The sequence below is a fragment of the Sorangium sp. So ce693 genome (assembly GCF_051521375.1).
GTDB classification, from domain to species: domain Bacteria; phylum Myxococcota_A; class Polyangia; order Polyangiales; family Polyangiaceae; genus Sorangium; species Sorangium atrum.
The window spans coordinates 173014-230219 of the sequence record NZ_CP150347.1 but is presented as its reverse complement, the minus strand read 5'-3'; the positions used below and the strand labels follow the sequence as shown (position 1 = coordinate 230219).

At 70.9% G+C, this 57206-nt stretch carries 48 protein-coding genes (2 of these 48 only partly in view); 25 read left to right on the top strand and 23 right to left on the bottom strand.

The window, feature by feature from the left end; translation table 11 throughout:
* A protein-coding gene (locus tag WMF14_RS00890; RefSeq protein ID WP_437798327.1) for a hypothetical protein crosses the window boundary here: on the top strand, positions 1-415 show its 3' portion. Its footprint begins 134 nt before the window's first position; the window shows 415 of its 549 coding nt (coding positions 135-549); the start codon falls outside the window, past its left edge; the stop codon is at positions 413-415.
* A gap of 93 nt (positions 416-508) precedes the next feature.
* On the opposite strand, the gene WMF14_RS00885 is transcribed toward WMF14_RS00890, so the two are convergent.
* The 8 genes from WMF14_RS00885 to WMF14_RS00850 all read right to left on the bottom strand — a co-directional run bounded on the left by WMF14_RS00885 (position 509) and on the right by WMF14_RS00850 (position 9741).
* On the bottom strand, positions 509-1828 hold the full coding sequence (locus WMF14_RS00885; RefSeq protein WP_437798326.1) for a hypothetical protein: 1320 nt from the start codon (positions 1826-1828) through the stop codon (positions 509-511).
* Positions 1828-2466 carry a peroxiredoxin gene (locus WMF14_RS00880; protein ID WP_437798325.1) on the bottom strand — a complete coding sequence of 213 codons (639 nt, stop codon included), beginning with the start codon at positions 2464-2466 and terminating at the stop codon, positions 1828-1830. The genes WMF14_RS00885 and WMF14_RS00880 overlap by 1 nt, the downstream gene beginning before the upstream one ends.
* 156 nt (positions 2467-2622) lie before the next feature.
* Complete coding sequence (locus WMF14_RS00875) at positions 2623-3945, bottom strand: S41 family peptidase (protein ID WP_437798324.1); 1323 nt, start codon at positions 3943-3945, stop codon at positions 2623-2625.
* A gap of 395 nt (positions 3946-4340) precedes the next feature.
* Positions 4341-5693: an LLM class flavin-dependent oxidoreductase gene (locus WMF14_RS00870; RefSeq protein ID WP_437798323.1), complete on the bottom strand. Its 1353-nt coding sequence runs from the start codon at positions 5691-5693 to the stop codon at positions 4341-4343.
* The gene (locus WMF14_RS00865) at positions 5690-6478 is read right to left on the bottom strand and encodes an ABC transporter ATP-binding protein (protein WP_437798322.1); all 789 of its coding nucleotides are present in this window, start codon (positions 6476-6478) and stop codon (positions 5690-5692) included. The genes WMF14_RS00870 and WMF14_RS00865 overlap by 4 nt, the downstream gene beginning before the upstream one ends.
* Positions 6454-7362: an ABC transporter permease gene (locus tag WMF14_RS00860; protein ID WP_437798321.1), complete on the bottom strand. Its 909-nt coding sequence runs from the start codon at positions 7360-7362 to the stop codon at positions 6454-6456. Before WMF14_RS00860 ends, WMF14_RS00865 begins: the two co-directional genes overlap by 25 nt.
* Positions 7359-8270, bottom strand: coding sequence for an ABC transporter substrate-binding protein (locus WMF14_RS00855; RefSeq protein ID WP_437798320.1), 912 nt, complete (start codon positions 8268-8270; stop codon positions 7359-7361). Before WMF14_RS00855 ends, WMF14_RS00860 begins: the two co-directional genes overlap by 4 nt.
* Positions 8271-8820: 550 nt before the next feature.
* Positions 8821-9741, bottom strand: a complete 921-nt coding sequence (locus WMF14_RS00850) for a LysR family transcriptional regulator (RefSeq protein ID WP_437798319.1) — start codon at positions 9739-9741, stop codon at positions 8821-8823.
* Positions 9742-9975: 234 nt separating this feature from the next.
* Here WMF14_RS00850 and WMF14_RS00845 point away from each other — a divergent pair, with 234 nt between their 5' ends.
* Positions 9976-10776, top strand: coding sequence for a dioxygenase family protein (locus WMF14_RS00845; protein WP_272097221.1), 801 nt, complete (start codon positions 9976-9978; stop codon positions 10774-10776).
* A 21-nt stretch (positions 10777-10797) separates the two neighbouring features.
* Positions 10798-11454 carry a YceI family protein gene (locus WMF14_RS00840; RefSeq protein ID WP_437798318.1) on the top strand — a complete coding sequence of 219 codons (657 nt, stop codon included), beginning with the start codon at positions 10798-10800 and terminating at the stop codon, positions 11452-11454.
* Positions 11455-11672: 218 nt separating this feature from the next.
* On the opposite strand, the gene WMF14_RS00835 is transcribed toward WMF14_RS00840, so the two are convergent.
* The 3 genes from WMF14_RS00835 to WMF14_RS00825 all read right to left on the bottom strand — a co-directional run bounded on the left by WMF14_RS00835 (position 11673) and on the right by WMF14_RS00825 (position 13580).
* Complete coding sequence (locus WMF14_RS00835; protein ID WP_437804443.1) at positions 11673-12038, bottom strand: cupin domain-containing protein; 366 nt, start codon at positions 12036-12038, stop codon at positions 11673-11675.
* 253 nt (positions 12039-12291) lie between these two features.
* A complete protein-coding gene (locus WMF14_RS00830) occupies positions 12292-12690 on the bottom strand; it encodes a ClpX C4-type zinc finger protein (RefSeq protein ID WP_437798317.1) in 399 nt (132 codons plus the stop codon).
* A gap of 155 nt (positions 12691-12845) precedes the next feature.
* The gene (locus tag WMF14_RS00825; RefSeq protein ID WP_437798316.1) at positions 12846-13580 is read right to left on the bottom strand and encodes a hypothetical protein; all 735 of its coding nucleotides are present in this window, start codon (positions 13578-13580) and stop codon (positions 12846-12848) included.
* Between the two features lie 256 nt (positions 13581-13836).
* Here WMF14_RS00825 and WMF14_RS00820 point away from each other — a divergent pair, with 256 nt between their 5' ends.
* From WMF14_RS00820 to WMF14_RS00800, 5 genes are all read left to right on the top strand, one after another.
* Positions 13837-15099, top strand: a complete 1263-nt coding sequence (locus WMF14_RS00820) for an alpha/beta hydrolase family protein (RefSeq protein ID WP_437798315.1) — start codon at positions 13837-13839, stop codon at positions 15097-15099.
* A 314-nt stretch (positions 15100-15413) separates the two neighbouring features.
* Positions 15414-16838: a M20 family metallopeptidase gene (locus WMF14_RS00815; RefSeq protein WP_437798314.1), complete on the top strand. Its 1425-nt coding sequence runs from the start codon at positions 15414-15416 to the stop codon at positions 16836-16838.
* Positions 16839-17004: 166 nt separating this feature from the next.
* Positions 17005-17676, top strand: coding sequence for a lamin tail domain-containing protein (locus tag WMF14_RS00810; protein ID WP_437798313.1), 672 nt, complete (start codon positions 17005-17007; stop codon positions 17674-17676).
* Positions 17677-17934: 258 nt separating this feature from the next.
* Complete coding sequence (locus tag WMF14_RS00805; RefSeq protein WP_437798312.1) at positions 17935-18840, top strand: hypothetical protein; 906 nt, start codon at positions 17935-17937, stop codon at positions 18838-18840.
* 127 nt (positions 18841-18967) lie between these two features.
* Positions 18968-19735, top strand: a complete 768-nt coding sequence (locus tag WMF14_RS00800; RefSeq protein WP_437798311.1) for a thaumatin family protein — start codon at positions 18968-18970, stop codon at positions 19733-19735.
* Positions 19736-19781: 46 nt separating this feature from the next.
* Here WMF14_RS00800 and WMF14_RS00795 read toward each other — a convergent pair whose 3' ends face one another.
* The gene (locus WMF14_RS00795) at positions 19782-21635 is read right to left on the bottom strand and encodes a vanadium-dependent haloperoxidase (protein ID WP_437798310.1); all 1854 of its coding nucleotides are present in this window, start codon (positions 21633-21635) and stop codon (positions 19782-19784) included.
* 313 nt (positions 21636-21948) lie between these two features.
* Here WMF14_RS00795 and WMF14_RS00790 point away from each other — a divergent pair, with 313 nt between their 5' ends.
* Together WMF14_RS00790 and WMF14_RS00785 are read left to right on the top strand one after the other, a co-directional pair.
* Positions 21949-22452, top strand: coding sequence for a GNAT family N-acetyltransferase (locus WMF14_RS00790; RefSeq protein WP_437798309.1), 504 nt, complete (start codon positions 21949-21951; stop codon positions 22450-22452).
* 544 nt (positions 22453-22996) lie between these two features.
* Complete coding sequence (locus tag WMF14_RS00785) at positions 22997-23713, top strand: Uma2 family endonuclease (RefSeq protein WP_437798308.1); 717 nt, start codon at positions 22997-22999, stop codon at positions 23711-23713.
* Between the two features lie 135 nt (positions 23714-23848).
* Here the strand turns inward: WMF14_RS00785 and WMF14_RS00780 are convergent, their stop codons facing one another.
* From WMF14_RS00780 to WMF14_RS00765, 4 genes are read right to left on the bottom strand one after another with little or no spacing between them, the layout of a single operon-like run.
* Positions 23849-24379 (bottom strand): hypothetical protein, encoded by a 531-nt coding sequence (locus WMF14_RS00780; RefSeq protein WP_437798307.1) that lies wholly within the window; start codon positions 24377-24379, stop codon positions 23849-23851.
* Positions 24376-25278 (bottom strand): DUF692 domain-containing protein, encoded by a 903-nt coding sequence (locus tag WMF14_RS00775; RefSeq protein WP_437798306.1) that lies wholly within the window; start codon positions 25276-25278, stop codon positions 24376-24378. The genes WMF14_RS00780 and WMF14_RS00775 overlap by 4 nt, the downstream gene beginning before the upstream one ends.
* Positions 25275-26051 (bottom strand): hypothetical protein, encoded by a 777-nt coding sequence (locus WMF14_RS00770; protein WP_437798305.1) that lies wholly within the window; start codon positions 26049-26051, stop codon positions 25275-25277. The genes WMF14_RS00775 and WMF14_RS00770 overlap by 4 nt, the downstream gene beginning before the upstream one ends.
* Before the next feature lie 2 nt (positions 26052-26053).
* Positions 26054-26962 carry a hypothetical protein gene (locus WMF14_RS00765; protein WP_437798304.1) on the bottom strand — a complete coding sequence of 303 codons (909 nt, stop codon included), beginning with the start codon at positions 26960-26962 and terminating at the stop codon, positions 26054-26056.
* 161 nt (positions 26963-27123) lie between these two features.
* Here WMF14_RS00765 and WMF14_RS00760 point away from each other — a divergent pair, with 161 nt between their 5' ends.
* The 5 genes from WMF14_RS00760 (at position 27124) to WMF14_RS00740 (ending at position 31608) form a co-directional block, all read left to right on the top strand.
* On the top strand, positions 27124-27378 hold the full coding sequence (locus WMF14_RS00760) for a YdeI/OmpD-associated family protein (protein WP_437798303.1): 255 nt from the start codon (positions 27124-27126) through the stop codon (positions 27376-27378).
* Entirely contained in the window at positions 27375-27995 is a 621-nt protein-coding gene (locus WMF14_RS00755; protein ID WP_437798302.1) for a hypothetical protein, read from the top strand. Before WMF14_RS00760 ends, WMF14_RS00755 begins: the two co-directional genes overlap by 4 nt.
* Positions 27996-28007: 12 nt before the next feature.
* Positions 28008-28445, top strand: coding sequence for a hypothetical protein (locus WMF14_RS00750; RefSeq protein WP_437798301.1), 438 nt, complete (start codon positions 28008-28010; stop codon positions 28443-28445).
* Between the two features lie 88 nt (positions 28446-28533).
* Positions 28534-29643, top strand: coding sequence for a hypothetical protein (locus WMF14_RS00745; RefSeq protein ID WP_437798300.1), 1110 nt, complete (start codon positions 28534-28536; stop codon positions 29641-29643).
* 48 nt (positions 29644-29691) lie between these two features.
* Positions 29692-31608 carry a hypothetical protein gene (locus tag WMF14_RS00740; RefSeq protein ID WP_437798299.1) on the top strand — a complete coding sequence of 639 codons (1917 nt, stop codon included), beginning with the start codon at positions 29692-29694 and terminating at the stop codon, positions 31606-31608.
* 45 nt (positions 31609-31653) lie between these two features.
* On the opposite strand, the gene WMF14_RS00735 is transcribed toward WMF14_RS00740, so the two are convergent.
* Complete coding sequence (locus WMF14_RS00735) at positions 31654-32058, bottom strand: hypothetical protein (RefSeq protein WP_437798298.1); 405 nt, start codon at positions 32056-32058, stop codon at positions 31654-31656.
* A gap of 513 nt (positions 32059-32571) precedes the next feature.
* On the opposite strand from WMF14_RS00735, the gene WMF14_RS00730 reads away from it, so the two are divergent.
* Positions 32572-32892, top strand: a complete 321-nt coding sequence (locus tag WMF14_RS00730; RefSeq protein WP_437798297.1) for a hypothetical protein — start codon at positions 32572-32574, stop codon at positions 32890-32892.
* Positions 32893-33038: 146 nt separating this feature from the next.
* On the opposite strand, the gene WMF14_RS00725 is transcribed toward WMF14_RS00730, so the two are convergent.
* Positions 33039-33548: an RDD family protein gene (locus WMF14_RS00725; RefSeq protein WP_437798296.1), complete on the bottom strand. Its 510-nt coding sequence runs from the start codon at positions 33546-33548 to the stop codon at positions 33039-33041.
* A gap of 423 nt (positions 33549-33971) precedes the next feature.
* Here WMF14_RS00725 and WMF14_RS00720 point away from each other — a divergent pair, with 423 nt between their 5' ends.
* Positions 33972-35591, top strand: a complete 1620-nt coding sequence (locus WMF14_RS00720; RefSeq protein ID WP_437798295.1) for a DUF1552 domain-containing protein — start codon at positions 33972-33974, stop codon at positions 35589-35591.
* Positions 35592-35832: 241 nt separating this feature from the next.
* Here the strand turns inward: WMF14_RS00720 and WMF14_RS00715 are convergent, their stop codons facing one another.
* The gene (locus WMF14_RS00715) at positions 35833-36060 is read right to left on the bottom strand and encodes an FG-GAP repeat domain-containing protein (protein WP_437798294.1); all 228 of its coding nucleotides are present in this window, start codon (positions 36058-36060) and stop codon (positions 35833-35835) included.
* A gap of 67 nt (positions 36061-36127) precedes the next feature.
* Between WMF14_RS00715 and WMF14_RS00710 the strand changes: the two genes are divergently transcribed.
* The 5 genes from WMF14_RS00710 to WMF14_RS00690 all read left to right on the top strand — a co-directional run bounded on the left by WMF14_RS00710 (position 36128) and on the right by WMF14_RS00690 (position 44829).
* Complete coding sequence (locus tag WMF14_RS00710; RefSeq protein ID WP_437798293.1) at positions 36128-36508, top strand: ParB/RepB/Spo0J family partition protein; 381 nt, start codon at positions 36128-36130, stop codon at positions 36506-36508.
* Between the two features lie 522 nt (positions 36509-37030).
* Positions 37031-39769 carry a Kelch repeat-containing protein gene (locus WMF14_RS00705; RefSeq protein ID WP_437798292.1) on the top strand — a complete coding sequence of 913 codons (2739 nt, stop codon included), beginning with the start codon at positions 37031-37033 and terminating at the stop codon, positions 39767-39769.
* Between the two features lie 304 nt (positions 39770-40073).
* The gene (locus WMF14_RS00700) at positions 40074-40937 is read left to right on the top strand and encodes a DUF6209 family protein (protein ID WP_437798290.1); all 864 of its coding nucleotides are present in this window, start codon (positions 40074-40076) and stop codon (positions 40935-40937) included.
* Between the two features lie 55 nt (positions 40938-40992).
* The gene (metG, locus tag WMF14_RS00695; protein WP_437798288.1) at positions 40993-43068 is read left to right on the top strand and encodes a methionine--tRNA ligase; all 2076 of its coding nucleotides are present in this window, start codon (positions 40993-40995) and stop codon (positions 43066-43068) included.
* 369 nt (positions 43069-43437) lie between these two features.
* A complete protein-coding gene (locus WMF14_RS00690) occupies positions 43438-44829 on the top strand; it encodes a hypothetical protein (protein WP_437798286.1) in 1392 nt (463 codons plus the stop codon).
* 207 nt (positions 44830-45036) lie between these two features.
* On the opposite strand, the gene WMF14_RS00685 is transcribed toward WMF14_RS00690, so the two are convergent.
* The 4 genes from WMF14_RS00685 to WMF14_RS00670 all read right to left on the bottom strand — a co-directional run bounded on the left by WMF14_RS00685 (position 45037) and on the right by WMF14_RS00670 (position 50242).
* The gene (locus tag WMF14_RS00685; RefSeq protein WP_437798284.1) at positions 45037-46683 is read right to left on the bottom strand and encodes a glycoside hydrolase family 43 protein; all 1647 of its coding nucleotides are present in this window, start codon (positions 46681-46683) and stop codon (positions 45037-45039) included.
* A 152-nt stretch (positions 46684-46835) separates the two neighbouring features.
* On the bottom strand, positions 46836-47837 hold the full coding sequence (locus WMF14_RS00680; protein WP_437798282.1) for a universal stress protein: 1002 nt from the start codon (positions 47835-47837) through the stop codon (positions 46836-46838).
* A gap of 274 nt (positions 47838-48111) precedes the next feature.
* Positions 48112-48594, bottom strand: a complete 483-nt coding sequence (locus WMF14_RS00675) for a PspA/IM30 family protein (RefSeq protein ID WP_437798280.1) — start codon at positions 48592-48594, stop codon at positions 48112-48114.
* 430 nt (positions 48595-49024) lie between these two features.
* A complete protein-coding gene (locus WMF14_RS00670; protein ID WP_272097181.1) occupies positions 49025-50242 on the bottom strand; it encodes a cytochrome P450 in 1218 nt (405 codons plus the stop codon).
* Between the two features lie 347 nt (positions 50243-50589).
* Between WMF14_RS00670 and WMF14_RS00665 the strand changes: the two genes are divergently transcribed.
* The 3 genes from WMF14_RS00665 to WMF14_RS00655 form a co-directional block, all read left to right on the top strand.
* Positions 50590-51111: a DUF2690 domain-containing protein gene (locus WMF14_RS00665; RefSeq protein ID WP_437798278.1), complete on the top strand. Its 522-nt coding sequence runs from the start codon at positions 50590-50592 to the stop codon at positions 51109-51111.
* Positions 51112-51595: 484 nt separating this feature from the next.
* Positions 51596-53437 carry an OmpA family protein gene (locus WMF14_RS00660; protein WP_437798276.1) on the top strand — a complete coding sequence of 614 codons (1842 nt, stop codon included), beginning with the start codon at positions 51596-51598 and terminating at the stop codon, positions 53435-53437.
* Between the two features lie 41 nt (positions 53438-53478).
* Positions 53479-57206, top strand: the 5' portion of a protein-coding gene (locus tag WMF14_RS00655; protein ID WP_437798274.1) for a DUF3344 domain-containing protein. It continues 334 nt past the right edge of the window; only the first 3728 of its 4062 coding nucleotides appear in the window; its start codon is at positions 53479-53481; its stop codon lies beyond the right edge, outside the window.

The following is a 57206-nucleotide window of genomic DNA, read 5'->3' as shown; positions in this document are numbered from 1 at the left end:
GATCTGGCTCTCCACGAAATACTCCTTCGGGCTCTGCTCCGGCGAGTGCATCACGACGGTCTCCCGCGACGGCGCCGAGCTCTCGCTCAAGGCCTGCACGCACAACCAGGGCTGTCCCCGCTCGAACCTGGCGACGCTGACGGACGAAGGCGCGCGAAAGCTCGACGAGATCGAGGATGCGCTCTCGGGCGTCGCCCTCGACGACCGCTACGGCTGCCCTGACTGCGCCGACGGCGGCGCAACGTCGGTGCACCTGCGCCGCGACGGTCTCGAGACGTCGCACCTCTACGGGTATGCCGAGGCGCCGGCGCCCCTTCTGGCGCTCGATCACCTGGTGGCCGACCTCCGGCTCGGCCTGGACTCCTGCACACCGGGACCGCTCCTGACGCTCTCGCCGGGGTGCACGCCCAAGTGAACGCGCTCGACCGGAGGCTCGGGGCCGGATCGTCTGGGTGAGACCGCCGCCGCCGGAGCCCCGCCCGACCAGCGACGCCCGCCCGAACAGGCGCTAGCCGTCGTCCGGCAGGTAGAGCTTCACGTCGTCGAACTCGGCGGTGCCCTCGTAATAGTTGATGTGCGGATCACCGAAGAAGAAGTGATCCGGGTAGGCCGACCCCGCCGGCCAGGTCTCGAAGGTCTCGCCGAAATCGACCGTCTCGCCGTGGCGCTCCGCCTCGAGCTCGTCGGGGCGCTGGTTGTAGTGCCACGTCACCGGCGGCTCGCGGAAGTCCCTCCGCGCGGCGTACGTCGTGCTGCCGCCGTGGTGGAACCTGCCCGCCGCGGACATCGCATAGCCCCGGCCGTCGCGCTCGACGGTGAATACGTAAGCCTCCCTGTCGAGGTACTTGTCCACGAAGATGGGGCCGTCCTTCCACCCGGCCGCTGTGTACGACGTGAACCCATTTCCGGTCCACGGGCTCCCGAACGCATCGCCGCGGAGCCAGATCATGCTCACATAGCGTGATCCATCCTGCTCGGCCCGGCCGGTCGAGGGGTTCCAGACCGCCGACCAGGGGCCGTCCTCTCCGAAGTTGCTGTCGGTGTCCATCACGACCTTCCGGTGGTGATGGATGAAGACGTTGTTGTGAGGGGCCGGCCGCGGATAATCGGTGACGCAGAGAAAGTAAACACCATTATCGAATATCGCCGACCGCGGCGCGGTGCTGCGATCGCTGAACCGCCACGGGTCGGCCAGCTCGTCCCCGTCGTAGCCGTTGGTCTTGCCCCCGTGCGTCCAGCTGCCCTCGCGCAGGCCGCCGAAGTCGATGTTCGAGACCGTCACCTCCACGCGGTACCGCGGCGGCAGCGGCGCGGTCGAGCGGAGGATCGCGCCGTCGTAATGGCGGGTGGAGACGAGCCTCGCCTTGCCGCCCACCGCCTCGAAGCGGCCGCCTGTCTCGGGGACGCCATCGCGGTCGCTGTCGCGGCCGTACAGCTCGACCGTGAGCCAGCCGCCCTCGCCGTACGTGAAGGATTTCCGGAACGATCGGAACCTCCGCAGCCCTTCCCGGAACACCTCGCCGCCCCGCGCGGAGAAGAACTCACCATCTTCGTCGAAGACGTCGACGTGATAGGGGCTCTCGTCGCCATACCGATCCTCGGTCCACGCCGCGGGCTCCTGGAACGGCGCATCGAAGGTCTCGTGGTGGACGAGCTTCCAGCCGGCGCCGGCGGCCCGCGCCGCCGGCTTCGGCCCGTTGCCGCTCGCCCCGAGCGCCTCGGGCGCGGGCGCGCGCGAGCACGCCGCCGGCAGCACCAGGGCGAGCGCGGCGAGGCGCCGCGTCGACGCGTCGACGCGGCGCCGCGCTCGGGCGGCGCCACGCCGCATCAGCGGTTGGGCTGCGGGGTGAGGCGCAGGTACGGGCGGACGGCGTTGTACCCCTTGGGGAACTTCTGCGCGAGGACGGCGGGGTCCTGGAGCGAGGGGACGATCACCACCTCATCGCCGTCCTTCCAGTTCGCGGGCGTCGCCACGGAGTGGCTGTCCGTGAGCTGGAGCGAGTCGATGAGGCGCAGGATCTCGTCGAAGTTGCGCCCCGTGCTCGCCGGGTACGTGAACGTCGCGCGGATCTTCTTGTTCGGAGCGATGACGAACACCGAGCGCACCGTGAGCGTATCGCTCGCCTGCGGGTGGATCATCCCGTAAAGGCCCGACACCTTCCGGTCCACGTCGGCGAGGATCGGGTAGTTCAGCTTCGTGCGCTGTGTCTCCTCGATATCCACGGACCAGCGCTTGTGCGAGTCGACGTCGTCGACGCTGAGCGCGATGGGCTTCACGCCGCGCTTGTCGAACTCCGCCTTGAGGTTGGCGACCGCGCCGAGCTCGGTCGTGCAGACCGGGGTGAAATCCTTCGGGTGCGAGAACAGGATCACCCACGAGCTCCCGGCCCACTCGTGGAATCGGATGGTCCCGTGCGTGGACTCTTGCTCGAAATCAGGCGCGATGCTTCCGAGTTGCAGGCTCATGACATTCCCTCCTGGCCGCGGCCCAGTCTCCGCTATGGCGGAGGAATCTCCGTCAAGCCGCTCAGCGTGTCAAGCCGGGAGCGGCGGTGTTTCGCGCCGGGGCGCCGCGGGCGCGTTCGACGGCACCGCGCCGCGCTTGGCCGGCGCGGCCGCGCGTCAGAGCGCGCCGACCTCGCGCCGGAGGCCGCGCCACGGGATCTCCCGCGGCGGCGAGGCGCGGCGCTCGCCCGCCCCGTCCGGCTGCGCCGCGGTCGAGCACTCGCCGTGCTCCAGCAGGTGCAGGGCCTCGGCGAGGCACGTCTCGCCCGCGTCGCCGAGCTCTGCGCTGAGCGTGTCGTCGGCGGCGCAGTCGGGGGGGAAGCCATCGTAGAAGTCGCCCTCTTCCTTCGCGTTGAGCACCCGGAACGCGATCGGGTGCACGACCATGTCGCAGTTGTCCCATCCGTACATGCCGACGGGTTTGCCGTGCGTGGTCGAGCCGACGATCTTCACGTCCATGTAGGCGCGCAGGCTGTTGATCAGCGTCTCGCTCGCGGAGGCCGTCCCGCCGGACGTGATGACGACCAGCCGGGACAGGGGGAGCGGCGGCTGGTCGAGATCCTCGAACGTCTCCCGCTTGTCCCAGTCGACGTGCCTGTCGTTGTGCGCGGTGATGTCGAGCAGCGCGCCGGCCTCCGCCGGCCGGTGGATCAGGCTCGCGAGGTGCCTCTCGACGGAGAGGCGCCCACCTCCGTTGTAGCGCAGATCGAGCACGAGCTCGTCGACCTGGCTCTCCCTGAACAGCGCGAAGGCGCTGTCGAGCTCGCTCACCGAAGGCTCGATGAAGGTGGTGAGCATGAGATATCCGACGGTCGCGGAGCCTGCCTGCACGACACGCGGGCTCACGACCGTGGTGATGCCATACCACGCCTTCCGGAGCGCGACCGTGAAGGGGTCGGCGTCCGCGCGCTCGATCGTGAGCGACATCTCGTATCCTTCCTCGTCGGGGCCTGCGAGCTCCTCCCAGAGGTCGTCGCTCACGACCTGCTCGACGTCGATCCCGTTGATCGCCACCACCGCGTCGCCCCGCCGGAGGCCGGCCTCTCCGGCAGGCGAGCCCGGCTGGATCATCGCGAACCGGAGGCTGTTCTCCTGGTCGAAGCTCCACCGCATGCCGAACCCGAGGGTCTGTCCTTCCCGGAAAAACGCGTCGTCGACGCTCTTGCTCGAGATGTAGCTCCAGCGGTCTCGCGGCTCGGTGACGAGATCCACGAGCAGCGCCTCGGGCGAGGGATACGCCCGGTAGTCCACGTCGGGTACGGTGTCGTACCAGAGATAGGCGTCCTTCATCAGCTCGAACAGGAACTGGTTCTGTCCCTGCGGTGAGCAGTCTGCCTTTGGCTCTGGATCACCGTCCGAGGCGGTACAGCCTCCCATCGCGGCGGCGGCCAGCGCGAGGGTGCATGTGGAGAGGACCGCGACGAGCTTCGAGGCGACCATGCGCCCCAGCACACCACGAAACGGAAAGGGCGAGCAACGGGGTTGGGTTGGCGGTTCGACCCGACCGGGGTTGGGTTCGCGATCCCCGATCCCCGACCGGGGTTGGGTTCAGCGTAATCCACCTCACTCCACCACCGACCAGATCCCGACCGGGGTTGAGGTTCAGATCCGGACTGGGGTTGAGGTTCAGCCGCTTCCGACCGGGGTTGCGGCTCAGCCACCAACGTAATTCATCTCACCTGGCCGCCGACCAGATCCAGCCACCAACGTAATTCATCTCACTTGGCCGCCGACCAGATCCCGACCGGGGTTGAGGTTCGCTCGCTCCGAGCGGGATTGCGGCTCACCGGGGTTGCAGCTCACCCAACCGTGGTTGAGGCCAAATGCAATCCATCTCACTCTGCCGCCGCGACCAGATCCCGACCGGGGTTGAGGTTTGCCGGCCTCGGCAGCCCATAGTTGTCCCGCAACGTCTGCCCCGTATATTCCGTCCGGAACAGCCCGCGCTTCTGCAGGATCGGGACCACGTGCTCGACGAACGCCTCGAGCCCCGACGGCAACACCGGCGGCATCACGTTGAAGCCGTCGGCCGCCCCCTGCTCCCACCAGTGCTGGATCGCGTCCGCCACCTGCTCGGGCGCGCCGGCGAACGTCCGGTGGCCTCGGCCGCCGCCCAGCCGCCCGATGAGCTGGCGCACCGTCAGCCGCTCCCGCCGCGCCAGGCTCACGATCAGCGTGTAACGGCTCTTCGCCCCCTCGATCTGATCCTCGCTCGGAAGATCCCGCGGCAGCTCCGCGTCGAGGTCGAGATCCTCCGGCTTCACCCGCAGCGTCTGCGCGAGCTGCCGCTTGGCATACTCCGGCTTGATGAGCCGATCGAGCTCCGCGTCGAGCGCGTGCGCCTCCGCCTCGGTGGCGCCGATGACCGGCACGATCCCCGGCAAGATCTTGATCGACCCCGGATCGCGCCCCAGCGCGCGCGCACGCCCCTTCAGATCGACATAGAACCGCTGCGCGTCCTCCAGCGTCTGCTGCGCCGTGAACACCGCCTCCGCGTACCGCGCCGCCAGCTCCTTGCCGTCATCCGAAGAGCCGGCCTGCACGAGCAGCGGGTACCCCTGCGGCGACCGCGGCACGTTGAGCGCCCCCTCGACCTTGAAGTACCGCCCAACATGCCGCGGCGGGTAGATCTTGTGGTCATCACCCCAGACGCCGGTTTCCTTGTCGCCGAGCGGCGCGTCGTCGCCCCAGCTGTCCCACAGCTTCAGCGACACATCGATGAACTCCGCCGCCCGCGCGTACCGGTCGCTGTGCGCCGGCAGCTCGTCCAGGTTGAAGTTGCGCGCCGCGTCCACGCCCGCCGTCGTGACGATGTTCCAGCCCGCCCGACCCCCGCTGAGGTGGTCCAGCGAGGCGAACCGCCGGGCCAGGTTGAACGGCTCGTTGTACGTCGTCGAGGCGGTCGCGATCAGCCCGATGTGCTCGGTCACCCCAGCGAGCGCCGCGAGGAGCACCGTCGGCTCGAGCGTCCCGGCCGGCCTCCGGCCCACGTTGTTCCACAGCACCGGGCTGTCGGCGAGGAACACCGAGTCGAGCTTCCCCCGCTCCGCGATGCGGGCCAGGTTCTTGAAGTGCGCGACGCTCGTGTTCGCGAACGGATCGCTCTCCGGCAAGCGCCACGAGGCCTCGTGGTGGCCGACGCTCATGAGAAACGCGTTGAGATGCAGCTGTCCGGGTCGTTGGGTCACGGGGAACTCCGTTCCAGTTCAGGGTTCGAGTCAGGATCTCCGGCAGCGGCCGCGCCCGGCGCGACGCCCAGCGCCGAGAGCAGCGACTCGCGGTGGGCGAGGAACCGCGGATCGCGCAGCGGGCGCGGCGCCGGCAGATCGATCCGCCGCTCCTCGGCGATGCGGCCGCCTTCGAGCACCAGCACCCGATCGGCGAGCGCGATCGCCTCGTCGACGTCGTGGGTGACCAGCAGCACGGCCGGCCGGTGCCGCGCGCACAGCTCGCGCAGGAGGTCGTGCATGCGCCCGCGGGTCAGCGCGTCGAGCGCGCCGAACGGCTCGTCGGCCAGCACGAGCTCCGGATCGCGCACCAGCGACCGCGCCAGCGCCACCCGCTGCTGCTCGCCGCCGGACAGCTCGACCGGCCACGCGCGCTCCCGCCCGGCGAGCCCCACCTCCGCGAGCGCGTCCAGGCCGCGCTCCCGGGCCTGCGGCACATCGAGCCCCAGGATCACGTTGTCGAGCACCCGCGCCCACGGCAGGAGCCGCGTGTCCTGGAACACGACCGCCCGGTTGTCCGGCACGTGCAGCTCGCCCGAGCCGGTCACCTCGTCGTCCAGCTCGGCGATCGCCCGCAGCAGCGTGCTCTTGCCCGATCCGCTGCGGCCGAGCAGCGCCACGAACTCGCCCCGCTCGATCGTGAGGTCGATCCCGTCGAGCACCACGCGGGCACCGAAGCGGCGGACCAGGCCGCGGATCCGCACCGTGGGCGGTGCCGCCGTCAGCCGGCCAGGATGCGGCGCCATGACAGGGCCTTTCGCTCGATGAGCCGCACGGCCGAGTCGGAGGCCAGGCCGAACAGCCCGTACACGACGAGGCCGAGGAGGATGATCTCCGTCTGCCCGTACGAGCGCGCCAGCGACATCATGTAACCGATGCCGCTCGTGGCGTTGATCTGCTCGACAACGACGAGCGCCAGCCACGCGCCGGTCACCGCCAGCCGGAGGCCCATCAGGAAGCCCGGCAGCGCCCCAGGCAACGCCACCTTCCGGATGAACTGCCACCTCGTCAGGCGGACCGTCTCGGCCAGCTCCACGTAGCGCGCGTCGATGGTGCGCAGCGCCGCGTGGGTGTGGACGTAGACAGGGATGACGACGCCGAGGGCGATGGTGAGCACCTTCATCTGCTCGCCGATGCCGAACCAGAGGATCAGCAGCGGGATGAGCGCCAGCGTCGGGATCGCGCGCTTGATCTGCACCGGCCCGTCGAGCAGGGCCTCGCCGACGCGCGTCAGCCCGGCGAGGAGCGCCAGCACCGTGCCCAGGCCAGCCCCGAGCGCGAGCCCCAGGAAAGCCCGCTGCGCCGACGTGAGCAGGTTGGCCTGGAGCCGCCCGTCGGCGATCAGCTCGTGGGCCGTGGTCACCACGGTCCACGGCGCGGAGAGCACGCGCGCGTCGAGCGCGCCCGTCGCCGAGGCGACGGTCCAGAGCGCGAGCAGCAACGCCGGGCCGAGCGCGAGGCCGTACGGGATGCGCCGCCCCGGGCCCAGGCGGCGCCGCAAGCGGCGGCCGGACAGGCGGCGACCGGTCGGCGCGCCGGACGGCGGCGCGGAGAGATCCGCGGTCGCGGTGAGATCCGGGAAGCTGGCGAGGCGCGGCGAGGCGGCGCTCGTGGGCAGTGCGGTCGTCATGGAGTGCTCCTGTCGGCCGTCGCCGGCCTGTCCGTCGGTCCGGCGCCCTCGGCGGCGCCGGCCACCTCCGCTCCGATCGTCTGGAATCGGAGGTCGAAGATCGTCCTGGCCTCGAACCGCTTCTGGCCGGAGGCCTCGGCGAGCAGGTCCGCTGTCTCCTGCGTCAGCGCGATCGCCTCGGACCAGTCGCCCGGAACCTGCGGCTTGCCGGCGGCCTCGATGAGGAAGCGCCCTTCCCTGGCCGAGAGGCCCTGGTCCTTGACGTAGTACGCCTCGATCCACGCCTCCGGGTGCGCATAGGCCCACAGCTGGGCCTTGGCCCGCCACCTGGCGTAGTCGACCAGGGCGGCCGCCTTGTGAGCGTCCTTGAGCGCCTCGGCGCGCACGTAAAGGAAGCCGAGGTTGTCGCGGACGCCGTGCGTGATCGACGAGGCGCCCTCGGCGCGGTACTCGTTGAGATAACGCAGCAGGGTGACGCCGGACAGCGGCGCGACGTCGACCTGGCGGCTGGTGAGCGCCTCCTTGAACTCGGTGCTCGCGAGCCGGACGAGCGTGACGTCCTTCTGCGACAGCCCGACCTTCTTCAACACGCGCAGCACGAGCGCGCCCTGGGCCTGCCCCGGCGAATAGGCGATCTTCTTGCCGCGGAGATCGTCAATGGACGCGACCCGCGCGCCCGGCGCGGTGGCCAGCTCGTAGATCGGCTTCTCCCTGACCTGCACGGTGACGATCTTCACGTCGAGCCCGGTGAACGTGGCGTGGATGGGCGGCGTATCGCCGACCGCGCCCGCGTCGAGCACGCCGGCGCGGAACGCCTCGACGGTCTGCGGTCCTCCGCTGATGTTCTGCCAGTCGACGCGGAACGGGAGCTTGTCGATGTCGCCGGAGAGCTGGAGTTGCTTCTGCACCGTCGGATCACCGATGCTGAGCCGCGTCTCGCGCGGGATCTCGGCCGGGATCGGGGCGTCCGGGGCGAGCGTGGCAGCGGCGCTCGCCTGGCCGTCGCGCTTGCACCCGGACGACGCGATCAGCGCAGAGAGCGCCGCGAGCGTCGCGAGTGAGCGAATCCTGTCGATGAACGAGCGCAGATGGACCTCGGTGCGCGGCTGGAAGCGGTACCGTTTCGCTGCTGCCCAGGCGCCGCCCCGCCCGCCGCCCAGCCGGCGGCGGAGAGGAGCGCTCAGGAGACCCCGGGATGGGCCTCACCGAGCCGATGGCTCGCGGTCCGTCCTCGGGAGCGTCTCGCCATGACCAGCAACGCCCATGCCGCCGCGCCGCTCGCCCTGGGGACGGCGCGGTCCAGCGGCCTGCGCCCGCCGTCGCGCGGCGCCCGCCGGCGGCGGGACGGCCGGGCCGCGGCCGCGCTGCTTCCCCAGCAACAGCCGGTGGTGATCCGCTGCTCCGGCGCGAGCACGGCCGGCTCCCTCCGGCGGGAGCGAGCGCGGCGGGGGCGGCCCGCTACCGCGCGGCGGCGGAGGCCTCGCGCCGCCCCTGGACGCCGAACGCGTCGAGCAGGTAGTCGCGGAAGGCGCGGATCTTGGACGGCAGGAAGCGCGTCCCCGGGTGAACGAGGTACAGGGAGGCGGCGCCGTGGATCGCGTAGTCCTTGAGCACCGGCACGAGCCGCTTCGCGTCGAGGTCGCCCCGCACGTTGATCGCGGGGACCAGCGCGATCCCGCCCCCGGCCAGCGCGACCTCGCGGCAGAAGGAGAAATCGGAGGCCGAGATCGCCGCGCGCACCCGCAGCTCCGCGCGATCGCGGCCGTCGCGCGCCGAGAGCGCGATCGTCGCGTGCCCGCGCGCGGTCTGGGCGAGCAGCAGCCGGTGCCCCGCGAGGTCCTCGGGCCGTCGCACCGCCCCGTGCTTGCGGAGGTAGGACGGCGCCGCGAACAGGCCAACCTCGATGTGCTGCAGCTTGTGGGCGATGAGCGACGAGTCCGGGAGGCTCGCGGTCGCGCGCAGGGCCACGTCGACCTGGTGGGCGTCGAAGTCGAGGAGCGCCTCGGTGAGCAGCAGCTCCAGCGAGATCTCGGGGAAGCGCTCCGCGAAGCCGGCCGAGAGCGGCGCCAGGATGCTCAGCCCGAGATCGAACGGCGCCGTCACCCGCAGGTGCCCGCGCGGCCTCGAGCGCGCCTGCTGCACCGCCACGTTCGCGTCCTCCAGCAGCTCGAGCGCCCGCCCGACGCGCATCCGGTAGGCGACGCCGTCCTCGGTCGCCTGCACGAGCCGCGGGCTGCGGCGGAGCAGCTCCACCCCGAGCGCGTGCTCCAGGCGCGTGATGCGGCGGCTGACGCTGCCCTTCGTCTCGCCCAGCGTCTTCGCGGCCGCCGTGATCGACCCGAGGTCGACCACCAGGCAGAAGGCCCGCAAATCGCTCACATTCGCGTCGATCGTTTCCGTTTTGGCAACCTGGTGTTTCATTGCAGGGTCATTGTACCACTCCTGGAAACGACCTAGGGTGAGCGCGACATGGATCGCCGGGCTGCATTGAGGCTCCTCCTTGCCGCGGGCGGGGCCGTACCGTTCGCCGGCGCGTGCGGGCGCTCGACGTCGACAGCGCCCGGCCCGGCTCCGGCGTCGAGCTCCACATCCACCGCGGCCGAGAGAGGTTCGATGTCCGACACCCAGCACAAGGCGCGCGAGGGGCGCATGCCGGCCCTGTTCCTCGCGCACGGCTCTCCCTTCCTTCTCGACGATCGCGCGTGGGTCGCCGAGCTCGCCGCCTGGGCGCAGGCGGTGCCGCGCCCCACGGCGATCCTCATGATCTCGGCGCACTGGGTGGACGCGCCGGTCACGCTCGGCGCCACCGAGACCGTGCCCCTCGTCTACGACTTCTACAACTTCCCCGAGAAGTACTATCGGGTGGAGTACCCCGCGCCCGGCGCCCCCGCGCTCGCGCGGCGCGTCCGGGAGCTGCTCGGCCCGCTGGGGCCGGTCGCCGAGGCTCCTCGCCGCGGGCTCGATCACGGCGCCTATGTGCCGCTCGTCTGCATGTACCCGGGCGCGGATGTCCCGGTGCTCCAGATCTCTTTGCCGACGCTCTCTCCAGCTCCGCTCCTCGAGATGGGGAGAGCGCTCGCCCCGCTCCGTGACGAGGGGGTGTTGATCGTCGGCAGCGGTTTCTTGACCCATAACCTCCGCGCGGCAGACTGGCGCGGAGATGCGGTCGCGCAGCCCTGGGCCACGGAGTTCGACGCATGGTGCGCCGAGGTCCTCTCGCGCCGCGACGTGGGCGCGCTCGTCGAGTACCGCGCCCGCGCGCCGGGAGTGCGGATGGCGCTCCCGACCCACGAGCATTTCGTGCCGGTCGTCGCCGCCATGGGGGCGTCGATCGACGTGAGCGAGCCTGTGCAGTTCCCCATCACGGGGCTCACCTATGGCTCGTTCACGAGACGTTCTGTGCAGTTTGGCTGACAGATAAGGAGATTGTCTCTCATGTTCACCGCTCGTTTCGCTCGCATCGCCCTCCCCGCCGCGCTCTTGCTCTCGCTCGCGGGGTGCGAAGATCCGACCAAGGACAAGCCCAAGGCGACCATCTCGACCGCCGCGCCCGCGCAGACCCAGGCCGCCGCGCCCGCGGGCCCCGCCGAGACGCTGCCCATCGACGCGGCCGCCTCGACCATCGGCTTCGTCGGCTCGAAGGTCACGGGCAAACACGAGGGCAAATTCGAGAAGGTCTCGGGCTCGATCACGCTCGCCGGCGGCAAGGCCGCGGGCGGCAAGCTCACCATCGAGGCCGACGCGTCGTCGGTGAAGACCGACGCCGAGAAGCTCGACGGCCACCTCAAGTCGCCGGACTTCTTCGACGTCGAGAAGTACCCGAAGGCGACGTTCACCTCGACCGAGATCAAGGCCGGCGGCGAGAACGGCGCGACGCACACCGTCACCGGCGAGCTCGATCTGCACGGCGTGAAGAAGACCATCACCTTCCCGGCGACCATCACCGAGGGCGCCGACGCCGTCTCGGGCAGCGCCGAGTTCGTGATCAACCGCAAGGATTTCGGCATCGTCTATCCGGGCAAGCAGGACGATCTGATCCGCGACGACGTGCTGCTGAAGCTCTCGCTCAAGGCGCCCCGCAAGCAGGGCTGAGCGCCGGCCGAACACCGGGCGGATGGCGGAGGCGCCAACCCGAGCTCCCGGGGGCGAGGGTCGAGGGTCGACGGTAGGACATGCCGTATCTCCAGAGCGCGTTCCTGAGGAATGCTATCCGACGATCCACTGCAGCAGGTGCAGCAACTTCATAGCTCGCCGTCGAACGCCCGCTGCACCTCTTCCGGTAGCGGAGAAACGCCAGCCCTTCTGCCGCTTCATCGCACCTCACCGGGGAGCAGCTCAATCCCGAAGCGCGCCGCAATCGACGCCAATTTCTCAGGATCGGGCGGCGCCATCCCCACGGGTAGCGTGAGCGCACGGGCCGGCTCGCCGAGCGCTGCGAGGAACGCATCGAAGCCGGCAGGAGCGGCGAGCACCAGCCACCGCGCCGGGCCGTCATCGGAGACCCGGTACGTGTGCGGTACGTCGCGGACAGCGAGCACGACGCTGCCGGCCGGCGCCTCGATCGCCACGCCCGGCTGGTGGATCGTCATCCGGCCGTCGAGCACGACGAAGACCTCGTCCTCGCGTCGGTGCCGGTGGAGTGGGACCGTATCGTCGGGCCCACCGTGCAACTCCACCACACAGAGGCGCCCGCCTGTCGCGGCTCCCGCAATCCGGATGAACACCAGATTGTTCAGAAACCAGAGCGCGTCCTGTGAGGTACCCACGCAGCTTTGTATGTCAGCTCGGCGCCACACGGTCCAGCGGGCGGCGCACCCCGGCCGCTGATGATCCTGGCAGCGCCACGCACCATCCTGGAGCTCCGCGAATGGCAGACGGCCGTGTTCAAGGATGTCTCTATTCGTCGGCGCACAATCTGGGCGGATCAGTTCACCGAGGTTCCTCGCGGAGGATCTCCATGCAGAGACGCACGCAGGCACTGCAGATGTTGATCCGGCCGCCCCCTAACAGCGCGGGCACATCGACCAGCGAACGCTTGCAGAACGCGCACGCAAGATGCGGGTCCCGATAGCTGAGCCCTGTCCGCGTCTTGCTCGGCTCGCCGTCCTCCCAGAATCGCCACCAGGGGCGCCATCCGAGGACATTATGGCGGCGAAGACGGCGGGCACATTCGTGAACGCAAGCGCTGCAAATGCTGACATCAGCGGCAGCGATGAGGCGCTCGAGGACGGCCACCCCGCGTCGACAGAACGAACACGGAGAACGCGCCTCAGCGACGCCGTCGCTGGCTGCCGCTCTGTCCGACAGGTCAATCCAGATGCCCGACATACCAACAAGCTCTCATCACCCCTCGAGCTGTAGCCTGTCATCATCGGGCCACAGTTCATCGTGCGGTTCCATCGTGAAGAGGAACAGCGGCTGGTGAAGAGCTCAACGCGCTCCTCCCGCGTCAGGCCATCGCCCTCTTCGATGCATCAGCAGCGTCACATTGGCTCCTGTTCTCGCAGGCGAAACACCTCCTCCATGCGGGCATGGAGCAGCCTCTTGGCGTCGTCACGAAGCGGCTCACCATGGGCGCTGATGAGATGGTGAAACGGCAGGTCGGCGAGGCGGCGAAAATCAGAAACGTCGGGAGCGCACGCCTCTCGCCAGGTCGCCGGGATGTTCGCAACGCCGATCAACCCTTGGGCGACGAACAGCGCGCCCGTTTCATCGGAAAAGAAGGCATCGACGTGTGACCAGTTCTGGACAGCGTCGCACGTAATGAGGATTCCGCCCTCCCGCGGGAGCAAAACGGCGGCTTCCGGGAACCGCGCCGTCGTGAACACGAACACGATGCCTCCGTGCGCCGGGAACGGGCCTCCTGCTGAGAGCGCTCGGTCGGCAGGTCGGCCATCGGCCGCCACGGCCTCGGGAAGCGCCCACAGGGTGGCGCCGTAGCGGTCACGGTAGAAGGGGTCGTCTCGACCGTGGAATGCACCGAGCCGCACGATGTGGCGGACCTGGCCGAGGGCGTCGAGCTGGCGCAGCCCTTCCTCGGTCAGGCGCACGGTGTTCACGAGCGTGAGCTCTCGGTCCTGTCGGAGCACGGTCATCGTGCGGCTCGTCTGGAGATCGATCCCGGCGTGGTGAGTCCTGTTCGTACCCACGACGTAAAAGATCTCTGGGAATGCGTTCTGAACCTCGCCATGCGGCCATGCGGGGCTGTGCTCGAACATCTGGAATGTCTCCACACGGTCGCGGCGTCGCGGCTCCTCAAGAAAGAGTAGCCCCGCCTCGTACCGCCGTCGCGGGTCTGCCGGATGCGCCGCCAACTCGTCGCGGCCACGCCTCCTGAACTGCCCGCATGGTGCCGATACTACAGGGGTCTGCGGCTTCTGTCAGGCCGACGTTCGCGTCTGCCGAGCGCGCTCGAACGCGCCACGATCGTGCTCGCCGCGCCGGTCTCGGCCAGGGCGTGAGAACGATGTGCGCATGTTCCACAGCGACGTCTCTCGACACGCCCTCTGCCTGCTCGCCGCCTTCTCCGCCTCCACGCTCGTCGCCGGCTGCGCCGATGACGAGGCCTTGCCGCCGCACGAAGGCGAGCCGACCTGCACCGGCTGGGGCGACGAGGCGCCCGCCGACGGCGTCCTCGAGCTGCCCCGACCGACCGGCCCGCACCCGGTCGGCACGCAGATCCGCGCCCTCACCGACAGCGCGCGTGGAGAAGAGGCGACGGAGGATCCCGACGACCGCCGCGAGCTCGTGGTGCAGCTCTTCTACCCGGCCGATCCTTGCGGCGCAGGGCAGCTCGCGCCGTACCTGTCGCCGGAGGAAGGCGACAGCCGCCGTACGACCGGCGGCCTCCCGATCGAGGACGGCTTCGAGGCGAGCATCGTCACGCACGCGCGCGTGGGCGTGCCGCTGGCCGAAGACGGCGCGCCGCTCCCGGTGCTCCTCTTCTCGCACGGGTTCGGGATGCTCCGCGCCGACTACACGAGCCTCCTCGAGGACCTGGCGAGCCACGGCTTCGTGGTGGCCGCCATCAGCCACACCTACGACACCGAGCTCACGGTGTTCCCCGACGGCCGCGCGGTGCCCTTCGGCTCGGTCGTCCTGACGCCGGCGATGGACGCGTCGGAGGAGGAGATCGAGGCCTTTTCTCAGGCGATGAACGAGCACGTCGCTGTCTGGGTCGACGACGCGCGCTTCGTGCTCGACGAGCTCACGGCCGCCGCGCAGGACGACCCGGGCGGCCTGCTCACGGGCCGGCTCGACCTCGAGCGGGTCGGCGTGCTCGGCCACTCCTACGGCGGCGCGATGGCCGCCGAGGCGTGCGCCCGCGACGACCGCTTCGACGCCGGCCTCGACATCGACGGCAGCCTCTTCGGGCCGCAGAACGGCGCCGGCGGCAGGAGCCTCGCGCAGCCCTTCTTCATCATGCTCGCGGCGGACCACCCCGACGATGCGAGCATCGACGAGACCTACGGCGCGCTGAACGGGCAGGCCTACCGGGCGCGGGTCGAAGACACCGCCCACCTCACGTTCTCGGACCTGCCGCTCGTCGTCGAGCACTTCCTCGGCGAGGGCGTACTCCCGGAGCTGCTCGGCACGCTCGATCCGGCCCGCGCGGTCGAGATCACGAACGCGTACACGCGCGCCTTCGTCCAGGCGCACGTGCGCGGCGACGCGGCCCCGCTGCTCGACGGCCCGTCGCCGGAGTACCCGGAGGTGACCTTCGAGAAGCGGCCCTGACGCCCCGCGGGCCCGCTGAGCCCGCCCGTCCACGCGCCGCGCCCGCCGGCCCCGCGCACCCCCATCCACGCGCCGCGTTCGCCGGCCCCGCGCCCGCCCATCCACGCGCCGCGCCCGCCGGCCCCACGCACGCCCATCCAGGCGCCGCGCCCGTCCGCCGCCCCCGCGCCCGCCCGCCGGCCCCAGGCTCCTCGCCTCGGCGCTCTGGAAGGTTGAAGATGTCACTCCCCCATGTCCGGGGTACACCCAGGTCGTGGGCGCTGTAGAGTCGGTCCCCGGAGATCGCCGCCGTCCTCAAGCCCCTGGAGAGGTTCATGCTGACGAAGCTCAACGAGCGTGAAGCCGTCGCGTCCTGCGAGCGCTGCTGGGAGCACGAGATCGTCCCCGCGCTGCACGACTACATCCGCATCCCCAACAAGTCGCCCGCCTTCGACCCCGCCTGGCGCGAGAACGGCCACATGGACAGGGCGGCGTCGCTCATCGCGGCCTGGTGCGAGGCGCAGCCGATCCCCGGGCTCACCGTGGAGGTGGTGCGCATCGGGAACCGCACGCCGGTGATCCTGATGGAGGTGCCGGGCACGCGCGACGACACGGTGCTCCTCTACGGGCACCTCGACAAGCAGCCCGAGATGACGGGGTGGCGCGAGGGGCTCGGCCCCTGGGAGCCTGTGCGCGAGGGCGACAAGCTCTACGGCCGCGGCGGCGCCGACGACGGCTACTCGGCCTTCGCGTCGCTCGCGGCGCTGCGCCTGCTGCACGAGCAGGGGATCCCGCACGCGCGCTGCGTGGTGCTCATCGAGGGCTGCGAGGAGAGCGGCAGCCCGGACCTGCCGGCCTACATCGACGCGCTCGCGGGGCGCATCGGCAAGCCGAGCCTCGTCGTGTGCCTCGACTCCGGCTGCGGCAACTACGACCAGCTCTGGACCACGACGTCGCTCCGCGGGCTGCTCCAGGGCACGCTCGACGTGAACATCCTGCGCGAGGGCGTCCACTCGGGCGTGGGCAGCGGCGTGGTGCCCTCGAGCTTCCGGATCCTGCGGCAGCTCCTGTCGCGCATCGAGGACGAGCGGACCGGGCGCGTCCTCGTGGACGCGCTGCACGTGCAGATCCCGGAGGAGCGCGCGGCGCAGGCGCGGGCCGCGGCCGATGTGCTGGGCGCGTCGGTCGTGAGCGAGCTGCCGTGGGTGAAGGGCGCGCGCCCGGTGACCGGCGACACGGCGGAGCTCCTCCTGAACCGCACCTGGCGCCCCGCGCTCTCCGTGACGGGCGCCGACGGCCTGCCGCCCATCGCCAGCGCGGGCAACGTGCTGCGCCCGTTCACGAAGGCGAAGCTCTCGATGCGCCTCCCGCCGCGCCTCGACCCGAGGAAGGCGGCGACGGCCCTGAAGGAGGCGCTGGAGAAGGACCCGCCGTACGGCGCGGAGGTCCGGTTCCACGTGAGCGAGCCGTCGGCCGGATGGGACGCGCCGGCGACGGCGCCCTGGCTCGAAGCGGCGGTGCGCAAGGCGTCGAAGACGTTCTTCGACCGGCCGGCGATGGGGATCGGCGAGGGCGGGACGATCCCGTTCATGGCGATGCTCGGAGAGAAGTTCCCGGAGGCGCAGTTCCTGATCACCGGCGTGCTCGGGCCGCAATCGAACGCGCACGGCCCGAACGAGTTCCTGCACCTCGGCATGGGGAAGAAGCTGACCTGCTGCGTGGCGAGCGTGATCGCGGACCACGCGGCACGCGCGCGCTGAGGGGCGCGGCGGCGCGCTTCGTAGACGCGCGCGCGTCCGCGGCGGGACAGACGCGCGCGTCCATGGCGGGGGCGGCCGCGAACGGGAGCTCGCGCGCGCCGCCCGTCGACACACCGTTGACACACCGCCGGGATCGCCGTGTGCTGGGGCCGAGGAGAACATCGTGATGGCACAATTTCGATACGCCGCGCTCTGCATCGCTGCCCTCTGCGCGGGAGGCTGCGGTTCGAGCGACGAGCCCGGGGACACGGGCACGGGGGGCGCGGGCGGCACGGGCGCGACCACCACGTCCCAGAGCTCGAGCAGCGCGTCCCAGAGCTCGAGCAGCGCGGGCGGCGGCGGCCAAGGGGGGACGGGCGGCGGGACCGCGACGACGACCGTCGTCGTGAACGAGATCTCGGCCAAGGGCGGCGACTGGATCGAGCTCGGCAACCCGGGCCCAGGCTCGGCCGACCTCGGCGGGCTCGGCCTGTGCGACTCCGACGACAGCGGGCAGTGCAACACGGCCGACGCGCTCAGGTTCCCCGAAGGCACGCAGCTCGCCCCGGGCGCGTACCTGCTCATCCTCGGCGACCAGCTGCCCGAGGACGGCCCTGGACCCCACACCGCGTGCCTGCCGGACGGCGGCCCGAGCAGCTGCTTCTATGCGACCTGGAAGGTGAGCGCCTCCAGAGGCGAGACCGTCTACCTCATCTCCCAGAGCGACCAGGTGCTCGCCCAGTTCCAGTATCCGATGGAGGCAGCAGCCGATGGGCAGACGTGGGGCAGGCTGCCCGACCTGACCGGCGAGGGCGCCGTCACGGCGCCGACCCCCGGGGCGGAGAACGCGGCGCCCTAGCTCCGCCCGCCGGAGATCCGGAGAGAGAGTGAACGCAAAGACGCAAAGACGCAAAGACGCAAAGACGCAAAAGAAAGAATGAATATCATGCATTTTGGCGTCTTTGCGCTCTTGGCGCCTTTGCGCTCAACTCTCTCTCTGCACCGGACCGCGATGCGCATGTCACCGGCGTCTGCGATCGAGATCCTCCACGCCCCGCGGCTGCTGCCGCGTCGCCTCCGGGCGTCCCGTCCGGATGGAGGACCTGCGCCAGGAGCCTTGGCACGGCGCTCTGCGGCGGCGGCGCTCGCGCTCTCGCTGCTCCTGTCGGCTTGCGGGGCCTCGGATCCGCCGCCGGTGCGGGAGTCGGGCTGCCCTCGTTGCACCGGGGCCGCGCGAATCGGCGCGCTCCCGCCGGGCGACATCGACGAGTGCTCCGGTGTCGTCGCCAGCACGCTGCACCCGGACACGCTCTATGTTCACAACGACCACGGCGATGACCCTCGCTTCTTCGCGATCGGGTTCGACGGCGCGCTGCGGGCCGAGGTGACCGTGGCCGGCGCGGCGGCGATCGACTGGGAGGACATCGCGCGCGGCCCGTGCCGTTCGGGCGGAGGCAGCTGCCTGTTCCTCGCGGACATCGGCGACAACGACGGCGAGCGCGACAGCACCACGATCTACGGCGTGCCGGAGCCGGACACGCTCGGAGGAGCGCCGCTCGCCTCGACCGCCGAGGTGTTCGTGCTCTCGTACCCCGACGGAGACCACGACGCGGAGACGCTGCTCATTCACCCCGCCACCGGAGCGCTCACCATCGTGACGAAGGTCAACAAGGGCACCTCGGGCATCTACGAGCTGCCAGCGCTGCCCGCAGCGGGCGCGCCGGCGACGCTCGTCCGGACGGGATCCATCGAGCCGCCCGCCGGGAGCGCGCGCTTCACCAGCGGCGACGTCCACCCGGACGGCACAGGCGTGCTGCTGCGCACCTCATCCCACGTGCTCTACTACCCCATGACACCGGATCAGACCGTGGCGCAGGCGCTGGCCGAACCGCCCTGCGTGCTGCCGTCGCCCGACGAGGAGCAGGCCGAGGCGATCGCGTGGGTGCCCGGCGGATGGGACTACGTGACGGTCGGTGAAGGGAAAGAGGAGCCGATCCACCGCGTGTCCTGCCAGGCGCCCTGAAGGACGCCCGAGGTCGCGAGTCCGCGCGGGTCGTTGCTCGCGGCCCGAGAGGACACGGCTTCTCGGTGGACGAGGCTTTCTGTATCCTCATCCTCCTCCCGCCACCGAGTCCGCAAGGAGGACCATCATGTCGCACCATGGGAAGACCGCGGCCGCACTGCTCGCCATTGCGCTGCTGGATGCCGGCTGCGGGTCCCCCGAGCAGGACACATCCTCCGGCGCGACGGGGGGCGGCGCCACCTCGGTCAGCTCCGCGTCCAGCGCCACCGGCGGAGCCTCATCGAGCGAAGCCAGCAGCGCGTCGACAGGCCAGCCGCCCATCCATCCGGGCGAGATCGACTGCCGCACCCCCGGGGACGGGAAGTCCACCCTGGCCTTCGTCAACAAGTGCGACCAGCCGCTCCAGTTCCAGGGGAGCCTCATCGAGGGCGGGGAGCTCGGGCCCGGGCAGTTCGCTTGCCGCGACGTGGGCACCAGCGAGGAGCCGCTGTCGTCCCTGCGTTACTGGGCGTATGCCGGGTCGGACCCCGGCGGCGGCCGACACACGCTGGCCGAGATGACCCTCAACACCGATTTCAACGACTTCGATTGGTACAACATCAGCCACGTGGACGCGCACAACCTCCCCCTGGCGATCGTGCCCGTCGGCCTGCCGGACTGCCGGACGCTGTCGTGCCCGGCGAGCCTCCTCGCGGGGTGCCCGGAGGTGGGTCGCTACAAGGACGCGAGCGGCGCGACGATCTCCTGCGTGAGCCCTGACCGGGACGATGCCACGAACCCCGTGGCCGCGTACTTCGAAGAGCAATGCAAGGACGCGTATTCGTGGTCGGGCGATGATCAGGAGTCGATGGCCGCCTGCGCCGGGGAAGACTACGACATCGTGTTTTGCCCCTGAGCTGCCGCCGGGCCTCCCCGGGGCCAAACGCCGGCGAGGGGCCGATTCACACAGTGACCCGCGTGCCGTCGAACCTGGTGAACGTGAAGCCCTCGAACGGCTCGCGGAAGGTCCGGCGCTCGTCCCGGAGCAGGCGGATCGCGATTTCCTCGCCGAGGGCCAGCGACGCCGCGGCGTCCGTGCGCCAGTGGATGCCCGCCCAGTTGCGCCCGAAGGCGGCGTTGGTCGCCAGCTTGTTCAGCTCGCCGCCCACGGTCAGGGGCGGCCCGCTGTACGGAACGAGCCGGGTCGGATCGGCCGGATCGGGGACGAACGGATCCTCGATGACGTGGTCCTCGTCGAAGAACGCCTTGATGAGCGTCACGTTGACCCCGGCGATGGCGGCGGCGCCGCCCGGGTACGACCCGTGGAGCGGGGCGCCCTCCGGGAAGGCCTGCGGCAAGAGGTAGCTGCCGAACGCGTCGTACGTCAGCTCGACCACCTGCGACTCAAGGATATCGCGGTGCAGCGGGTAATCGCGCGCGTCGTTCGCGAGGCGGTGGTGCACCAGCCCGCCGTACGCCTCGGGGCGGAGGTTGTTGTGCACGAACCACTTCTGCCAGTAGGTGGCGCGGATCTCGCGCGACGTCCCGAAGGGGAGTAGGCTCTGCAGATAGCCGAGCGAGAAAGTCGCGGCGGCGGAGGCCTGCGTCCGCGACGTGAGGTAGGGGTTGGTCGGGCTCAGGGGGGCCGCGATGCCCCCCGGCACGCCCGGGTTCGTGCTGCGCGCCGCGCCGAGGAGCAGCGCCGCGCCCCAGTAGAGGGGCGCGCCGCCATGCACATACTCCGCCAGATCGCGCCCTGTCGAGACATAGCGGCGCACCGGGTCGTACGCGATCGACCGGGTGGGGCTGATCCCGTTTTGCACCGCGAGCCACTCGTCATACTCGGTCTGGAAGTCGTTGCCCGGCAGCGCCGTGCGGATCTTGCCCCCGATCACCTGGGGGCCATAGGGGATGTCCCGCAGGAGGAACTGCGAGATGTAAGGGCCGTTGAGCACGCCGGGAGGAATCACGTGCCTGGCCGTCCTGCCCGAGCGATCCCGGGGATCGGCGTAGGTGACGCTGCCGCGGAACAGCGTCCCCAGCGTCACGCGGCCGCGAGCGCGCGGGCCCGTGTAGCCGGAGAGCCGGTTGATCTCGCCGATCGCGTCCGCCACATCGCTGCTGTCGGCGTAGCTCTCGAAAGGCACGTCCCGCAGCAGCGCCTGCCAGTAGACCTCGACCGCCTCGGCGGCCCTCTCGGCGCTCGCCAGCGCGGGGGCCGGGGGCAAGCCGATCTGGGCCGGGGTCGTGCCGATGAGGCTTACCGCGAGCGTGCCGATCGGACTGACAAGCTTGCGGTCGCCGCCGAGCGGGATGGCCTCGAAATCGTCCCATTCGCGCGACGCGAAGGCTCTCGACGCGACGCGGTACGCCGCCGGATCCACCTCGCCTCGCTCGTCGTGCGGCAGGCCGCGCGTGTTCGTGCCGATCTTGTTGGGATAGCGCTCCTCGTCGCCGTTGTTCGGGTGCGGCGCGATCGGCTCCTCGAACTGGTCGACCGCGGCCTCCACGCGCACGCGCAGCGCGCGCAGGCGGAGCTCGTGATCGAGCGGTGAGACGCGCGGATCGCGGCGCGACGAATCGAACCCGTCGAGCAGATCGTCGACGCCCCTGCCCCGCGCTGCATTGGCAACACCGGGGTTCGCGGCGAGGACGCCTCCCACGGCGAGCGAGCCGGCCACACCCATGAAGGCGCGCCTGCCCGAGACCTTCTCGGCCCCCGGCCGCTTTGCAGCGCCGTCGGGGTTCACGGGCTCCGGGGCGTCGGGAGTCGAAGCATCGCTCCTGGGATCGCTGTCATGAGAATCGGTGGTCATGGCGTTCAGCTCCGTTCGTTGGACAGACCTTCGCGTCGGCCCGCCGCGGCGTTCGCGGCAAGGCACCCGTGAGAATCGGCCTGTGAGCTCAGATCGCAGCGCGTCGTCCCGGAAGCCCAGACGGTGAGGTCGAGCTTCCGGCGACGCACGCGCTTCGAGCGCCGACGAGGCCAGGAAAGCAGCGGACAGCGGCTTCAATCCGCTACATCCGTTTTATAGGACAAACATCTACTATAGCGGATAGACTCGAGCAAGGACTTTGTTTCGCAGCGCACCTGCAGAACTTCTGTCGTCCGGGGCCCGGTGATATCGAATGGAGATGCGACAGGGCGGCGATGAGCGGACGGGCTCGGCAATGCCGGACGGCATCGTTCGGGGGGCGCAGGCGGGGGATCTTCCGGGGGTCCTGGAGCTCTATCGTGATCTCCACCCCGAGGACGCGCCGTTCCCTCCCGAGCCCGAGCTCTCCGCGCTCTGGAAGCGCATGATCGAGCAGCCCGGGCATCACCTCTTCGTCCTGGAGCGCGACGCCGCCGTCGCGGCCTGCTGCTCTCTCATCGTCATTCCGAACCTCACGCGCGGGGGCCGGCCGTATGCCTTGCTGGAGAATGTGGTGACCCACCGCGAGCACCGGCGTAGAGGCTTCGGCGCGCGCGTCGTTCGCCATGCGCTGGCGGAGGCCTGGGAGGCCGGGTGCTACAAGGTCATGCTGATGACAGGGTCCCGCGAGCCCGAGGTGCACCGCTTCTACGAGGCGTGCGGCTTCCGCGCGGGCGAGAAGACCGGCTTCCTGGCGCGCCCCGGCGCCGGGCGCTAGCGCGGCCTCCGGGACCTGCCCGGCAGCGCGTCACGCTGCTGGCCTCGCAGCCGCTCGCGTCGCGCCGGGTCGCGCGAGAGCCGGGCGACGTCGGGGGTGTTCTCGAGGGCGAGCGGCGCGTAGCGCCCGGCGCGCCCGTGAGCACCGAGCCGAGCTCGAGGCCCGCGGCCTCGAGCTCGGCGAGCACGGCAGGGTCCGTGAGGAGCGGGAGAGGCCGCGCTTGCGGCGGGGTTCCCTGCGGCGCGGCGGCGGGCTGCGGCCCTCCCGCGGCGGGAGAGGGCGGCGCGGCGGACGGCTGCCCCTCTGCCCTCCGGACATCCTGGCGCGCCGCGGAGGGCCCCTCGGACGGCCACCACGAGCACCCGGCGATGCCGGCGCTGGCCGCCAGCGCGGCGAGGGCGAGGGCGTGACGGAGGCGGCGGGGGCGCACGCTGCCAGGCTACACCGGCGCGCACCGCAACGATCTCGAGGCGATCTCGACGAAGCGAGCAAACCGAGCCGCGTCGCGGTCGACGTACACACAAGGCGTGTGGATACTGTCCCCATGCAGCACGCCGCGCTCGCGCGCCGGCTCCGCCACGTTCGCGCGCCTTCCCCGCTCCACTTCCCGGAAGAGGCCCTCGTGCCGGAGACCAAGCGCCACCTCGAGATCAGGACCCTGCTCTATGTCGTGCTCAAGACCTTCGCGGATCGCGCGTCGATCGGATCCGACCAGTTCGTCTACTGGTCCGCGTCGGATCCGAGCCGGTGTCTGGCGCCGGACGCCTTTGTCCGGCTCGGCACCCCTGACACGCCGTTCGGCTCCTGGAAGACGTGGGAGCGTGGTGCCCCTGAGCTCGCCGTCGAGATCGTGAGCGAGCACGACTCGGATCCGCAGACGTGGGCCGACAAGCTCCGCAAGTACCACGAGCTCGGCGTGCTGGAGCTCGTCGCGTTCGATCCTGACGCCGCGTCAGGAGAGCGGCTGCGGGTCTGGGATCGCATCGACGACGATCTGATCGAGCGCGTCGTCGAAGGGGAACGCAGCCCGTGCACCGTGCTCAATCTGCACTGGGTCATCGTCCCTGCCGCAGGCCAGCCGGCGGCGCTTCGGCTCGCCCGCACCCCCGACGGGGCGGAGCTCGTCCCGACCCCTGAGGAGGCGGAGCGACGCCGCGCCGAGGCCGAGCAGGCCCGCGCCGAGGCCGAGCAGGCCGCCCGCGCGACGGCGGAGCGGCGCATCGCCGAGCTCGAGGCCGAGCTGCGCCGACGAGGCGGCTGACCCCGTCGGCATCCACCGGGTCAACCTCACCATCTCCGACGAGGACAAGAAGCACTGCTGACACCCGGCAGGGGTGAGGGGAAGCGCTGCTGACGCCCGGCAGGGGTGCGAGGAAGCGCTGCTGACGCCCACTGGTCATCGGGGCCGTCGGGCGCGCGTAGGCGCGGAGGGCGCCTCCATCCAGCGGCGGAACAGGCGGGCCTCGCCCGGCGGGAAGAAGGCGGTGGGCGACACCTCGGCGTGGTAGCGCCGGAACGCGGCGCTGAACTCCGCAGGATCACGGTCGAACCACGCCTCGGCCTCGGGCGAGCCGCGCAGGAGCCGCTCGAAGCGCAGCCGCGCCACGAGCAGCGCCGACATCCTCACGCCGTCCTCGTCCGCGCCGAGCAGCGCCCGCCGGAGCGCGGGCGGCAGCGCCGGATCCTGGGCCGCGGCGCGCAGCGCGGCCACGGGATCCTCGGCGGTCATCGCGCGGGCCACGAGCGCTTCGTAACGCGCGTGCGCCTGGGCCCCGGTCAGCCGCGCCGGCCGCGCCGCCGGGCCCTCCGCTGCCCTGCCACGGGCCTCCGCTGCCCTGCCGCGGGCCTCCGCTGCCCCGCCGCGGGCCTCCCCTGCCCTCCCACGCGCCGCGCGCCCCGCCGCCCCGCCGCCGGCCGCGCGCGTCACCTGCGCCTCCCGCGCCTGCCGAGCGCGCGCCGCGCGCGGCGAAGCTCCTCCCGCACGGCGGCCGCGTCGTCCGCGCCGTGCACCGTGCCCTCCATGCGCTCCAGGGTCACCCCGCGCAGGTTCGGGCAGCGCGGCGCGACCTCGTCCAGGAGGCGCCACACCGGCTCCGGCACCGCGTCGTCGTGGCCGTCGAGCCGCAACACCCGGCCCGAAGGCAGCCAGCCCGGATCGCTCGGGCCGCCGCCGGAGAGGTGGATCTCGATCACCCGGGCGAGATCGAGCCGCGCCACGTACTCGGCCGGATCGAAGCCGAAGTTCTCCGCCATGGTGTGGACGTTGTGCAGGTCGAGCAGCAGGTGCGTCCGCGGCGCCCTCAGGATGCGCTCGAGGAAGCGCGGCTCGTCCAGCGGATCGCCGAGCACGAAGTAGCTGACGCTGTTCTCGACGCCGACGTCCTCGACGACGGCCTGCATCGCCCGAAGCGCGCGGCGGGCGACCGCGGCGCCGTGCGCGCTCATGGGCATCGGGAGCGGCAGTCCGGCCGAAAGGCCGGCGGGCGCGCTGATCCCCAGGTGATCCGTGTACCAGCGGAAGCGGAAGATCGCGTGGTCGCGCCGGAGGGCCGCGAGCCAGCGGGCGCGCCGGCCCGCGTCGGCGGCCGAGGCGCCGCCGAGCGACCAGCCGACGCCGTGGGCGACGAACGGCCGGTCCGACCGGCGCGCCAGCTCGGCGAAGCGGCGGTGGAAGCCGTTCTCCTGGAGATCGGCCTCGGCGGCGTCCGGCACGCGCCAGAGCGTCTCGGGCGCCACCTCGTAGTAGTCGGCGTCGCGCAGGATCACCTCGGCCAGCAGGTCGAGGAACGCCGCGTCGGGCTGGAGCGTGAGGCCGACCGGGATCAACGCGTGGAGGCCCCGCGCCCGTCGACCGAGAAGAAGTACAGGAAGCGCCGCGACTTGGAGGGCACGTGCCCCATGCCGCAGGCCATGAGCCCGCTGTCCTTGGCCCCCTCGACGTCGATCCCGCAGCCGCTCGCGATCGCCCAGTGCGCGCCCGCGGGCGGCGCCTTCACGAGCCGCGCGCGCACGCTCGCGGCGCGGGCCTCCACGTCGCGCGCGTCGTCGCCAAGGCCCTTCCGGAGCAGCGCGCCCAGCGCGCCGATCCGCTGCGCAGCGATGCGCTCGTCGTGCTTCAGCTGCTCCTCCCGGCCCCCGGCCGCCATGCGGCGCATTCCGTCGTAGCTCGGGAGCGCGACGTCGAGCTGCGTCGCGGCGACGGGCACCTTGTCGGTCCCGACCACCACCAGGAGCGGCTCCCCGTTGCCTGCGCCGGGCACGAGCTTCTTCAGATCCGCCATGGTCGCGCAGACGACCTCGACGCCCGCGAGCGGGGCGAGATCCCCGTCTGCGCCGAAGTTGAGCAGCTCGCCGAACGCGTGGCCGCGCTCCCACTTGGCGCTGTCGTCGGCAGGGATGACGAAGACGAGCAGCGCCCTGTTCGCCTGCCGGGCGCGCCGGAACGCGGCCGAGACCTGGACCAGCGACCCCGAGGCCGCCGCTTTCGTCCCCTTCTCGTCGCACGCAGCGCCGTCGCCGAACGCGTCGCGGATGAACGCGGGCCACGCGGTGGCCGCGAGCCCTGCTGCAGTCGCTCCCAGCAAATGCCTGCGCTTCATGGTCACTCCTCACCGCCGTTCCCGAGCAGCTCGCTCTCCGTCTCGCCGCGCCCCGAGGGCTCGGGCGCGAGCGGCGCGAAGGCCGACCCGCCTGCCTGCACCAGCCTATCCCGATCCCGGCCCAGCACGATCGGCGCCGCCCCCGCGGATCGCAGCATCACGCGATCGCCCGCGGCCGAGTACTGGCCTGTCGCGACCACCTCCCCGGAGCAGCGGTCCTCGAGCGTGAAGCCCCCGGACGCGTCCAGGAGGAGCGTCCGCAGCCCCGCGGCGTAGAGGCCGACCAGCTCCGCCTCCGCGCCGCCAGGCTCCAGCGCGCCGCCTCTGGGGGCCGCCGGCACCGCGGCGAGCGCGTCCAGGGCGTCCTGCGCCGCCGATGGCGCGAACGCGGCGGGCTCGCCGGGATCGCGCCGCACATCGGGCAGGGCCTCGATCACGCCCTCGGGCGGATCGAGGAAGGAGCCACGCTCCAGCAGGTCCGGCGCTGTGAGCGTCCACATGCCGTCGCGGCGCCGGGAGATCTCGCCGCCGACGAGCGCCGCGAGCGCCGCAGCGGCCGCCTTGCTCGCGTGCAGCGTCAGGCGGTCGTCCCGCGCCTCCTCCCCCAGCGCGAGCCATCGGATCTCGCCCTCGGCGCCGCGGACGTGCGCGAGCATGCCCCCGCGCAGCGCGATCCGCGCCGCGCCCTCCGGGCCGCGCAGCACCGCCGTCTCTTCCACGTCGAGGGCGACCGGCAGGATCGGCGCGCCCTGCCAGCCGTCGCTGGCCACGGTCCAGCGAGCGCGCGCCGCGGGATCGAGCAGCACGTACGCGGTCGCGTCCGGAGCGTCGATCGGCTGGGAACACCCGGCGGAGAGCAGCGCCGGGCAAAGAAGGGAGAACGCAAGGAAGAGACCACGACGTCTGGGCATCGGGCGGGACCTCCGGGGAGCTGAGACGCCCCACGGCGGTGAAAGTTTCATCGACCACCAGGGGCGCGCCCCGCCCGTGATCGCCCGGGGCGAGCCCCGAGCGGCGAGGGGCCGCCCCTCGGCTTCACCTCCACGCCACGCGCCGGTATAACGAGAAAGCGATGAGCGCCGACGCGTCAGGCCTGAGAAGGCCAAGGCACCCGATCCCCGATTTCGTCGAGAACGCGCTGAACGAGCGTGGCTTGATGGATGCTTATAAGGCCCGCCCCGCGTACCAGCAGAACGATTATATCGGATGGATCGACAAGGCGAAGCGGCAGGAGACCAGGGAGAAGCGCCTCCGCCAGATGCTGGATGAGCTCGAAGCCGGCGGTGTTTACATGAACATGAAGCATCCGGCATCGGAGAAGACGTGAGTTATCCTGCGGAAGGGAACAGCGAGTCCGTGCTGGCCTATGTGTTCTGGCACTGGAGACGACCCGAGACCGCTGCGGAGGAGTACGAGCGCCGGCAGCGAGCCTTCCATGCGGCGCTCGCCGCGGCGCCCGCGCCGGGCTTTCTCCGGTCGTTCAGCGTCGGGCTCTCCGGGGCGCCGTGGGCGGCCGGCGGCGGCGACGTCTACGAGGACTGGTACCTGGTGCAGGATTTCGGTGCGCTCGGCGCCTTGAACGAGGCCGCGGTCTCCGCCAGCCGCTCGGCGCCGCACGACGCGGCGGCCGCGGCCGCCGGCGGCGGGGCCGGGGGCCTGTATCGCCTGCGGGGCGGAGTTGCGCTGCGCGCGCCGGGCTACGCCCACTGGTTCGGCAAGCCCGACGGCGTGTCCTACGGTGAGCTGTTCACCCGGCTCACGCCGATCGTGGAGCAGGCCAGCGCCGGCCTGTGGATGCGCCAGATGGTGCTCGGGCCCGGCCGGGAGTTCTGCTTGCACGCGGCAACCTCTGTATCGCTGCCCGCGCCGTTCGATGCGCTCGTCCTGCCGCTCCGGCCAGCCTGGCCGGCGCTCGACGACACGGGCATGCCTCCGGCGCGCTGAGGCGCGCCCGCCATGGAACCGGTGCGCATGGAGATCGACCTCGCGTTCGTCCCCGGCTTCTCCGCGTCGCTCGCGGGCTGGGAGGCCACGCTGCGCGTGGGCGGCCATGGCGCGGTGAGGTGCCACTGGATCGGGCCATCGGGCCCCGAGGAGCGAACCGGGACACGCCACGACATCTCATTGACCCCGCAAGCCTTCGAGAGGCTCAGTCGCGCGCTCCGCGAGCTCCCCGAGGAGCTCCAGCGGTGGGCGCTCGACGACGCTCCTGTCCGGCACATCCGGTGCCGCACCGGAGATGGGGCCATCGAACGTCGCCGGTCGGTATCGGGGAGGGCCGCGACGCCGCTCGAAGCGGAGTTCGATCGCATCTGGCTCGAGCTCCTCTCCCTCGTGCGGCCAACCCTGGTCGACCTCGGAATGCCCGAGTCGCTCGTCGCGCTGGCCCGCTGACACGACAGCGCCCGACAGCAGCGACCATCGCGAGCGCTCCGAGGCAGGCTTGCCGACGTGCTCCCGCGTTCCGTGTACACTACGCGCCATGAACCGCTTCCTCCTGATGAGCGTGCTTGCTTTGTCCGCGTGTAGCCCCGAAGATCGCGACTTCACTCCTGAGAGCTCGGATGCCACGAGCTCGGGGACCTCCGGCGGGGGCGGAGGCGACGCCGTGGCCGCGGCGGGGGCCGGGGGCGACGCGCCCGGCTGCAACGATGGCCTGTCCTTCTGCGCCGGCGCCTGCGTGGACAAGACCTCCGATCCGGAGCACTGCGGCGCCTGCGGCCATTATTGCCTGGGGGCGCCGTGCGAGGCGTCGCGCTGCCAGCCCCTCCTCCTGGCGTCGGGCAGCGTCGAACCGACGGACATCGCGGTCGACGACACCACCGCGTACTGGGTCGATCCCGTCGCTCGACAGGTGATGACGGTGCCGGTCCGCGGCGGCAACGCGGCGTTCCTCTTCGAGGGAGACCCGCCCTTCGCCCCCCAGAGCATCACGCTCGGCCCCTCCGGCCAGGTCTATTTCACGGACTCCGGCCTCGAGGTCGTCGTGAGCGCGTCGTTCGAGGGCGATTACACGATCCTCGCGGACGGGCAGACCTACCCCATGGGCATCGCGATCGACGCCGAGAACGTCTACTGGACGAGCGCCGACCAGGGCACGGTCATGAGGGTGCCTATCGCGGGCGGCTCGCCCGTCGCGCTCGCGGAGGGGCAAGACTCCCCGCTCGGCGTCGCGGTCGACGCGACCCACGTCTACTGGGTGAACGAAGGAGGCACGGTGATGAAGGTGCCAGTCGCGGGCGGCGCCGCGGTCACGCTCGCGGAGGGGCAGCTCAAGCCGAAGGACATCGCCGTGGACGCCGCCGCGGTCTACTGGACCAACGACGGAGGCACCGTGATGAAGGCGCCGCTCGAGGGCGGCAGCCCCGTCGCGCTCGCGGAGGGTCAGCGCAACCCCGGGAAGCTCGCGATCGACGCCGAGAGCGTGTACTGGACGAACGACGACGGCAGCGTGAAGAAGGTGCCCCTCAGCGGCGGCGATCCCGAGACGCTCGCGACGGGGCAAGATCATCCGCTGGGCATCACCGTGGACGCGACCAGCGTCTACTGGACGAACAGCGCCGCAGGCACGGTGATGAAGCTCCCGAAGTGACACCCCGCTTGCCAGGGGCCCGGTTCGAGCGCGACGATCGGCGCCTCCATGAAGCGCGCCGCCCTCCTCCCGATCGCCCTCCTCACCGCGTGCGCCGGCGCTCCGGCTCCCCAGCGGGCCCCTGACGCGCCGGTGCTCGCGGCGCCGCGCCCCGCCGTCGCCGCGCCCACGGTCGCGGCGGCGCAGCCCGCGACAGCGCCGGCGGAGCTCGCCTTCGTGCTGAGGATCGCCCATCCGAAGCGGACCTGGGACAACGTCGCGCAGCTCCTGCCGAGCAGCGCGTTCGTGTTCACCATCGGCTCGACGGATCCCACGAAGGTGCTCGCGCAAGCGGTGGGCCCGGAGCTCGCCGCCATCGTCGATCTGGACAGGCCGCTCGACGTCGCCTTCCTGGGCACCATGGGCGATCACGCCGTGGCCTCCCTGTCGGTCGCGGAGCAGGACGTGCCGCGGCTGGCCGATCGCTTCGCGCTCAAGGAGCTCAAGGAGCACCCGGGCCTGTTGCGCGTCGAGCGCGCGCGTGACGCCGAGCCCGACGACGAGGCGCCGCCCTGGGCCTGCGCGTTCGATCCCGGCGAGCGGCGGGATGGCGCGCGCCTGCTCTGCGGCACGAACGTGGAGGACATCGAGACCGCCGCGGCCTACCTCGTCCAGGTCGTGGCCCGCGAGCCGCTCGACGCGGACGCGCGGATCGAGCTCTCGGAGCGGACCCTCCGCCAGGCCGTGGAAGAGGCGAGCGGCGCGGGCGACGCGGACGAGGACGACGGCCGCGCGGGGGCGCTGGGCCAGGAGCTCGCCGCGGGGTTCCTGCGCGATATCGAGAGGTTGAACGTCGACCTCACGTGGGGCCGCGCGGACGTCGAGGTCGGCCTCACGCTGCGCTTCGCGGGCCGACGCTCGCCCCTCACGCTGGCCTTCGCGCCGGCGGCGGCGCAGGACGCTGCGCCGCCGCCGGCCTTCTTCCGCCTCCCGGCCGACACGGCGGTCGCCTTCCACACGCAGGGCGCGTCGCGCGCCGAGCTCACCCCGCTGCGAGAGGCCGTCTTCAAGGCGCTGCGCGACGACATGATCGACGACGGCTACGACGAGGCGCGGCTCGATCAGGTCCTCGATCGCCTCGAGACCCTGGCCCTCACGGGCGGCCCCTTCGTCTTCGGCGCGGGCGCGAACGGCGCGGCGGCGGAGAAGGCGCTCGCGGCCTACCAGCGCGACAAGGGCGCGCAGCGCGCGCGAAAGGCGGCGCGCCTCGCGCTCCAGGGATGGATGCTGGCCTCGGTCGAGGAGCCGGCGCCGACCTGGATCTCCAGCGTGAAGGAGCTCCTCCTGCGCGGCGATGAGCTCGACAAGCTCAAGAGGAGCGCGCCGAACGACGGAAACACCGCGCGGGCCGCGGGCAAGCCCGGGAGCGCGCCGAAGGGCGGCGCTCGCAAGGACGACGAGGACAAGCAGCGCACGACGCACGCGATCGTCCGCGCGCCCGCCTCGCTGCCCGCGGGGACGCTCCACGTCGAGCTCCGCTCGAAGCCGCTCACGAAGGACGCCCCGCCCGCGCACACGACCCACCTCTACGTCGTCCCCGCCGGCCAGCGGACGTGGCTCGGGATCGGCGAGGACGACGCCGCCCTCGTGGATCGGCTGCGCGTCGCGGTGGATCCGGGGCGCGACGACGGCACGCTCGGCGCGGCGCCGGACATCGACGTGCTGCGGAGGCGCGGGACGCTGGCCGGCGGGCTCTTCTCGCTGGCCGGCTTGACGCTGCTCGCGGCGAACGGCGACACGCCGGAGGCGCTGGACAAGGTCGCCAAGGATCTCGCCGCGCTCGCGGCGCTGCCGGCGCGCGGCGGGGTCGCCATTCCGCTCGCCGTCACCTCCGAGGTGCTCGGCTCCGGCGCGGCCCGCCTCGACGTCCGCGTGCGGCTGACCCACGCCGGGATCCAGGACGCGATCGCGCTCCTCGCGCGCTGATGTCGACCCGCCGCGCGAGGGGCCCGGACCGCGCTCGAGGCAGCGTCACATCGAGATGTTGATCGTGGGTGTCTGGTCCGTCGTCCACGAGCTGACGCCCGGGAAATAGGTCGTCTCCTCGTCGCCGCCCTGGGTCGTGTGGATCTGGTACCGGCGATTCGCTCCGCAATTGAAGAGCGCCCCGTAGACGACCGATTTCGTCTGACCGGCGCCGACCAGCTCGGACGAGTTGTTCGCGAGCTTGTCCCACGTGCCGCCGGACACCTTCACCTTGCTCTCGTCCCAGTCGACCGTGAACGCCTGGCTGCCGGAGTTGTGTACGCTCACCGTGATCTGGCAGCCGGCCACGGCGTCGTTCGGCGCGCCCGCGGCGATCGCAGCGCCGATGGGCAACGCGAGGGCAGCGGCGATCAAGGTCCGGCGAATGAGCGCATGTCGTTCGATCATCATGGCGAGTTCTCCTGGGGTTGTGCGGCCGTCGATTCATCACGACGGCTCGCTCGCGCAGGGACCTCAGCAACCGGCAGGCCAGAGGCGAACTCGCGTCGGACCGCGAGGGTCGGGCCTCGTCCTCGTCGCGCGCCGCCCGCCTCCGCTGCGGGGAAGCGCGCGCGCGGGGCCCCCGGGCGCCTGCTCGAGCCTTCGGCCGGGAGCGCTGCGGGTGACACATCGCCACAAGGGTGTCACGTGACACCCTGTGGCAGGTGAGCCTGCTCATCCCGGACGTGAGAGGACGCCGCGGCGCAGGCCGCCGCGCTCACGCCACGCCTGATGCGTGCGTCATCCGCTGACGCGCGCGGACGGCATCGGCTGTTCGTGTTCGGGCAGGAGACAGGAAGAAGTCCAGACGATTCCACTCGACGGTCCGGGGTGGCCCGGTCTTCTTCCTTGCATGTGAAAGCCGCCACAGCGTACTTCTTGACGCGAGAGCAGCCTCCGCTCGAACAGCTCGAGGAGATCACCATGCCCTGGTATGTCTATTTCGCGTACTTCTTCGGTGGGGCGTTCCTCGCCAATGCGCTCCCCCACTTGATCGCGGGCGTGTCCGGCCAACCGTTGCAGACCCCGTTCGCATCACCGCCATTCAAGGGGTTGTCGCCGCCGGCGGTGAACGTCGCCTGGGCGCTGGCCAACCTCGCCTTCGCGTATCTCTTGCTTGTGCGCGTCGAAGCCCTCGACCTCCGGAGCTGGTCTGACGTCGGCGTCTGTTTTGTCGGGTTCGGCGCCATGGCCCTCCAGTGCTCTCGCGCTCTCGCTCGCCTTCGCAAGCAGCCCCTCCCCTGACCTGCCCCTTCGCGAGGCGACGAAAGCGCGCGCCGCGAACGCCGTGAGGCCACGGCGAGACGATCGCATTCTTGCGACGGGCACCACGCACGCCGCCGGCCGCCGGAGACACGGCTCGTCCCCACTGGAGCCCGGCGAACCGCCTCTCAACGTGCGCCGTCAGAGCCGCGCACGAGGATGACACGGGTCTTCGACAGCCGGTCGTGCAGGCCCACGGGCGCGCGGCCGCGCCGCGTCAGGAACGTGAACGCCTCGAAGGGGATGAACCGGCACAGGGTGCGGAGCGCGATCCGACCGAGGCCGGCGCGGCTGCCGTCCTCCATCACGACCCGCGTGCCAGTGACGAGCTTGCCAGGCGTGGCGCCGAAGATCGCCTCCATCGAGGCATAGTACGCGAACATCATCACGAGGCCGAGCAATGTATCGTTGGCCTTCTCGAACACGTCGGCGCCTCCGAGGAGCCCGAAGATCACGCCCACGAGGAACGTGAACAGCATCAATCCCATGTAATCGACGACGAGGTTCACGAGCCGCCTGTCGCTGCTCGCGAGCCGCAACCGCGAGCGCTCCTCCGGTCGCAGCGCCGCGGAGGCGTCTGCCTTGGGTGGTTCGTAGGGGTTGTAGCTCTCGGCGGGCTGCGCGGTCGGAGAATTCATGAGACCTCTCCATGGGGTTGGATGACGTCGCGGCGCAGCGCTCGCGGGCAGACTGCCCCCGGAGTCGACGCGCCCAAGCGCATGCTACGCCCCGCATGCGGCGGCGTGAAGACAGCCCCTTCGACCCGGCGATGAGCGATCAAACCGGCGTCGGTCTTCGGAGTGTGGACGGATCGCAAGGGCGACCGGTGCGCTCTCGAGGACTGCGGCGACGTGGCGGGCTGCCGCGTCGAGCGGTGATCGCGGGGCGTCCTTCCGCTCGACGAACGCGCCCGGCCGAGCGAAACCCAAATACATTCACGGACCCGCGGGCATTGTAGGGGGGATGGAGACGTGGCAAACGCGGGCATCCGACGGCGATCCGAGTGTCAGCCGGGCGTTTGCCTCAACTGAGGCAGGAAAAATACGACCATGGCGAAGCGCGTGAACCGAAGAATCTTCCTCCGGGGGCTGGGCGGAGCTTGCGTTGCGGCGCCGTTCCTCGGCTCGATCCTCGACCGCACCGTGATGGCGCAGCCGGCCACGCCACCGAAGCGGCTCATCGTGATGTACACGCACTATGGCTGCATCACGACGCGGTGGTTCCCGAAGAAATCGCACGGGCCGCTCACCGTGGCGGACCTCGAGTCGACGACGCTCAAGCACCTGGCGCCTTACGTCGACAAGCTTCTCATGCCCCGAGGCATCCGCGCGATGAACGAGTGGACGGCGACGATGGTTCGGGGGCAGGGGAACGATGAGAACACGCAGGTGAACGGGTCGTACTTCACTTGCCACCCGGTCACTCCCAACAGCAACGATCCGTTCAGCTTCAACACGGCGACGAAGTTCTACGCCATGCCGACCGGTCCCTCGCTGGATCACGTCGTCGCACGACAGCTCAGCCCGCAAGGCACTCCGTTGCTCATGAACACGATTGGTGGGAATGACAACGCTCAGTCGGCGATCTCCTACTCCGCTGCCGAGACCCTCTTCAATAGCCTCTCCGCGTCGCAGGCCTTCAACAGCCTCACGGGCCTCTTCGAGGCGGGGAAGCCGACGTCTCCGGACACCTACGCGGCGATGCGCGGCAAGAGCATCCTCGACATCGTGAGGGATGATCTGCAGACGCTCGAGCGCTTCGACATGAGCCGTGCCGACGAGCGGAAGCTCGCAGCCTGGAAGGAGCTCCTCCACGCGACAGGAAACGTGGTGGTTCCTTCGCAGTGCAACACGTCCCTCGCCACGGCGCTCGGCGTGACGCAAGAAAACATCGACCTGACGAGCACGGCCTCGTACGCCGACAAGCTGACGCAGCGAATCTCGGACAACCTGGACGGAGCCGATCTCTATTCGAACCTCGCCGTGCTCGCGACAGCGTGCAACGCGAACCCCGTCATCTTCCTGAAGTACCCCGCGGCCTACACCTTTGGGGGGCTCGGCCTGACCCAGGAAGCCGCGGGTCTCGCGAGTCGCTTGGACCACGCGGGCATGACGGGCACCTGCGTCCCCGGTGTGATCGACATGCTCCTCAAGATCGACGACTACTATGCGAGGAAGTTCGCCCACCTCGTCGGGCAGCTGAACCGTATCGACGAGGGCGACGGGACGCTCCTCGACAACTGCGCGGCCGTCTGGTTCCAGGACGCGTCGGACGGCTGCGCCCGCAACCTCAACAACCTGCCGATCGTCCAGGTCGGCAGCGCCGGCGGCTATTTCAAGACCGGCTGGGCCGTGAACGTCGATGACGGCTCGCCCGATCTCACGACCGGCAACAGCGAGATCACGTGTGCCGACGGCACGTCGGACCAGGTCGACGCGATCTCCCAGGAAACGGGGACCGATCCGTCGCTCGCCAACGCGCCGATCAACAAGTACTTCTGCAACTTGATGAACGCCCTCGGGGTCAAGGCAGGCGCGGATGGTTTCCCGGCAAAGGGCGGTTCGGCGCCGGTGACCCACTACGGCATGTACGACCGGACGGAAGACTTCATCGGTGGCGGGACCACTCCCCCCACCATCCACGATCCAGGCGAGTTCACCGCGCTCAGGGCGAACTCCTGAGCGGTCTCCCTCGTCTTCATCGGCCTCGGGACCGCCGTGCTCCCCCGAGCCCTCCAGCGGCCGCGCCGACGCCCCCGGAAGCCGTAGGCACCAAATCGCTGTTCGATCTCACCCCCTGATCGTCCTACCTCGAGCGCTGCTGGAGCCGGCCCGGCAGGCGCTCGCGCCGAGAGCACGAGTTCGTCCACCTCGCGGATGGAAGCAGCCAGCCTGCGGGTTCAGAGATTGATGACCAGCACGGTCACGGCTTCGCCGTCGTCGTACACGATGTCGGGCTTTGGTCCCCGTCGAGGTCGCCGACACCGAGAGACAATCCCTCCCTGCTGCTCGCCTCGTCGAAGGTGTGATCTTCGCCGAACGCCGTCCCCTCGCTCACGACCAGGTGGATCACGCCGTCCATGGCCCAGTTCCCGACGACATCGTCTCTCCCGTCGCCGGTGAAGTCGGCCATCGCGGTCCTGGCCCTCATCGTCGAGAATTGACCCAGCTCTGCTCGCGAAAAGTGGTCCACCCCCCGGCTGACGGTGGACAAGCGGGTGCGCCTGCTTCGTCGCCTCGGGCAGGACACGGTGCGGGCGACGGCGTGGGATCTGGGCGAGGCGGAGGCGCTGTTGCTCGAGCGGATGATGCGCGCGGGCGACGCGGACAACGCGCTGGAGCAGGGCTGGTTTCTGCGCGAGCTGCGGGAGCGATTCGGCCTCAGCGGCGAGGAGCTGAGCAAGCGATTCGGCCGGACGCCGAGCAGGGTGAGCCGGCGGCTAGCGCTGGTCGCGGAGCTGCCGGAGTCGGTACACGCGCACGTGCGCCCGGGCTCGATCGGCGCGCACGCGGCCATGAAATACCTGGTGCCTTTGGCGCGCGCCAACCGCGCTGACGCAGGGCCGGATCTTCCGGCCATCAAGCAGCCTGCTCGGTAACACGCGTCTCATCGACCACATCCTGCCCGGCGCGCTCGCGTCGGGCAGGGAGGAGGGCCAGCAACGCGACGCTCGCCGAGCCCGGCGGGGTCTTCGAACCTGGATGGCAGCCCGGCGACGGCTGCGCAGATCGGAGCTCTGGGCCGTGGGGGCGCTCCCCGCCGACGCTCGGCGCGCAGGGCGACCAGAGAAACACGGGACCGATCGTGAGATGTCACGGTGCAAGCGTGACACGTCATGCCGGAAAACCCTCTCCGCGAGCGACGTCGCCGGCCGCTGCGCGCCCGGCTCCGGCGACCTCGACACGCTTCGCGGTCTCGGGCATGGTCGCGACCGATCACGGCGTCTCCCCCTGGCGCCATGATCCTGCGATGGGGTGGCCCCATAACCCTGCGACGTGGCAGCATGCATGCAGGCAGCATCGCGTTTGGCTTTCTTAGCCCCACACGCCGCCGAGGTTCTCTTTCCCTTTCCGCCCCGAGACCGCGGTCTCTGGAAACCGATGACTCAAGGAGGAGCGTCATGATGCGTTTCGATTCCCCGTTCCAGCGCTGGCTGTTCATCTTGTCTACCTTGCTCTTCTGCGGGGCGCTGTCCACGGGCGGCGCCGGCTGCGCGCTGGGCCCCGAGCCGCCCGCAGGCGACGAGCTCCAGCTTCGCTTCCCCGACCACGCGCTGCAGATCCTCGGGGGCGGCGAGGCATTCGTCGCGGTCGACCGCGGCTTCGCGCTCGCCTCGACCGTCGGATTGGCCGGCGACGGCGAGATCGAGGCCTCGCTCCAGCGACGCGGCGGGCTGCACGCCGCGCTGCCGGCGCGCGGCGAGGGGGAGATCCGGTTCCATCTGCCCGGCGGCTTCGAGGCGCGTGTGCGCGAGATCGGCGCCCAGGGCGAGGGCGTTATCGCCGAGCAGGCGGTGGCGTTCCGGCGCGAAGGCGGCACGTCGTTCTGGTCGGCGATCGAGGAAGGCTACGAGGAGTGGCTGCTGCTCGACGCGGGCGTCGCGCGCGCGGGCGCTCCCGCGGCCGCGTGGGAGGTCGCGGGCGCGACCCTGAGGCAGCAGGGCGACGCCGTCGAGGTCGTCGACGAGTCCGGCGCGCCGCGGCTGCGCGTGACGGCGCCGGCCGCGTTCGCGCGCGGCGGTCGCCCGATCGCCGCGCGCCTCGCGGTGCGCGGGGCGACCATCGAGCTCTGGGCGGACGCGGGCGGCGAGCCCGCGCTGATCGACCCCGTGTGGGCGCCGGCCGGCGCGATGAGCACCGCGCGCCACGGGCACTCTGCAACGCTGCTCTACGACGGCAACGTGCTCGTCGTGGGCGGGTACAACGGCGCTCTCCTGGCGAGCGCCGAGCTCTACAGGCCGAGCACGAACACCTGGTCATCCGCCGGATCGGTGACCCCCGCCCGCCGCTACCACACGGCGACACGGCTGAGCGACGGCAGGGTGCTCATCGCGGGCGGAAACGGGGCCTCGAGCGCGCCAGTCGCGAGCGCCGAGCTCTACGACCCGAGCACGAACACCTGGTCGACGGCCGCGCCGATGACCGCTTCGCGCCAGGGGCATACCGCGACGCTGCTCGACGATGGCACGGTGCTGGTGACCGGCGGGCTCACCGCCGGCAACACCTACGTGGCCAGCGCCGAGATTTATAATCCCGCGACCAGCACCTGGTCGGCGACCGCACCGATGACCCAGGGCCGTGGCGGGCACACCGCGACGTTGCTCACGAGCGGCAAGGTGCTCGTCGCGGGCGGGCGCAACGGCTCCTACCTCGCGAGCACGGAGCTCTACGATCCGAGCGCCGGCGCGTGGTCGTCGGCTGGATCGATGAGCACGCCCCGCTATCAACACGCCGCGGCGCGGCTCGCGAGCGGCAAGGTGCTCGTCACGGGCGGCTACAACCCCTCCTCCCACGAGCTCGCGAGCGCCGATATCTTCGATCCGGCAGCACCCTCGTGGACGGCGGCCGCTCCGATGGCTGTCCCCCGCACCGGACACACTGCGACGCTGCTCAGCAATGGCAACGTGCTCGTGACGGGCGGGGCCATCGCCCTCGCCACATCGACCGCGACCGCCGCCCTCTACAACCCGGCGGACGATGCGTGGACCTCGGTTCCAGCGATGAGCGACGAGCGCAGCGGGCACACCGCGACGCTGCTCGCGAACGGCAAGGTGCTCCTCGCGGGCGGCATGAGGTATGGATTCTTCACGAACGAGTACCTGTCCAGCGCAGAGCTCTATGCCGATCCGACCACGACGTGGGTTGCCACGGCATGGACGATGGTCACGCCGATGAATGACGATCGAGCCGAGCACGCAGCGATCGTGCTCAACGACGGCAGGGTGCTGGTGACGGGGGGTGGCCATGCGCCAGCGGCCAACCGCGCCGAGCTGTACGGTCGGTTAAGCAATACCTGGACAGCGGCCCCTCCCATGGCAACTGGGCGAGATGAGCACACGATGACGCTGCTCCCGAACGGCAAGGTGCTGGTCGTGGGAGGCCACGGGACGTCCGCGTCCAACGCCGCCGAGGTGTACGATCCGACGACCAACACATGGTCGCCCGCGGGATCGCCGCACGCCGCCCGAGTCGGACACTCGGCCACGCTGCTCCTGAACGGCAAGGTGCTGGTCGTGGGTGGGTTCCTGCTCGACGCTCTCACTGCCCCAGTCGCGCTTTACGATCCGGCGAGCAACACCTGGTCGCCTGCCGCGCCGGACGGCGCCACCCTCGGCAAGCATACCGCGACGCGGCTCACGAGCGGCGACGTGCTGGTCACGGGCGGTAACGGCAACGGGACGCTGTTGGACAGGGCCATGCTCTATCATCCGGCGACCGACAGCTGGTCGCCCGCGAGCAGCATGAGCGTCCCGCGCTGGTATCACACGGCGACGTTGCTGAACAATGGCGACGTGCTGATCGCCGGAGGTGCCAACGGCAACAACTATCTGTCGAGCACCGAGCTGTATCATCCGGCGACGAACAGCTGGTCACCCGGACCGGCCATCGGTATCCGCGCCTACCACACGGCGACGCGGCTTACGGACGGCAGGGTGTTGATCGCTGGAGGCTATATGGGGACGTCTCAGTTGGCGACAGCCTGGCTCGTGAATTCGACAGGAACGACTTCGGCCCCCACCGGCGCGATGAACCAGGCACGAAACAGCCATACAGCGCTCCTGCTCGCGAACGGCAAGGTACTGGTCACAGGCGGAATATACTTCGGAAGTCTGCCGAGCGCCGAGGTCTACACGCCCTGACCCCGGCGAGGCCCGCGCATCCCCGCGGGAGCGAGGCCGTCGCGCAGGCGCGGCGCCCACGCGGCCAGACAACCTCATGATCGACGTCGACGACCCGTCGCCGATCACCCCAGGCCCGGGGCTTGACAGCTGGGCCCGGTCCGGGTCCATGCCGCCCCAGGAGCTGCGATCCGCCGTCACGCCCCCCTGAAACCGCACCCGCGCGATCGGCCGACGCGCGATCGGCCTTCACGCCGGCCGAAACGTCGCCCCGCTTGCATCGGCTGCCCATTCCTGGCTACCCGTCGATGCAAGGAGGGTCCCGATGACAACGATCGCTGTTCTCCAGTTCCTGCCTGACTGGCAGCACGCGCAGCAGGGTCCGATCGAGCGCGGGGGGAAGCTCAGGATCGAGTATGAGCTGAGCCGCCTGTCGCGCTGCTTCACGACGTGGCGCGGCGCCGAGATCGGCGACATCACCGCCTACGTCCGCTTCCACCCGCGGGGCGCGATCGTGCAAGGGAGCGTCGTCGAGGAGGTGCGGGCCCCGGGGAACCCGCCCGGGCACGTCGTCGCGCACAGGCCCGCGGCCCTGGAGCTCTCGGTGCCCGACGACGCGACCCAGGCGGAGATCTGGTTCCACGGCTTCTCTCAGACCAGCCGCCGGTGCGAAGCGTGGGACACGCGCTTCGGCGACAACTACTGGTTCGACGTGGGCGGCCCGCCGCCGCGCATCCCGGCGCAGCCGGTCGTCTACCGCGCGGGGGCGCAGCGGCGCCCCGACATCACGAACGTCCGGGCCTTTCGGGTCTCGAAGGTCTACGCGTTCCCGAGGCCCGCACAGGGGCCGATCGCGGGGACAGACATCCAGATACACCTGGACCTCGACGCGTGGGTCAGCCATTCGGCGTGGGGCGCCAGCGCATGGATCGACGTCCACGTGTTCGACGGACACGACGCGCTCGTCCACGCCGAGACGATCCCGCTTTCGTATACCGGGTGGGGCCCGAACCAGCAGTTCAGCTTCGCGGGCAAGATTTTCCAGGGATCCACCGCGACGCCGGGCTCGGTGTCGCCGCGGCCGGACGCGCGCAAGGTGCAGCTCCGGCTCTATTACGAGATCGACGGCCAGGTGTTCACGGATGGAGTCCTGCACCAGGCCGAGCTCCCCGAGGACGCGCGGCTCTGATCGGCGCCCCGCCGCCTCGCCGCGGGAGAGCGCCCCATGCTAAGAGGGCGTTCCCATGGCGAGCCGCTTCTACGTCACGACGCCCATCTATTACATCAACGACGTCCCGCACCTCGGTACCGCCTACACGACGATCGCCGCGGATGTGCTGTGCCGCTACCACCGACTGCGCGGCCACGAGAGCCGCATGCTCACCGGCACGGACGAGCACGGCCTCAAGATCCAGCGCGCCGCCGAGGCGCGCGGCGTCGCGCCGGGCGCCCACGCCGACGAGATCGCCGCCGTCTTCCGCGCCACGTGGCCGAAGCTCGGCTGCGCTCCCGACGACTTCATCCGCACGAGCGAGCCGCGCCACAAGAAGGCCGTGCAGGAGCTCTGGAGCCGGATCAAGGCGCGCGGGGACATCTACCTCGGCCACTACGAGGGGCTCTACTGCGTCGGGTGCGAGGCCTACTATACCGAGAAGGATCTGGAGCAGCCCGGGAACGTCTGCCCGCTGCACAAGAAGGCCGCCGAGAGCGTCAAGGAAGAGAGCTACTTCTTCCGCCTGTCCAGGTACGGGGACGCGCTGCTCGATTACTACAAGCGCAACCCGACCTTCGTGCAGCCGGCGAGCCGCCTGAACGAGGTGGTGAGCTTCGTGCGCGAGGGGCTCCAGGATCTGTCGGTCTCCCGCACCACGTTCCAGTGGGGGATCCCGGTCCCCGACGACCCGAAGCACGTCATGTACGTGTGGTTCGACGCGCTGGCGAACTACATGACCGCCCTCCGGGAGCCGGAGGACAACACGCGCTTCTGGCCCGCGGACGTGCACCTCGTCGGCAAGGACATCCTGCGCTTCCACGCCGTCTACTGGCCTGCGTTCCTGCTCTCGGCCGGCTACGGCGAGGCGGAGCTGCCGCGCCAGGTCTTCGCCCACGGGTTCCTCACGTACAGCGGCCAGAAGATGTCGAAGACGCTCCGCAACACCATCAGCCCCGTCGAGGTGGCTGCCGCCCTCTCCGAGGCGGCCGCGGCGGCCCTGCCCGGCGGCCCGGATGCAGCGGCCAGCGCGCCGCCCGTCGGGGTGGACGTGGTTCGGTATTGCCTGATGCGCGCGATCTCGTTCGGCCAAGACGGCGATTTCGGCCTTCAGGACGTGCTGGCGCGGTATGGCTCGGAGCTCGGCAACTCGCTCGGCAACCTGCTGAATCGCGTGCTCCCGTTCGCCGAGGAGGTCCCCGCGAAGGGGGCCTCGGGCCCGCTCGAGGAGGAGCTCGCCGGGGCGCAGCGGCAGGCCGCGGCGGCCGCGGCGGCCGCGTTCGACGCGAACCAGCCGACGCGCGCGCTCGACGCGATCTGGACGGTGATCGCCGCGGCGAACCTCTACATCGACAAGGCCGCTCCGTGGGTGGCCAAGAAGACGGACCCGGCGCGCCTCGGGACGATCATCGCGACCTTGATCGAGCAGCTCGAGGCGATCAGCGTGATGATCTCCCCCGTGATGCCGGTCGTGGCGGGCAGGATGCGCGAGCAGCTCGGGCTGCCGCCGATCGCGTTCGAGGCGGGCAGCGATCGCTGGCCGATGGCGCTCCCCGCGCGAGCGCCCGGCGAGAAGCTCCGCAGGGGCTCGCCCATCTTCCCGCGCCTCGAGAAGGAGAGAGAGGCCGAGCTGCTCGCCCGGTTCGCCCCGCCGCGGCCGGACGCCGAGCCGGCGAAGGCCGACGCGACGGCCGGGGCGAAGGCCGAGTCGAAGGAGGCGAAGGCCGCGCCCGCGGCGAGCGGCGGCGCCGAGGTGGCTGCCCCGCCGGCGCGCCAGGGCAAGAGCCCCGTGGCGTTCGACGATTTCGCCCGGCTGGACCTCCGGATCGGCGTGGTCACGAGCGCCGAGCGCGTGAAGAGGAAGGACCGGCTGCTCGATCTGCGCGTCGACACCGGCGACGGCGCTCCGCGGCGCATCATCTCGGGCATCGCGGCGAGCTACGCCCCGGAAGAGCTGGTGGGCAAGCGGGTCGTCGTCATCTGCAACCTGCCGCCGCGCGACTTCGGCAAAGGGCTCGTGTCGGAAGGCATGCTGCTGACCGCCGATGTCGAGGGGCGAGTCCGCACCATCACGGTCGAGGACGCCGCGCCGGGCACGCCGGTGCTCTGATACCGCACGTCGGCACGCGATTCATAGCGCAGCGACTGCGACGGGAGCGAAACACCGGCCTCTGGCGGTTGTGTACCTCTGGCCGCAGGTGGGGTCTTTTGAACCGCCAAGTCGCCAGAAGACGCCAAGAAAAACAAAAAAATTTGGCGTCTTTTGGCGTCTTCTGGCGACTTGGCGGTTCCATCCTTCCGGCAGGTGGGGGAATCCCCTCGCCACCCCGCCTCCGCGGCCGAGCGGTATGGCCGCGATCGCTGCGCCGCGATCGTGCTTTTCACGCCGGTGGGCGGGGGACCAAGGGGGATGCCGGTCCGCGCGCCGGGGGGCGTGCTAGACCTGGTCAATGCGCGCTTGCCTTGGCACGAGGAGGCGGTGAGCATCTCCCTGCGGGGGCGCGATGCCGTGGCCCTGGCCATGGCGGTCGCGGCGCACGCCGCGATCCTCGCCGCGCCGACGCCAGAACGGCCTCTCGAGGGCCCTGCCGAGCCGTCCGCGCTCGTGGATGGCATCGATTTCGAGCTGGAACCACCGGCTCCCCAGGCCGCAACCGCGGCGCCGGCCGGGGGCGAGCCGGTCGCGAGCGAGCCGGAGGCGGCCGGTGAGATCGGCAAGGCCCCTCGGGCCGAGAAGGCGCAGGCGCCCGCGCCGGGCGCCGCAGCGGCCAAGATCGCCTCGGTGGATCGCGCGAGGCCTGCGCCGGCCTCTCCGGCCGCAGAGCCGAAGGCCGCACCGCCCGCAGCCGAAGCCGCCGCCCGGCCTGCGGCCGAAGCCCGTCCACCCGCCGCCGAGGCTCCCGGCGCCCCCGCGCCCACCGCCGAGGCCCCTGCGCCCGCCGCCCAGGCCCCGGCGGCCCCGGCGACGGCGCCGCCCGGCGACGAGTACGGCGGGGCACCTCCCGCTGCGGGCGGGGGCATCGCGCTCGCGCCAGGGCTCGGGACGCCCCTCTGGACCGTGCCCGGCGTGCTTCCCGGCCCGGACGCGCCGCGCGCCGCCCCGACGGCCGCCCCGCGCGCTCGCCCTGTGGATCCGGCGATCGCGGGCACGGTGCTGAACGAGACGCTGCACGGCAAGGACAAGAGCGTCGGGATCAGCATCCCCGCCGCGGGCGCGGTGGCGAGCACCCTGGCGGACATGGTGCGCTCCTCGGCCGCGCCCCTCGACGCGCGGGCGACCTTCGAGGTCAAGCTCGGCGCCGACGGCCAGGTCCTCGGCGTCCGGCTGGTGAGCGCGTCGGCCGGAGACGGCCCCACGTGGGATCGCATCGTGGACGGGGCCAAGGGCGCGCTCGCGGGGAGCGCGCTGCAGATGGGCCCTGACCGGCAGCCGGTGACCGTGACGGTCAAGGTCCAGTCCAAGGTGCAGTATCCGTCCGGCAGCAAGAAGAAGCCCAAGCCGGAGCTCGTGTGCGCCGAGGAGGTGCTCGAGCAGCTCCAGCAGGCGATGGAGGACCCGAGTCGGCTCGGCCAGCTGCGCGGCCCGGGCGACGGGGCGCCGCCGGCGGGCGACATGGATGAAGAAGAGCGAAAGAGGAGGTTCTGCATCCCTGTCGGGCTCCGCGCCAAGGGCGATCTGTCCGATATCGGCGCGCACAGGCTCAACGTGGTCTCGGCGTCGTTCGCGGTGAAGCGCGAGGGCGAGCGCGCCCTGCCGCACGAGGACATCCTGCCGATCGACACGCGCGTCCCGTGGGCGCCCAAGGACCCGAACAAGACGAGGCTCCCGCCACCCAAGAAGAAGAAGTGGAAGAAAAAGAAGGAGCCTTGAAGGCCCCGGCCTGCTCACGACCCTGACGGGCTGCAGAGAGCTCAGCCGAGCGAGCGCGAGCTCGATCGCGCCTCGCGCCTCGCGCCTCGCGCCTCGCGCTTCGGCGAAGCGCTCGTCGTCGACCCCCTCGGGCGCCACGACCCAAGATTCAGCGACCCGCGGTCAACAACGAGGTTCCCTACCCGCCTCCCTCCCGGGAAAGTGACGCTACGGGCGCCTGGGGTCGATCAGGTACTCGCGCTCGCGGTACTCGAAGTAGTCGAAATCGGCTGGGCGCGCGGCACCCGACATGTCCTGGCACGCCATGCCGACGAACGCGCCGGTGAAGTTGGGAAGGCCGGGCGCGGAGGCCTCGTCCGAGAGGATGCTGGCGTCCAGGTGCTCGGGGAACCAGCTCCAGTCCGTACCGTCGAGGCTGTAGGCGAAGTAGAGCCGGTCGTGGTCGAGCTCGGCGCGCAGGTGCACGGGCGCGGTGCCCGGGATGGGGACGGGTGCGGTGAAGGCGTCCGCCATGACCCCATCCGGAATCGCCGACATGATCCGGATATAGCGCCCGACCGTCTCATCGTGCGAGATGTGCAGGTAATGGAACTTGCTCGCGTTGTAGTAGCAGATGAGCCCGGCCATCTGCTGATAACGCTCGGGCGCGAAGTCGACCGACGTGACCGCGGTGTAGCAGTGCGCCTGCTGGCGACGTGCGACGAGCGACTGGCGGAACAGGCTGCCGAGCGTCTCGCGGCCGTAGAGCCGGAGATGACCGGGACGTGCGGTGAGGCTGAACAGCTCGTCGGGGTAGGGCGAGCGCAGCCACTGGAAGTCGATCGGCAGCTGCGGTGAATCGAAGTCCTCGCGCGCGGCCGGGGCGGGGAAGGGATGCGCGGGCAGGCCGGGGGCTGGGACCTCGACGCGCGGGATATTTTCACCATCGGCCGTGCGAAGCCAGCCGTCGTCCGACCAGACCATCCTTTGGATCGCCGTCTCGCGGCCGAGCGTCGAGCGCCCGCGGTTCGGGATGGGACGGCTGCACAGGTGGACCATGTACACGTCGCCCGACGGCGTATCGCAAAGGTCAGCGTGGCCCGCGCGCTGCAGCGCGACGTCGGCGCGAGCGCGCGAGGTCAGGATGTACGTCTCGGGGTGCAGCTCGTACGGGCCGGTGAGGTCACGGGAGCGCGCCATGGTGACGGCGTGGCCCTGGTACGTGCCGCCCTCGGCGGTGATCAGATAGTAGTAGCCGCCGCGCTTGTAGATGTGCGGACCTTCGGTGTAGCCGATCGGCGTGCCTTTGAAGATGTTCGTGACAGGCCCGATGAGCTTGCGCTCGGCGTGCGAGTACTCCTGGAGCACGATGCCGGCAAAGCGATCGCGGCCGGGCCGGTGGTCCCACAGCATGTTGCTCAGGTACTTGCGGCCGTCGTCGTCGTGGAACAGCGAGGGGTCGAAGCCGCTCGAGTTGAGATGAACGGGATCCGACCACTCGCCGTCGATGGTGGGGCTGGTCACCAGGTAGTTGTGGAAGTCGCGCATGGACGCGCCGGACGCGCCGCCGACGCTGGTCCGGCCGTAGCGCTTCACGTCGGTGTAGATCAACCAGAACAGGCCATCCGCATACGTCAGGCACGGCGCCCAGACGCCGCACGAATCGCCGTCGCCAAGCAGGTTCAACTGGCTCGCGCGGTTGAGCGGACGCGAGAGCAGACGCCAGTGCACGAGGTCGCGCGAGTGGTGGATCTGCACGCCGGGGTACCACTCGAAGGTCGAGGTCGCGACGTAGTAGTCGTCGCCGACGCGGACGATGGACGGATCGGGGTTGAAGCCCGGCAGGATCGGATTGCGGATGACGGGTTCAGGCATGGATGAATGGCTCGCCGGCGATGGTCCAGAGGACGATCGCGCCGAGGATATCGAGGAACGGGGGGAAGGAAAAGTGAAACGATATGCTCCCGGCGGCGCTGGAGTGCGCGATGAGCCGGGCGCCTCCGGAGCATGCTTCGCTGCCGCGCCGCTCAGGGCAGCTCCAGCACGAACGTGGAGGGGCGCGCGACCAGCACGTCGCACGGCGCCGAGCGCATGACGGATTCGGCCACGCTGCCCAGGAGAGCGCGCGAGATCCCCGAGCGCCCGTGCGTGCCCATGATGATGAGATCGGCCTTCCACCGCCGGGCTTCGCGGACGATCGCGCGCCTCGCATCGCCACGCCGGACCGATGACTCCCACGTCACGCCGAGCCCGTCGAACGAGCCAAGGAGGCGCCCGAGGCCGGCGCGCGCGTCGTCATGGTATCGCGCCTTGTAGGCCGCGAACTCCATCGAGGGGAGGGCGAGCGCCATCCTGTCCTCGAAGGGCACGCGGTAGGCGTGGATCGCCCGGATGCGGCTCACCTCGGGGTCGATGACCTTCGTCGCGAGCACGGCGCTCCGAAGCGCGACGTCCGAGAGCTCGACGGCGAGCAGCGGTCGCCTGTAGGCGCTGGCGGGGGCTCGCTGCACGACGAGCACGGGAGTGTCCGCGTGACGGACCGTGAGCTCGGCCGTCGACCCGAGCAGGAGATCGAGGATCGAGCGCTCCCCGTGCCTGCCGAGGACGATCAGCTCCGCGCCGTGGCTGCGCGCATGACGGATGATCTCGACGAACCCTCTGCCGACGAGCACGCTCGGGACGACCTGCAGACCTGCGTTCCCCGCGCCCCGGGCGACATCGAGAGCGCGGGCCGCGATCTCGTCGAGCGAGCGACGCGCGGCCTGCTCCGCGCTGTCGCCCTCCGCGGGCGAGGCGGGCGCTGGCAGCACGTGAACGAGGTGCAAGGTGCTGCCCGCGGAGAGGGGGAGACACGCGGCGCGCTCGACCGCCGCGAGAGCACCCGGCGAGAAATCGGTCGCTGCAAGGACGTCGCCGAGGCGAGCCTCGCGGCGCGGTGTGCTCGCCGTCCGGCCGTCGCGCCGGTGGGCCGGCTCCGCCTGGGCGGGCGAGCTCGGAGGCGTGGTGGGCGTGGCGTCGGTGCGGCGCATCGGCTCGCCGCGCAAACATAGCAAGCCGCGCGCCAAGCGTCGCGACCTGCCCTGCGAGGGCGCGCGTGCCGCCGAGGACCTGCGCGGCGCGGGAGATGCGCGCGCTACGTAAGGATTGCGCCCGACGTGGCGCGGGACTCGCCATGTTCGTCGAGGTCGAAGCGCTCCGGCAGGCGATCTCAGCTCAGCCGCCCTGCACGCCCGTCGGAGGCGTCGCGCCGCTCCGCCGAGCGGCGCGAACCACCTCCGCCAGCGACGTGGGAGGGCAGCCCCATCACCGCGAGGAGGCCTTGATGGCGGCGAGCGCAGACGTGTACTCGGCCATCGCCGCCGAGATCGTTGCGGCTTGCCGCTCGAGCGTCGATGCACGTTCGAGCGCCTCGCGCTGCCAGGAGAGCGCTTTGCGCGCGAGGTCATCGTCCCCCGCTCGAACCGCGAGCATCGCGCGTCGTTCCCATTCATCGGCGTTCGCCGCCTGCTGCGCAGCCGCTCGTGCCAGCTCCGCCCCGTATTTCTCAAGCGATTCCAGACGGAGTTGAGCCGCTTCGAATCGACGAGCTCCCTCGTCCTCGGCGCTCGGCTGAGCCTTCAAACCATGCCGAAAGTTTGAAAGGACGCGAGCGAGCCAATGAGGTCCCCTCTCCCGTGCCCGCACAGGTTCGAGCCGGGCATCGGCGACTGCAGCCTCATCGATACGCTTCAACTCGCGTTCGATTCGCTCGGCGATCTTGGCAAACTTTTCGGCATGGGAATCCATCTCGATTGAACCGCCTGCTGCTCATCTTACGCTGGAGCCATGTCCACCGCGGAGACGAGCGCCACCCGTCTTTTTGTGGAGGCACCTCCACCGCGGAGACGAGTGCCACCCGTCTTTTTGTGGAGGCACCTCCACCGCGGAGACGAGTGCCACCCGTCTTTTTGTGGAGGCACCTCCACCGCGGAGACGAGTGCCACCCATCTTTTTGTGGAGGCACCTCCACCCGGAGACGAGTGCCACCCATCTCCCGGGTGGACGAGCCAGGTCATCCGGACGGGCTCACGGCGTTCCGTCCGCCCCGGCCGGGGCCGCCAGGACGGGGCCGGCGCTTCCCAGCCCCCTGCCCCTCGCCCTATCGACGAGCCCAGCCCCCACCGCGGCCCCGCCCGTCCAGAGCCCCCTCCCCTCCCCGAGCCGGTCCTCCCGCCCTTCACCCTGGACACGGCGTCTGCGCCCCCGCCGCGTGCACCGCGGCGCGCCTCCCCGGCTCGAAGCGGATGGGCAAGCGCGCCGGACCGTGCACGATGATCGCCTTGCGCGGCTCCCACGGCTCGTCGCTCGCGAGCCGGAGGCCCTTCAGCCGGCATAGCAGATCCGGCAGCGCGATCCGCGCCTCCAGGCGCGCCAGCGCCGCCCCGATGCAGAAATGGATGCCGTGCCCGAACGCGACGTGTGGGTTGGGATCGCGCCCGATGTCGAAGCGGCCAGGGTCGTGAAATTGTAGCGGATCCCGGTTCGCAGAGCCGATCACGGGCAGCACCAGCTTCCCGGCCGGGATCACCTGGCCGTGCACCTCGACGGCTCGCCTGGTCTCGCGGAACACCATCTGCAGCGGCGAGCGGTGGCGCAGCACCTCCTCGATCGCCGAGGGCAAGAGCTCGGGCGCCGCCCGGAGGCGGAAGAGCTCCGCCGGGCTCCCGATGAAGCACAGGATCGCGTTGTCGATCAGGTTCGTTGTCGTCTCGGTGCCCGCCGCGAGCAGGAACTGGAAGAAGTTCAGGATGTCTCCCTCGGTCAGCCGCTCGCCGTCCACCTCGGCCTCGACGAGCCGGGTCAAGAGATCCTCCGCCGGCGCCCTCCGGCGCGCCTCGATCAGGTCGGCGAGATACGCCTTCATCTCCTCCTTCACCACGGCGTGCTCGCTCACGGCCCTCGCCGCCTCCTCGCCGCCCGAGATCGCGTGGCTGAGGTTCGCTATCACCTCGCTCCAGCGCAGCAGCCGCGCCCGGTCCTCGAAGGGAATGCCGATCATCTCCGCGATCACCATCGTGGGCAGCGGCCCCGCGTAGTCCGCCGCGAGGTCCATCTCCCCGCGCTCGATCCACGGATCCAGGAGCTCGCGCGACAGCTCCCGGATGCGCGGCTCCAGGCCCGCGATCGAGCGCGGCGTGAACGCCCGCAGGACGATGGATCGAAGCTTCGTGTGGCGCGGCGGGTCCGAGAAGACGATCCAGTCCGGCGCCTTGCCCGTGGGAGGCGTCACCGCGGAGCTGAACGCGTCATGATCGGTCAGCGCCCGCTTCACCCCGTCGTAATCGAAGATCATCCAGAGATCGAGCGGAGCGACGTGGAACACGGGAGAGCCGGTCCGCAGCTGATCGTAGAGGGGATAAGGATCCCGCCGCATCTCGTCCGGAAAAAGGTTCATCGTCGAAACCTCCGTCGTCTGGAGTCGCCGGTGGCAGCAGCCCTTCGGGAGACGATGGTAATCGATGCAACCACCAGATGGAGCGCTGGAACGCGCCTCCCGAACGGAATGCCCCAGTCGACACGACCCGGACGGACGCGCCGCGCGATCGCCTCGCGCCGCCGGCGGCCCCTGACGAGCCCGCGGCGCCCGACGTAGCGAGTCCCGGGAGGCGCCCGACACGGGTCCTTTCGCGGTCGCGGGAACCGGTCGGGGCCCGGCGCCCGTACCCAGGCCGAGACCTCGACGCGCCGGCGCCGCTCGGTAGCGCAATGCCCGCGTTCCCAGGGCTCGAAAGGACATGGACCATGCGTATCGCCTCCTCGTTTGCCGTCGTCGCCCTCGGAGCTTCCTTTGCCCTCGCCGGCTGCATCGCCGACACGTCCGATCCCGAGCCGCTCGACGGAGAGGGCTCCGCGCAGGAGGACGTGGGCGAGGCCGCTGCCGCGCTCGGCAGCTGCTACGGCGCGTCATGCACGGGGCAGGACCCTGGCGCGACCGGGTGCGAGGCCGACGCGGTCACGCGGGCGTCGAGCGACATCCTGTCGGGCACCACCGCGATCGGCAAGATCGTGATCCGGTACTCGCCGAGCTGCAACGCGGCATGGGCAAGGACCGTCGTGACGAGCGGCAGCTCGTATCTCCGGGCAGAGATCACGAGGAGCTCGCCCTACGCGACGAGCCAGGCCGAGTCGACCTCACCGACCGACGCGCTGCGCTCGGCCATGCTGGCCGTCACGCCAGGCTCCAGGTTCACCGCCGTTGGCAAGATCGGCTCGAACCCTGGCATCTTTCAATTCAGCGGCACCGTCCTCCGAACGAACTTTTGATCCCGCGGTGGACCCGGGCCTCCGGCGGCGCAGCGCAGGCGCCGCGAGCAACGCAGAGCCCGCCAGCCGGACGCGCCGGCGTCCCCTGCTCGATCCCGGTCGACACCGCCGCACCGGGGCCGCAGTGCTGATGTCTGTAGTCCTCAGTCGACCCGCCGCAGAGCCGGCTTGAGGCGCCAGATCCCCGACAAACCACCGGCCCCGCGCGACGGCGAGGCGCGCACACGCCTTGCATAGGCCGCGCTGCGAAGGCCGGCTCGCAGGAGAGCCGCCCTGTCGAGGCCGATCCGAATTCGGACGGCCGCCCAGCGAAAAGTCCACCGGTAGCGTCCTGCGAAGCATATAAGACGGCCGGGATTTCGAGGCTGCTCGCCGATCCTCCTCGTCGAGCATGCGGCGTTTTCCCTCAACTTGCCTGCGCGCCGGAGCAGTCGACGGCCGCTCGCCCAAAGCACCCAAGGTGATCCTGCGCATGAGAGCCCCCTTGCCCCCCAGATGGATCTGCGGCGCCGCCGCGCTAGCCGCGGCGGCGTGGGCCGCGCCAGCGTCCGCTCAGGAAGCGGGACCGGCGCGCGGCCTCGCCCTCAACCGCTTCAGCCCCGCGCCCGCCGGCGACCGGATGTTCGGTGTGCCGTCGCCGTACGCAGCCTCGCCGAACCAGGACGGCAGCGCGACGCTGCACGTGATGCTGCTCGGTGACTACGCGCACAACCCGCTCGTGCTCACGCGGCAGGGCAGCGACGAGAACCTCGGCGCGATCGTCGGCCACCAGCTGTTCCTGCACCTGAACTCCTCGCTCACGCTCTGGGACCGGCTGCACGTCAACGTCGACCTGCCCCTCGCCGTGCTGCAGCAGGGCGACAGCCCCGCGGCCGAGGGCCTCTCGTTCAGGTCGCCGAGCGACGTGCAGCTCGGCGACCTCCGGGTCGGGCTGCGCCTGCGCCTCCTCGGCGATTACTTCGACCCGTTCCAGCTCGCCGTCGGCGGCTTCGTGTGGGTGCCGACCGGCGACCGCGACGGCTCGTTCGTGGGCGAGGAGTCGGTCCGCGGCCTGCCTCAGATCCTGGCCGGCGGCCGGATCCCGGGCTTCGTCTGGTCGGCCGCGGCCGGCGTCGATCTGCGCCCCGCGCAGACGTTCGCGCAGGTGCGGCAAGGCCTGATGTTCAACGGCGGCGCGGGCGTCGGCCTGCTGCTGGGCTCGGAAGAGCAGCTCCAGATCGGCCCCGAGGCGACCGTGTCGACGGTGCTGGAGGACCCGGAGGCCCGCAACACGAACGTCGAGGCGCTGCTCGGCCTGCGCTACCGCTTCGCGCCCACGCTCCGCGATTTCGAGCTCGGCGTCGCCGCCGGCCCCGGCTTCACCTCGGGCATCGGCACCCCGGATTTCCGCGCCGTCGCGATGCTCGCGTACTCGCCCGAGGTCCGGCGCGCGGACCCGGACCGCGACAAGGACGGCATCGTCAACGAGAAGGACGCCTGCCCGGACGTGCCCGGCGTCGGCGACCCGGATCCGAAGAAGAACGGTTGCCCGCCCTCGGATCGCGACGAGGACGGCATCCTCGATCGCGTCGACGCGTGCCCGGACAAGCCCGGCGTCGCGAACGACGACCCGAAGAAGCACGGCTGCCCGCCGCCAGGGGACCGCGACAAGGACGGCATCACGGACGACGTCGACGCGTGCCCGGACGAGGCAGGCCCGGCGAACGAGGATCCGAAGAAGCACGGCTGCCCGCCGCCGCCCGACAGGGACGGCGACGGCGTGATCGACGCGGAGGACGCCTGCCCCGACATCCCCGGTATCCGCACCTCGGATCCGGCGACGAACGGCTGCCCCGGCGACCGCGACGGCGACACGGTGCGCGACGATCAGGACGCCTGCCCCGACATCAAGGGCAAGCCCGATCCGGATCCTTCGAAGAACGGCTGCCCCGTCGCGGTGCGCATGACCGAGACCGAGATCGTCATCCTCCAGCAGGTGCAGTTCGACACCGGCAAGGCGACCATCAAGAAGGTGAGCGATCCGCTCCTCGATGAGGTCGCGGGTGTGCTGAAGGAGCACCCGGAGATCGCCAAGATCGAGGTGCAAGGACACACAGACCCGCGCGGCGGACGCGCGTACAATATCAAGCTCAGCCAGGCGAGGGCCGAGTCGGTCATGAAGGCGCTGGTCCAGCGCGGCGTCGAGGCCGAGCGGCTGGCGTCGAAGGGCTACGGGCCCGACGTCCCGATCGCGGACAACGACACCGACGAGGGACGGCAGAAGAACCGCCGCGTGCAGTTCAAGATCCTCGAGAAGAAGCCGAAGCAGCAGCAGGAGGCGCCGTGAAGAGACGTTGGGTCATAAGTAGTCTTGTCGGGATCGCCTGCGTGGGCGGGCAGGGCGGCGCCGCGCACGCCGCGCCCGCGTTGCGCGAGCAGGTCGACCAGCGGGGCGACTTCATTCTGATCGGGAACACGCTGGGCCACGAGTGCGGCAGGGACGACATCGACTCGCCCATTGTGGGCGACATCGGTGCCTGCGGCAGCAACATCGGCGACAGCGCGCCCGACACGTACTGGCGCGCCGACTCGCCCGCAGAGGGCCAGGCGGAGGCGAGCACCACCATCACCGCCGCGCAGGCGCGCACCACCGCCGTGCTCCAGGTGCCGGCCGGCGCGACGGTCACCCACGCGTACCTCTACTGGGGCGCGCACCTCGGGACCACCGGGACCGCGGACGGGGTCGTCACGCTGGAGCGGCCCGGCGCGGGCGGCTTCTCCGAGGAGGTGACCGCCGTCGACAGCGTCGAGACGATCAGCTCGAGTCGCGTCTACTACCAGTCGGTCGCGAACATCACCGACCTCGTGCAGGCCCACGGGTCCGGCGCGTACCGGGTGAGCGGCGTCAACAGCGCGACCTTCACGAACAACAACTTCGACAACCACTTCGCCGGGTGGTGGCTGGTCGTGTTCTACGAGCTCGCCTCCGAGCCGCCGCGCAACCTCGCGCTCTTCGACGGCCTCGACACGGTGGCCAGCGGGTCGACCCAGAACGCCACCCTGGACGGGTTCCTGGTGCCGAACGCGGGCTACGACGCGAAGATCGGCATGGTCGCGTTCGAGGGCGACGTGGCCCACGAGGGGGACCAGTTCCTCTTCAACGGGACCGCGCTCGGCAACGATCTGAACCCGGTCAACAACTTCTTCAACGGCACGCGCTCCTACTTCAACGCGCCGGTGTCGAACGTCGGAGATCTGCCGCAGCTCGCCGGGACCGCGGGGACCATGGCGGGCATGGATATCGACGTCTTCGATATCACCTCGCTGGTGACCCCGAGGCAGACCTCGGCGCCCATCCGTGCGTCGAGCAGCATGGATCTGTACTTCCTCGCCGGGTTCATCACGTCGATCTCGACCTTCAAGCCGGACTTCACGTCCTCCTCGAAGTCGGCCGTCGACGTGAACGGCGGGCTGCTGCTCCCGGGCGACCAGCTCCAGTACACGATCGAGGTCGTCAACAGCGGCAACGACGCGTCGAGGGGCACCGTGCTCACCGATCCGCTGCCCGCGGGCGTCACCTACGTGCCTGGCTCGCTCTCCATCGTGGCGGGCGCCAACATGGGCCCAAAGACGGACGCGGCCAGCGACGACCAGGGCGAGTACGACGCCGGGACGCGCACGGTCCGCGTGCGGCTCGGCACGGGCGCGAACGGGACGGCGGGGGGGTCGATCCCCGCCGGGCAGTCGTCGCGGGTGACCTTCCGGGTGACGGTCGACGCCAGCGCCTCGGGGGTCATCGCCAACCAGGCGATCGTCCGCGCCGCCGGGCAGCAGGGCGCGCCCGAAGAGGACACGCCGACCGACGGCAACGGCCCGACCGACGGCGTGCCGCCGACCGAGGTCGTCATCGATGCGTGCGAGACCGACGCGCAGTGCGCCGGGGCGACGCCTCACTGCGACACGGCGGCGGAGCCCAACGAGTGCGTCGAGTGCCTCACCAACGCGCACTGCGGGCCGCTCTCGCCGACGTGCGACCCCGACACGCACGCCTGCGAGTGCGTGCCCACGGGCACCGAGGTCTGCGGCGATTCGATCGACAACGACTGCGACGGCGTGTTCAACAACGGCTGCGACTCGGACAACGACGGGATCGACGATCCCGACGAGCTCGAGGCCGGCACCGACCCGAACGACGCGGACAGCGACGACGACGGCGTGCTCGACGGCGATGAGCCCGACTTCGATGAGGACTCCGACGAGGACGGCCTCATCAACGCGCTCGACCCCGACAGCGACAACGACGGGCTCTATGACGGCACCGAGCTCGGCCTGCCCTGCGACAACGCCGCCACCAGCGCCGCCGCGGGCCATTGCCGCGCCGACGGGGACGCGGGCGCGACCAAGACCGATCCGCTCGACGCCGACACGGACGACGGCGGCGTGCCCGACGGCCAGGAGGACTTCGATCTCGACGGCGTCGTCGACGCGGGCGAGACCGATCCGAACGTGCGCGCCGACGACGTGCCGCCGAAGGACACCGACGGCGACGGGCTGAGCGACGATTTCGAGGAGACGATCGGGAGCGATCCGAACGACGCCGACACCGACGACGACGGCGCGCTCGACGGCCAGGAGCCGAACCCCGCCGACGACACCGACGGCGACGGGCTGATCAACGTGCGCGACGTCGACAGCGACAACGACGGGCTCTTCGACGGCACCGAGCTCGGCCTGCCCTGCGACAACGAGGACACCGACGCCGCCGCGGGCCACTGCCGCGCCGACGCGGACGAGGGCGCGACCAAGACCTCGCCGGTCGATCCCGACACGGACGACGGCGGCGTGCCCGACGGCCAGGAGGACATCGACCTCGACGGCGAGATCGACGCGGGCGAGACCGATCCGAACAACGGCGCCGACGACGGGACGCCGAAGGACACCGACGGCGACGGGCTGATCGACGTGGTCGAGGAGCAGATCGGCACCGACCCGAACGACGCCGACAGCGACGACGACGGCGTGATCGACGGCGATGAGCCGAACTTCAGCGACGATCACGACGGCGACGGCCTCATCAACGCGCTCGACCCGGACAGCGACGGCGACGGCCTGTTCGACGGCACCGAGCTCGGCCTGCCCTGCGACAACGCCGCCACCGACGCTGCCGCGGGCAACTGCATCGCGGACGCCGACCCCACGACGACGACGCACCCGCTCGACTCGGACACGGACGACGGCGGCATCTCCGACGGCGCGGAGGACGCGGATCACGACGGCGCCATCGACGAGGGCGAGACCGATCCCAACAACGGCGACGACGACGCGGTGGACGAGGATCGCGACGGCGACGGGCTGCCCGACGCGGAGGAGGAGGCGATCGGGAGCGATCCGGACGACGCCGACACCGACGACGACGGCGTGCCCGACGGCCAGGAGCCGAAGCCCGGCGAGGACACCGACGGCGACGGGCTGATCAACGTGCGCGACGTCGACAGCGACAACGACGGGCTCTTCGACGGCACCGAGCTCGGCCTGCCCTGCGATCACGAGGGCACCGACGCTGCGGCGGGCCACTGCCGACCCGACGGGGACGCTGGCGCGACCAAGACCGACCCGCTCGACGCCGACACCGACGACGGCGGCGTGCCCGACGGCCAGGAGGACACCAACCTGAACGGCGTCGTCGACGCGGGCGAGACCGATCCCAACATCGGTGAGGACGACGGGACGCCGGTGGACAGCGACGGCGACGGGCTGGTCGACTCGCTCGAGGAGGAGATCGGCACCGACCCGAACGACGCCGACAGCGACGACGACGGCGTGATCGACGGCAACGAGCCGAACTTCAGCGACGACCACGACGGCGATGGCCTCATCAACGCGCTCGACCCCGACAGCGACGACGACGGGCTGTTCGACGGCACCGAGCTCGGCCTGCCCTGCGACAACGCCGCCACCGACGCTGCCGCGAAGACCTGCATCCCGGACGCCGATCCCACGACGAAGACGAACCCGCTCGATCCGGACACGGACGACGGCGGCGTGGCCGACGGCGTGGAGGACGCGAACCACAACGGCGCCATCGACGACGGCGAGACCGATCCCAACAACGGCGA

What these genes read in the sequence shown, in the direction of transcription:
- WMF14_RS00885 (WP_437798326.1), bottom strand. Translation starts at nt 1,828, where the DNA reads ATGCGGCGTGGCGCCGCCCGAGCGCGGCGCCGCGTCGACGCGTCGACG.
- WMF14_RS00880 (WP_437798325.1), bottom strand. Translation starts at nt 2,466, where the DNA reads ATGAGCCTGCAACTCGGAAGCATCGCGCCTGATTTCGAGCAAGAGTCC.
- WMF14_RS00875 (WP_437798324.1), bottom strand. Translation starts at nt 3,945, where the DNA reads ATGGTCGCCTCGAAGCTCGTCGCGGTCCTCTCCACATGCACCCTCGCG.
- WMF14_RS00865 (WP_437798322.1), bottom strand. Translation starts at nt 6,478, where the DNA reads ATGGCGCCGCATCCTGGCCGGCTGACGGCGGCACCGCCCACGGTGCGG.
- WMF14_RS00860 (WP_437798321.1), bottom strand. Translation starts at nt 7,362, where the DNA reads ATGACGACCGCACTGCCCACGAGCGCCGCCTCGCCGCGCCTCGCCAGC.
- WMF14_RS00845 (WP_272097221.1), top strand. Translation starts at nt 9,976, where the DNA reads ATGTCCGACACCCAGCACAAGGCGCGCGAGGGGCGCATGCCGGCCCTG.
- WMF14_RS00840 (WP_437798318.1), top strand. Translation starts at nt 10,798, where the DNA reads ATGTTCACCGCTCGTTTCGCTCGCATCGCCCTCCCCGCCGCGCTCTTG.
- WMF14_RS00830 (WP_437798317.1), bottom strand. Translation starts at nt 12,690, where the DNA reads ATGTCGGGCATCTGGATTGACCTGTCGGACAGAGCGGCAGCCAGCGAC.
- WMF14_RS00825 (WP_437798316.1), bottom strand. Translation starts at nt 13,580, where the DNA reads ATGTTCGAGCACAGCCCCGCATGGCCGCATGGCGAGGTTCAGAACGCA.
- WMF14_RS00820 (WP_437798315.1), top strand. Translation starts at nt 13,837, where the DNA reads ATGTTCCACAGCGACGTCTCTCGACACGCCCTCTGCCTGCTCGCCGCC.
- WMF14_RS00815 (WP_437798314.1), top strand. Translation starts at nt 15,414, where the DNA reads ATGCTGACGAAGCTCAACGAGCGTGAAGCCGTCGCGTCCTGCGAGCGC.
- WMF14_RS00810 (WP_437798313.1), top strand. Translation starts at nt 17,005, where the DNA reads ATGGCACAATTTCGATACGCCGCGCTCTGCATCGCTGCCCTCTGCGCG.
- WMF14_RS00800 (WP_437798311.1), top strand. Translation starts at nt 18,968, where the DNA reads ATGTCGCACCATGGGAAGACCGCGGCCGCACTGCTCGCCATTGCGCTG.
- WMF14_RS00795 (WP_437798310.1), bottom strand. Translation starts at nt 21,635, where the DNA reads ATGACCACCGATTCTCATGACAGCGATCCCAGGAGCGATGCTTCGACT.
- WMF14_RS00790 (WP_437798309.1), top strand. Translation starts at nt 21,949, where the DNA reads ATGGAGATGCGACAGGGCGGCGATGAGCGGACGGGCTCGGCAATGCCG.
- WMF14_RS00785 (WP_437798308.1), top strand. Translation starts at nt 22,997, where the DNA reads ATGCAGCACGCCGCGCTCGCGCGCCGGCTCCGCCACGTTCGCGCGCCT.
- WMF14_RS00770 (WP_437798305.1), bottom strand. Translation starts at nt 26,051, where the DNA reads ATGAAGCGCAGGCATTTGCTGGGAGCGACTGCAGCAGGGCTCGCGGCC.
- WMF14_RS00765 (WP_437798304.1), bottom strand. Translation starts at nt 26,962, where the DNA reads ATGCCCAGACGTCGTGGTCTCTTCCTTGCGTTCTCCCTTCTTTGCCCG.
- WMF14_RS00760 (WP_437798303.1), top strand. Translation starts at nt 27,124, where the DNA reads ATGAGCGCCGACGCGTCAGGCCTGAGAAGGCCAAGGCACCCGATCCCC.
- WMF14_RS00750 (WP_437798301.1), top strand. Translation starts at nt 28,008, where the DNA reads ATGGAACCGGTGCGCATGGAGATCGACCTCGCGTTCGTCCCCGGCTTC.
- WMF14_RS00745 (WP_437798300.1), top strand. Translation starts at nt 28,534, where the DNA reads ATGAACCGCTTCCTCCTGATGAGCGTGCTTGCTTTGTCCGCGTGTAGC.
- WMF14_RS00740 (WP_437798299.1), top strand. Translation starts at nt 29,692, where the DNA reads ATGAAGCGCGCCGCCCTCCTCCCGATCGCCCTCCTCACCGCGTGCGCC.
- WMF14_RS00735 (WP_437798298.1), bottom strand. Translation starts at nt 32,058, where the DNA reads ATGATGATCGAACGACATGCGCTCATTCGCCGGACCTTGATCGCCGCT.
- WMF14_RS00730 (WP_437798297.1), top strand. Translation starts at nt 32,572, where the DNA reads ATGCCCTGGTATGTCTATTTCGCGTACTTCTTCGGTGGGGCGTTCCTC.
- WMF14_RS00725 (WP_437798296.1), bottom strand. Translation starts at nt 33,548, where the DNA reads ATGAATTCTCCGACCGCGCAGCCCGCCGAGAGCTACAACCCCTACGAA.
- WMF14_RS00715 (WP_437798294.1), bottom strand. Translation starts at nt 36,060, where the DNA reads ATGAGGGCCAGGACCGCGATGGCCGACTTCACCGGCGACGGGAGAGAC.
- WMF14_RS00705 (WP_437798292.1), top strand. Translation starts at nt 37,031, where the DNA reads ATGATGCGTTTCGATTCCCCGTTCCAGCGCTGGCTGTTCATCTTGTCT.
- WMF14_RS00700 (WP_437798290.1), top strand. Translation starts at nt 40,074, where the DNA reads ATGACAACGATCGCTGTTCTCCAGTTCCTGCCTGACTGGCAGCACGCG.
- metG (WP_437798288.1), top strand. Translation starts at nt 40,993, where the DNA reads ATGGCGAGCCGCTTCTACGTCACGACGCCCATCTATTACATCAACGAC.
- WMF14_RS00685 (WP_437798284.1), bottom strand. Translation starts at nt 46,683, where the DNA reads ATGCCTGAACCCGTCATCCGCAATCCGATCCTGCCGGGCTTCAACCCC.
- WMF14_RS00680 (WP_437798282.1), bottom strand. Translation starts at nt 47,837, where the DNA reads ATGCGCCGCACCGACGCCACGCCCACCACGCCTCCGAGCTCGCCCGCC.
- WMF14_RS00675 (WP_437798280.1), bottom strand. Translation starts at nt 48,594, where the DNA reads ATGGATTCCCATGCCGAAAAGTTTGCCAAGATCGCCGAGCGAATCGAA.
- WMF14_RS00670 (WP_272097181.1), bottom strand. Translation starts at nt 50,242, where the DNA reads ATGAACCTTTTTCCGGACGAGATGCGGCGGGATCCTTATCCCCTCTAC.
- WMF14_RS00665 (WP_437798278.1), top strand. Translation starts at nt 50,590, where the DNA reads ATGCGTATCGCCTCCTCGTTTGCCGTCGTCGCCCTCGGAGCTTCCTTT.